Here is a 54,583-nt window from a genome sequence, read left to right as displayed (position 1 = left end):
GCTCCAACCGTTCGTCGAGACCGTCTTCGACAGTCTGGCCCGAGCGGACCAGCGCACATGGGCGGAGCTGTACATCAAGGCACTGCTGCAGACACCGGGGGACAGACCCTGTTCTGCCCCTGGCCTGCACGCTCGACCTCGTCGGTGACGTGCGGAGCCTGCTCAGTCACTCTTGGCGCACTCCGCTCACCCTCCTCGCCCAGCACACCGCGCCATCAGGCGGCCGCCAGGAGTACGAGCTCACTGATGCCGGCCGCCACTTCTTCTCGGTCGTTCTTCGTCCTGCCCGGGGGAGAACGCGACGCCTCCGCCCCGACGGGCCCTCACTCTTGTTCACCTGCACGGCACCCCTGTGCCGGGCATCACGCTGACCGGAGCCAACGCCACCCTCCTCGACATCACAACCCCCACGTGCAGAAGACCCGACAGAAAGCAGATCCTCGGTGCCTTCAGACCTCGCGGAAACCCCGCCCCCCACGCAGCTAACAGAGCGGTTGAAGACAACAGTTCGGGATCTCGAAGCCACGATGAAGGGCGAGTGTGCCGGCATCCAGCAGGTGCCGATCGCCTCACTGGTGGTAGCCGACTCGCCCCGTCTGGGCGGGACGAGCCCGGAGCACGTCGAGGTTCTTGCGCAGGGTGACATCGAGCCGATCCTGGTCCATCGGGAGACCCGGCGCGTGGTCGACGGGATGCATCGCCTCCAGGCCGCCAGACTCCGAGGGGAGGAGATGATTCCGGTCCGGTATCTGGACGGGCCGGTCAGCGAAGTGTTCATTCACTCCGTGGCGGCCAATGTCACCCATGGCCTGCCACTGACGCTCGAGGACAGAAAGGCCGCGGCCAGGCGGATCCTGGCCACGCATCCGGATCTGTCGGACCGGGCGGTCGCGCGCATCACCCGACTGTCACCCAAAACCGTGAGCGCCGTCCGTCGCGCTTCGAGTGAGGAAGTTCCTCAGTCGAAGGTCCGAGTTGGCGCGGACGGCCGCTCCCGCCCGCTCGATGCGGCGCGACGCCGGGAGGCCGCACGCGCATTCCTTGCCGAGCATCCTGGCGCCACGCTCCACGAGACGGCCGTCAGCGCGGGGGTGTCGATCAGCACCGCATGCGAGATCCGGCAACGGATGCGGCGTGGCCGGCAGGACCCTCCGCCACCGCGCCTGAGAGCCGCACGCGAGGTCCGGGACCAGGACCTGGCGGAAAGCACCGGGAAGCCGGTGAGCGATCGGGAGGCGGAGCGAGGTCGGGCGCAGCGCATCGAGACCTTGGCGAAGGATCCATCGCTCAGATTCACCGAGTCAGGGCGCGCGTTGCTGCGCTGGTTGCATGAGCGCGCGCCGGATCTCGAAGCAGGGCGACAGCTGATGGTCGCAGTGCCGCCGCACTGCGCCGTCGCAGTCGCGGATTTGGCCAACTCCTACGCCAGGGAATGGCAGCGGTTCGCCAGCGCTCTGGACCAGGCCGTCGGCGAAGCGGTCGAGCAGTAGGGCGCACCGGAACCGGGACGTTCAGGACGGTGGCGCGATGCGCCCCAGCGGTGACGATGGCCCCGTCCTGGTCTAACGCAGGCCTGGGAACGACTCCCTCATTCCACCTCCTCTATGGACGGGCGGAATTCCGAATCCTTTTCTTGACGGCATGGTCAGACCCTTGAATGATGAAATGGCACTCGGTGGTAAGTCGCCTTGGCTAAACAAGGGCCATGCTGCGGGGCTTTTCTCTCAGCCCGAAAACGCCGAACGGCACGCAGGAAACTCTGCGGTCGTGAACAGGATGACCAGCCGCCAAATTGATATAGCCGAGCTGTTCGACCGAACGCTAAAGGCCTGGAGTTCAGGATGAATCAAGCGGGGGATCGAGTGGAGACGACCGTAGCCGGCGCGGAGACGAGCGCGGACGTAGCTGTCGTCGGAGCGGGGCCGGCAGGCCTGTACACCGCCTACTGCGCGGGATTCCGAGGGCTTTCCAGCGTGATAGTCGATGCGCTGCCGGAGCCGGGCGGCCAGCTCGCGGCCCTGTACCCGGAAAAGAAGATCTATGACGTCGCCGGCCACGTGGCCGTGAGAGGCCGAGAACTGATTGACGACCTGGTCGCCCAGGTAGCACCGTTCCAGCCGCACTACCTGCTCGGCCGGACGGTGGACTCCCTGACGCCGGACGAGGGCGCAGGCTGGGCGATTCGGCTGCAGGACGGCGGGCGGGTGCACGCCGGTGCTGTGGTGATCGCCGCCGGACTCGGCCGTTCGGTCCCGCGTACGCTGCCCTGCCTGCGTCCCTACCAGGGGCGTGGCGTGGCGCACCACGTGCCGCGTCTCGAGGAGCACCGCGACCGCGACGTGGTGATCGTGGGCGGCGGCGACAGCGCGGTCGACTGGGCCCTTGCGCTGGCGCCAGTCGCGCGGTCCGTCACGGTCGTCCACCGGCGCTCGGCCTTCCGTGCCCACGAGCACAGCGTCAAGCAGATGTACGCCACCGGTATTCGAGTACTGACCGATGCGCAGGTGACCGCCTGTAACGGCGTGGCACGTTTGGAAGAAGTGCGCGTCCTGGTCGGTGAAGAGGAATTGACCCTGCCCGCACAGGCCCTTGTCGCGGCACTGGGATTCATCACCAGTCTGGGCCCGATCGCCGATTGGGGTCTCGAAATGGGGAATCGCCAGATCGTGGTCGACAGGGCGATGCGGACAAATCTTCCGGGGGTTTACGCGGTGGGCGACATCTGTTGCTACGAAGGTCGCGTCCCGCTCATCTCGGTGGGTTTCGGCGAGGCGGCAACCGCGGCGAACCACGCGGCGGTCGAGCTGCGTCCTGGTTCCCGCCTCGTGCCGGAGCACTCCACCGACAATGACGACGCACTGCTGTCATGACCCCGAAAAAGCTGACCATCCTACCGATGGGAACCGAGATCCTGCTGCCTGCGGGATCTTCCCTCACCGAAGTCGAGTACGAGACCCCGCAACGGCTCATCCCGTTCGGATGCCGTTCCGGATCGTGCGGCGCGTGCGTCATCGAGGTGCTGGAGGGCTTCGGCTCCCTCGGCGAACCCGACCCCGACGAACTCGACTTCCTGGAAGACCTCGGCCGGACCGGCGGTTCCCACCGCCTTGCCTGCCAGTGCCGGCTGCGGGGCGACGCGACCATTCGCGTCGCCGACGACATCTAGAGCCGCTCGCACCGAACGTCCGAGCGTCCATGAGAAAGGTGAACCATGCCGAATCGCGTGACCAACGTCGGGTACGGGGACCGAACCCCGTTCCTCAACGCCACCGCCTCAGCGCAGCTGCGCGCCGAGATCGACAAGCAGCTCGACCAGCAGGTCCTCGAGTGGTACGCCAATGTGCCCGAGGCCGCACATCTCGAGGGCAAGAACGTCGACTCCGAGTACTACAAGCGGAACCTGATCGAGACCGCCTGGCGTATCCGGATGCTGCGCGTGTCCGAGGCCAAGGCGCTGGTGGAGATCGCCAAGCGCAGCCCGGAGGCGGCGCAGGTCTGGGCCAACTACGAGCAGGAGGAGATGCTCCACGACGAACTGTTCATCGCCGACCTGGAGAAGGCGGGCGTGTCGCGCGAGCAGTTCCTGGCCACCGAGCCCTACCTGTCGACCAAGCTGCTGACCGGCTACTTCTCCTATCTCCTGGACCACGAGGGCCCGCTCGGCGTGGTGGCGTACTCCTACCTCGTCGAGTACGTGAACGTGAAACTCGAGCCCAAGAAGCTGGAGGCGCTGAAGAAGTCGGTCGGCGAGGGCAACATCGGCGGCCAGATCAACCACTCGCACACCGACATCAACGACGACCACCCCGGCGAGGTGTGGGCGGCCGTCCGGCACCTGCTGCGCAGTGAGGACGACGTCACCGCGTTCAAGCGGTACCTCCGCGAGCACCAGCAGATCCTGGCGCAGTACTTCGAGGAGCTCTACCTGGACACCATCGCCAGGGCTGAGAAGCAGCCGGCCTGAGATCCGTCCCCAGCGGGGGCGCGGCGCGGCCGCGCCGCGCCCCCGCCTGCCGGTAAGGAGGCCGGAATGAGCACCGAAAATGCCAGGGGAGTGCTGTTGCTCAGCCATGTCGGGTTCTCGTTCATGGAGGATCTCCTCGGCACGGTCATGGCGCGGGGGCTGAAGGGCTATGTGCTCAGCTCCTTGCCGGAGCCGCAGCACCAGGCATCCAGGCCGACGACGCTGGCTGACGTCGCCGACGACGTGCGGGTGACCACCGGGCACGTCCTGACGGCCCGCGACGTCGAGGACTACCTCGACCGGCTCCAGGCAGCGGGTGCGGCGGTGCAGTGCTGCCTCACCGTCTGGGAGGGCTACCGGCACCTGATGGCGCTGGCCAACGCCCGTCTGGGTGTGCCGGACCTGGACGAGAAGCAGGTCCTGGACCTGCGGGACAAGCTGACGCTGCGAAACCGGCTGGCCGACGCCGGGCTCAGCCGTGGCCGGGCATCCGCCCTCACTCCCGAGACGCTCGCCGAACGCCAACGCGAGAGCGGTCGCTACTTCGTGAAGCCGGTCAGCGGCATCGCCTCTTTCGGGACGTTTCCCCTCACGGCCGACACGACCTGGGCCGACGTGGAACGCATCGCCGCCGAGGCCCGGTCCGACACGGTCTACTCCAGCGCCTTCGCCGCCCAGCCCGGCTCCGGCGATCCCGTGGGACCGGGCCCGCACGCGCACCTGGCCGTGGAGGAGGGCGTGGGCCCAGGAGCCGGCTCGGATCACGGTGTCGCCGACGGGATGGAGTTTCTCGTCGAGGACTACGTGCCGGGGCGGGAGTTCAGCTTCGAGGTGATCGTCGTCGACGCCGAGCCCCACGTCGTGGCTGTGCACGAGAAGTGCCAGGTCACGGAGACGGCGGGGACCGTGCTGGAAAACGCCTGCGTCAGCCCGCCCACCAGCCTGTCGCAGGAAGAGATCGCCGCCGGAATCCGCTGGGTGACGAGCGCGCTGGACGTCCTCGCTCTCGACTGGGGCTGTTTCCATGTCGAGGCGCGGCACGCCGCGTCCGGCTGGGATCTGATCGAGGTCAACCCGCGGGTGGGCGGCAGCCTGATCTCGCCCAGTGTGGCGGCGCTGACCGGCGGTCCCGGCCTGCTTGACCTCTGGCTGGACTCCCTGCTCTCCGCCGACCAGCCGGCCGACTTCAGCAAGGCACTGAAGAGCCTGTCGTTCGCGGCGGACGGGACGACGCAAGGCCGTAACGCGACGTTCTTCCGGGTCTTCTTCGCCGACCCCGGAACGATCCGTGCAGTGGGTCTGAACGACGACCTCCCCCTGCAGCCGGTGGTGTCGCAGGTCCTGCTCAAGCCCGGCGACGTCGTGCACTCGTCCTCGCGCGAAGTGTTCCTAGGCCAGGTGCTCTGGCGCATGGACCGAGCGGACCGCGATGCGATCCTCCCTCGGCTGCTGCCCGCCTCCGAGCACGCCATCGAGATCGTGTACGAAAGGGAGCGCGGATGACCAGGCCGATCCTCCTCATCGTCGACTACAACCTGAGCCGCGTCGACGAGGTCCGCCGCCTGCGGGACCACGCGCGCGAACGCCACGACGCGACGGTGATCCTCATCCGCGCCGCCCCCACCGAAGCCGACCGCTCCATCGCCGACGAGGTGATCGACCTCGATCCGCTGCGCGACGACTTCGCCGAGATGGGCGAGAAGCTGCTCGGCGACCGGCGTGAGCGGATCAGGGCGGGCATCGTCTTCTCCGACAACGCCGTACGCAGCGGGGCCGAGCTGCTGGAGCGGTTGGGCGTCCCCGTCGACTCGTCGCGACTGGCCGAGGGCGCGTTCTCCAAGTACCGCTACCGGCTCGGCGAGGCGCGCGTGGCCGACCTGCTGGAGACGCAACGGATCATGGTGCCCGCATTCGCCGAAATCGCTTCGCTCGACCAGCTGGAGGGATTCGCACGCGACCACCCCCAGGGCTTCGTCGTCAAGCCCGCGGCGGAGGGCAACAACCGGGGCGTCGTCGTGGTGCGGCCGGGCGACGACCTCACGGCGGTGTTCGCGGAGGCCCTTCCCTATCTGGAAGGCGGGGTGATCTGCGAGGAGCTCATTCCGTACCGGCGGGAGTACTCCTTCGACGGACTGGGTTCGCTGGCGTTCCTCACCGAGAAGATCAGCGCGCGCGGCCGGTACCCCGTCGAGATCGCCCAGGTCCTGCCCGCCCGGGTGGACGAACACGAGCGCGCGACGCTGGAACGGGCGGGACGGCAGGCGAACCTGCTCGTCGGGCAGTGTGACGGGCCCTTCCACAACGAGATCAAGCTGAGCGACGACGGGCTGCGCGCCGCGGTGGTGGAGCCCAACCGGCGACCGGGCGGAATGAAGATCTGGTCGCTGGCCCGATGGGTGTACGGGATCGACCTGCACAACCGCTGGGTGGACATGGCCTTCGGAACGGCCGCCCCCGCTCTGGAGCTCGTGCCCGAGTGCTCGGCGGCGACAGTGCTGCTCGGCGTCGCCACCGACCGCTCGTTCTCCCCGGACGACGTCATGTCCGGCACGGACCCGTTCGCGGACGCCGTCCAGGCCACCGCGGAACGCCTCGGCCTGGACGAGGGGGAACTGGCTGTCACGGAGTTCTCCTGGCTGTCGACCGAGCGCCGCGACCTGCATGCGGTCGCCCGCGACAACGCGGACTTCGCGGCACAGGGCTGCATCGTCCTGCGCGGCGGCCGCGCCGACATCCGCACCGTCGTTTACGCACTGCGCGAGGCATGGTCGGACGCCCTGGACCGCGCCCTTCGCTTCCCCGCTTCCCTCAGGAAGGCCCGATGAAGATTCTCATTTTGCACCGCGTGCCCTACTTCAAGATCGAATATCACCGGGGGATCTCTCACGACCGGCACGAGGTCACCTATATCGGGACCGACCAGGCGCTGGCCACCTTGCCACCGGACCTGCGCTGCGAGCGGGTGAGCCGTCCCGGTCTGAGCTCGGCTTTCGAGGAGGCGCGGAACTGGCTGGCATACCGGCCCCGCGACTTCGACCGGGTCATCTCAGTATCGGAGTACGAGTTGCTGGACGCGGCCCTGCTGCGTGAGTACCTGGGCGTGCCCGGCGCGCCGGCCAACCAGGTGGCCTTGGCCCGGGACAAGGTCCTGATGAAGCAGGTGGTCGAGGACGCGGGTCTGCGCGTGCCCCGCTTCCTCGCGTTGCCACGCTTCCTCGACCTGGACGGCCGGGTCCCCTGGTACGGCCGGACCGTACTGAAGCCGCATCGCGGTGCGTCCAGCGAGGACGTCCTCGTTTTCGACACGCCCCGGCAGGCCGCCGCAGCCATCACCGAGGGCCGCACCGGAATATCCCGGCTCGACACGGGGAGCGACCTGGCGGACTTCGAGGTGGAGGAGTTCGTCTCCGGGCCGATCAGGCACTTCGACGGCCTGGTGCAGGGCGGCGAAGTACTGGTCCTCAGCGCGAGTGAGTACGTCGGCACCTGCCTGCAGTACGCACAAGGCAGGCCACTGGGGTCGTTCCAGCTCGCGCTGTCCGATGAGGACCGCGCCTGGGTGTCCCGCGCACTGGCGGCGGTGCGTATCGAGGACGGCAGTTTCCATCTGGAGGCGATCGCGCACAGGGGAGAGCTGGTCTTTCTCGAGGTCGGCAACCGGGTAGGGGGCGCCGACGTGGTGGCGACCGTCGAGCTGGCCACCGGCGTCCACCTGCCCTCCTACGAACTGCGTGCTCTGCTCGGCGAGCGCGTCACCGGAACGCTCCCCGAGCCGCCTGCCGACCGGCGCCTGTACGGCTGGTTCGTCTGCCCCGGCCACCACATGGCCGGACGGGAGTTCCAGGGGCTTGACGGGACAGCGGCGTTCCGGGACGACCCGTCCGTGGTCGCCTGGAACGAACTGCCGCCCGGCTCGCCGCTGCCCGACCACATCACCTACCAGGCCGGCGAGACGGTGCTCGCCGGGATCGTCGCGAGCGACACCCCCGAGGGCGGCCGGCGCTGGATGACCGACCTGTTCGCCTCGCTCTCAGTCCGCACACGCCCGGCCGCTCGCACGACGTCGGAGCAGGTGCCGGCATGAGGACTCAGCACCTGTCGTGTGCGGTGGCCGTCAACGCTGCCGTCGCCGAGCCGGTCCCGATCATGACAGCACTGAACGATCTCGCGGATCAGTACATGGACGAGCTGGCCGTAATGGACCCCTGCCTCGCCGCGGCCATGGGCATCGCCGGTCAGGAGACCCGTCTGACCGACTTCGGCCCCCAGGCGGTGCAGGAGCGGGCGGCGTCGGCGCGTCGCATGCTGAAGGCGGTCGATGACACGCCCGTGGCCGGGGATGCGGAGCGCGTCGCCGCAGCGGTGCTGCGTGAGCGGCTCGCCACGCAGGTGGCGCTGGCCGACACCGACGCGCACGGCACCCTGCTGGACACCCTCGACGGGCCCATCCAGCGTGTGCGGCAAGCGGTGGGTCTGCTGGATCAGGGCCGCGACACCGCGTGGGAGGTGTTGCTGGCGCGGCTGTCCGCCGTCCCGGAGGCGCTGGCGGGACTGCGGGAGAGTCTGGAGGCGGCGCGGCGCGGCGGCCGGGTGGCACCGTACCGTCAGGTGGTCCGTAACGCCCGGGAGTGCCGTGACATGCGGCAGTACCTGGCGGGGTTGCCCGCCGGGCACGGCGACGGTGTGTTGCGGGGCGCACTGGAGCAGGCCGCGGCGGCGGCGAACCAAGCGCTGGCACGGATGGCGGCGTACCTGTCGCGGGAGCTCGCGGCACAAGCGCCGAAGCTGGACGCAGTGGGCGAGGAGCGCTACCAGCTTGGCGTGCGGGAGTTCCTCGGCACCCGGCTGGACCTGCGGGAGACCTACGCCTGGGGCTGGGAGGAACTCGGCCGGATACAGCGGGACATGACGGTGACGGCGGCGCAGATCGCGCCCGGCGAACCGGTGCCGGCCGTGCTGGCGGGGCTCGATAAGGACCCGCGATACCAGATGGCGGACAGTGCGCAGTTCCGCGACTGGCTCCAGGAACTCGCTGACGCCGCCATCACCGACCTCGATGGAACGCACTTCACGATCCCCGAGCCTCTGCGACGGATCGACTGCCGGATCGGCCCTGCCGACGGGCCCGCCTTCTATCTGGCGCCCAGCGAGGACCTGTCGCGTCCCGGCACAGTCTGGTGGACCAGACCCGAGCCAGGCGCGCCGATTCGGACGTGGACCGTGCCGAGCACGATGTTCCACGAAGGTGTGCCGGGCCACCACCTGCAGCTTGGCGTGACGACGCTCAACACCTCCGGGCTCAACCGGTTCCAGCGGCTGTCGTGCGAACTGCACCCGGGGCACGTCGAGGGGTGGGGCCTGTACGCCGAGCGGCTGATGGACGAACTCGGATACCTCACCAACCCGGCCCACCGGCTGGGGATGCTGGCAACCGGGCAACTGCTGCGCGCCGCACGGGTCGTCCTGGACATCGGGCTGCACCTGCGGCTCCCCATCCCCGCGGGCGCCGGGTTCCACGAGGGAGAGCGGTGGACGCCGCAACTGGGCCGCGCGTTTCTCACGCAACACTGCGGGCTCGGCCCACCAGGGTTCGTCGAGTTCGAGATCGACCGCTATCTGGGACGCCCGGGACAGGCCCTCGCCTACAAGCTGGGAGAGAAGGTGTGGCTGGAAGCGCGGGAGGCGGCCCGCCGTCGCGACGGCGCCGCCTTCGACCTCAAGCGGTTCCACCACCACGCGCTGAACCTGGGGCCAATGGGCTTGGACCTGCTACGCGCGGAGCTGACGCGCGCGGACCGTGCCCGCTGAACAGGCGTGGACAGGACGGATAAAAGCGGAGCGCACCACATGGTGAGAAAGCGAGCGATCGGATGATCACGGCAGTGGGACATGCCGACCTGACCTCGACCACATGGGATCTGGTGCAGGCCGAACTACGGGAACGCCTGCAGGGCCTGCCGCCCGACGCGACGGCACTGGTACGCGCTGGCGCCAGACTGCCCTTGGTGTTCGGGCGGGTGGTCCACGAGGTGGGGCAGCGCCTGGTGGTCCTGCTCCCGGAACGGGGCGATGCCTTCGCCCACGCTCCCTTCCACGACCGGCGGGCGCACCGGGAGTTGCTGGCCCTGGCCGAGCAGATACGGATGCTTTCCTTCGACCCGCTGGACCGGGACGCCTGTGTGAGCGCGGACGAACGGCTGGTCAGCGGCTGCAGCCGGCTGCTGGCCGTCTGGGACGGTTCACCGTCCAGCGGGCAGGACGCCACCGCCCACATGGTCGCGTACGCCCGTGCCCGCGGTATCGCCGTGGAGGTCGTCTGGCCTGCGGGGGCCGCCCGTGAACCGGCCGGGCACAACGCGTCGCTGTGCGGGCCCGGGCACAGACGCTGACCCGTCTCGTCGGCCGTCACCTCACCGGTGCCGTTCGCCGCCGGTCTTCTGCACGTGAGTGGTGTCGGCGTCGATGAGGGCACCGTCGGCGCCGGTCGGCTTGATGTCCGGCACACGGGCGCCGTGCTGGTCGACCAGTGTGGAGTGTGGCTCGCCCGGTTCGAAGGCGTGGCGCTCTCCCCACTGGCGCAGGGTGAGGAGGACGGGGAAGAGGTCGCGGCCGGCGTCGGTGAGTACGTACTGCAGGCGGCGGCCCGAGGGCGCGGTCTGCTGGGTCAGGACTCCGTGGGCGGTGAGCTTGCGCAGGCGGTCGGTGAGGATGTTGCGGGCGATGCCGGTCCGTCGCTGGAACTCGGTGAAGGACCGTGCCCCGTCCATCGCGTCCCGGATGACCAGGAGGCTCCACCGGTCACCGACGAGGTCGAGCGTGCGGGCTACCGGGCAGTCGGGATCGGTCCAGTCAGGGCTCGGAGTGCCCGTGGAGGGGCTCGGCATGACACCTCCCGATGAGTTGCGGACTGAAACCATCATGCCTTAGGGTCAAATTAGTTTCACTTTGCTACTCATCTCGTTAGGAGTGCGATGGACGTCTGGCGACGGTTACTCCTCGCGACCGTGTGCGGTGTCGCGGTAGCGAGCATCTACGCTGCGCAAACAGTGCTGCCGTCCATGGGAGACAGCCTCGGGGTGTCGGCACAGCACGCCGGGTGGATCGTCTCGACCGGCCAGTTCGGCTATCTGGCAGGTCTGGTGCTGCTGGTGCCGCTCGGCGACGTGGTCGCCAACAGGCGTCGGCTCATCGCGGTGCACATGGCCATCACCGCGGCAGGCCTGTTCCTGACGGCTGCGGCTTCGGCCGCGTGGACCGCCTTCGCCGGGCTAGCGCTGGCCGGAATGTTCGCGGTCGTGGTGCAGACCACGGTGGCCTACGCCGCGTCGGTCTCGCCGCCCGCCGAGCGCGGACGAAACATCGGTGTCGTGACGTCGGGCGTGGTGGTGGGCATCCTGGGCGCGCGGTTCGTCACCGGCGTGCTCGCGCAGGTGTGGGGCTGGCGAAGCATGTACGCCGTGCTCGGTGTGCTCGCACTCGCCCTCGCCGCACTTGTCCTGCGCGCGCTGCCGACTGAAGACAGCTCTCGCCGGCCTGCGGGCTACCGACAGGCCGTCGTCTCGTTCGGCGGGCTGTTCGGGCAGCGTCTCTTCCTGACGCGCGGTCTCATCGCGTTCTTCCTGTTCGCATCGTTCGGCACCCTGTGGAGTGGCCTGTCCCTGCCGCTGGCGAACGCACCGTGGCATCTGAGCGAAAGCCAGATCGGACTGTTCGGCGTCGCCGGACTCGCCGGCGCACTGGGCGCGGCACGTGCGGGACGGTGGGCGGACGCAGGACGGGCGATCCCGATCAGCGGCCTCGCGCTGGCTCTGCTCCTCGTCTCCTGGGCCGCGACCGCGCAGTTGTCCTGGTCCCTGTGGCTGCTCGTCATCGGCATCGTGGTGCTCGACTTCGCGGTCCAGGTCGTGCACGTGAGCAACCAGCACGTGCTCACCACCGCGCATCCGGAGCGCACCAGCAGCGTCATCGGCGGCTACATGGTCTTCTACTCCCTCGGTTCCGCCCTCGGCGCAGCCGCCACCACATCCGTCTTCACCTCCCACGGCTGGGCCGCCTCCAGCCTCCTCGGGGCCGGATTCGCGACCTGCGCGCTCATCGTCTGGGCAACCGACGCAGGTCGGCGCCCCAGGACTTCGGAGGTCGGTTCCGAGGCGGCGGACGTGCACCGTGGCGAGGAGGAGAAGCAGAGGAGCGAAACGGAGCAGGTCGGCCCGTCGGCGGACCGTTCCAGGGTTTCCTGAGAACTCCCGGCTCGACTACCCATTCGCAACCGGCAAGCCCGACAAGGCGCCGGACGACACCGGAAAGATCGGGCGGAAGAAAGGGAGCGGACCGAGATCCCTTCCGCCTTTCCGCGCAGTGGTCCGGCGCCCGCACAGATGCAGCGCAGTCTCAGTCAAGAGGAGTGATCGTGTCCCTTTCGAACCCTGCAAGCCTGGTTGACTCCGACATTGCGAATTTCTCGCAGGTCACGCAGGAGGCCACACCCCAGCCCTTCGATCCGGGCGACTGGAAATCCGTCCGTGCGCAGTTCCTTTTGTCGCCCGACCTTGTGCACCTGTCCAATTTCTACCTCGCCTCGAACCCGACGCCTGTCCGTGACGCCATCACGAACTACCGGCGCGCGTTCGACGAGAACCCGCACAGCTTCCTCGACGACAACATGTTCGCCCGGGAAGAGGACATGCTGTGGCGTTCCGTCTGCGCCGAGGCGGCCGAGTACGTCGGTGGACAGGCCAAAGAGATCGCTCTGACCAGCAGCACCACCATGGGACTTGCTCTGACCTACAACGGCCTGCGGCTGAAGCCGGGCCAAGAGGTTCTGACCACCACGCACGAGTTCTATCCGCACCACGAGGCGATCCGCCTGGCCGCCGACAAGTGGGGCGCGACCATGCGCTCGATCTCACTCTACGATTCGTCGTTCGACTTCTCCGTCGACGAGGCCATCGCACGGTTGCGCGCCGCTGTGCGCCCCAACACCCGTGTGTTCGGTGTGGCCTGGGTGCATTCCAACACCGGCGTGCGCCTGCCGATGTCCAGGATTGCCGAAGCCATCGCCGACCTGAACCGAAACCGCGACGAAGCTGACCGCATCCTGCTGGTGGTGGACGGGGTCCACGGGTTCGGCGTCGCGGACGAGGACGTCGCACAGATGGGTTGCGATTTCTTCTCCGCCGGTACACACAAGTGGATCCTGGGACCGCGCGGGACGGGAATCATGTGGGCGAAGGCGGAGAACTGGGCGCTTCTCCAGCCGACGATTCCCAGTCTGATGAGCAAGGAGACCTCCGCGGCGTGGCGACAGGGCCGTCGGCCGGCCGGCCCAACGGAAGCCGCATGGGTCAGTCCGGGGGGATTCTTCTCCTACGAACACCAGTGGGCCGCCGCCGAGGCATTCCGCTTCGTCCGGCAGATCGGACGCAAGCGGATCCAGGACCGGATCGCGGAGCTGAACAGCCAGATCAAGGAAGCCCTGGCTGCCATGGACCACGTGACGCTCTACACGCCGCTCGACCCCGAGCTGTCCGCGGGCATCGTCACTTTCGACGTGGAGGGCCACGCACCGCAGGAGGTGGCCCAGATCCTCCGCGAGAACCGGGTCATCGCCAACAGCACGCCGTACGGGGTTCCTCACGTGCGTCTGTCGGCGGGAATTGTCAACTTCCCCGAAGAGATCGACTTGGCCCTGAACGTCATCCGGTCGCTGAAGGGCTCGCGATCCGGCGCCTGAGAGCCGAAGACAAAACCGTGACGAGAGGGTCTCTCGCACCCGTCACGCCGCTCGGCTGGCACGTCGCCTCTGCTCCTGGTCAAGACCGGTCTTGCGGACGGTTTCCACTAGCAGGGCCGACCCGCCCCGTGAGACGACCCGACGGCCGTTGTCCTGGACGCGGACACGGGGGCAGGACCCGATACGCTTGTCGGGTAGCCGGGGTCCATTGCTGGACCCCGGCCCCCTCAGAGGGCGGTTCGTGACGTGATGCCCGTTTTGGCTTTCGGGTGGGGCTGTCGGGCTGGTCGTGGCCTGACCAGGCGGCTACGACTGCGGCTTGGGGCGCCGGCGTCGCGCAGGACGCGTTCGGTGAGGGCGCGGGCGGCGGGGTCGGTGGCGTGGCCGATGACCTCGACGACGTGTTCCGGGACCGGTTGGGTGCCGTGGCCGGGTCTCAGCTGTTGGGGGGTCGGCCAGATGTGGGGGACGGGGGTCGCGGTGGCTGAGTGGGGCGCCGCGGGGGCCGGGGCGGCGCCCAGCACACAGAGGGCCAGTGCGGTCAGGAGGCCGCTCGCTGACTTCAGTGCCGGGGTCACGGCCGGCTCCGGTTCACTGTTTTATCCATTGCGCGGAATCCTGGTGGATGGATTCACCAGGCGGCAAGACCCCGTCCACTTGCTTTACTGGCTCTATGACCGACACCGAGACCCCCACACTCTCCGTCGCCGTCCTCGGCACCGGCATCATGGGCGCCGCCATGGCCCGTAACCTCGCCCGGTCCGGGCATGCCGTCCGGGTCTGGAACCGGACCCGCGCCAAGGCCGAACCCCTGGCCGCCGAAAACGGCGTCCAGGTCTGTGACGCGCCCGCCGACGCCGTCCGGGACGCGGAAGTCGTCCTGACCATGCTGTACGACGGTGACACCGTCCGGGACGTCATGCGCGAGGCCGCGCCCGCGCTCCGTCCGGGCGCCGCGTGGGTGCAGTCGACCACCGCAGGGGTGGACGCGATCGGTGAACTGGGCGCGCTGGCAAGCCAGTGGGGGCTCACCTTCTTCGACGCGCCCGTGCTGGGGACCCGGCAGCCCGCCGAGGCCGGACAGCTGCTCGTGCTCGCCGCCGGGCCCGAGGACCAGCGGGCGGCCGTCGCGCCCGTCCTCGACGCGGTGGGCGCCCGCACGGTGTGGACCGGCGAGGAGGGCGCCGCGGGCAGCGCGACGCGGCTCAAGCTCGTCGCCAACAGTTGGGTGCTCGCCGTGACCGGCGCGACCGGCGAGACGCTGGCCCTGGCCCGGGCCCTCGGCGTCGACCCGCAGAGCTTCTTCGACGCGATCGCCGGCGGTCCGCTCGACATGGGCTACCTGCGTGCCAAGGCCGGCCTGATCCTGGACGACAAGCTGACGCCGGCGAGCTTCGCGGTGTCCACGGCCGCGAAGGACGCCCGGCTGATCGTCGAGGCGGGCGAGCGCAACGGCGTACGGCTGGACGTGGCCGCCGCGAGCGCCGAACGCTTCCGGCGCGCCGCCGAACAGGGGCACGGGGACGAGGACATGGCGGCGGCTTACTTCGCCAGCTTCGACGAGAAGTAGCCGCCCTACCTGTTCTCCCCACCCGGACCTTCTCAGCCGACCCGGACCTTTCTGCTGCCGCAGACGTCGCACACGGCGTCGGTCAGCGGGGAGCGCATGGCGCGGCCGTCCTCGTCGACGTACTCCAGGGGGTTCAGGCAGCCGGCCGGGTCGGGGAGGGAGAAGACCTCGAAGGTGCGCTTCCAGGCGGTGCCGCAGTTGAGGCAGGTGAAGGCGAACGTCTCGGTGAGGTTCTCGGACATGCGGTACTCCCTTGGTGGGTGAGCGGGGTGACCCGCCGGGGCGGAGTGACGCGCACCTGTTCCCCGTACCGCAGGATCGCCGCATGCTGCCCGGATTCCTGACCAAGGCGGTCGAGCTGCTGCTCGGCCGGGACGGCCGCTCGCTGCACCTGAGGGCGGCGGGCGGGGCGACGGTCGCCCTGCTCGTGGTGATGCTCGGCGGTTCCTGTGCCGTCGTGGGCGCCGAGGAGGGGGTGCGGGGCGCCAATCTGACGTCGTATCCGAAGGCCCTGTGGTGGTCGGTCGAGACGGCGACGACCGTCGGATACGGCGACTTCTACCCGGTGACGTGGTGGGGCCGGGCGGTCGGTGCGGTGGTGATGATCGTGGGGATCACCGCGTACGGCATGGTCACGGCCGCGCTGGCCACCTGGTTCGTGGGGATCGAGAACCGGCGACGGGACGAGCGGCGGCATCAGCGGTTGCGGGGCGCCGTCGAGGAGACGGCCTCGGCGCTGCATGAGCGGTTCGACCGGATCGAGCGGGTGCTTGCCGGGCGGGAGGAGCGGTGACTTGTGCCCGGGGCGGGCGCGGTCGTGCTGCGGCCCGCCCCGCCGACGGGCGGAGGGGCGGGCCAGGGGGCCGCAGGTCACCGCGACCGGGTCAGCGGACCGTGTCCGTCGTGCTGTCCATCCCCGCCACGCCGTCTGCCGCGGGCAGCGCGGGCAGTGCCGGCAGCGCGGGCACCGCGGCCGGGGGCAGTTCCAGCGGAGGCAGGGCGACCGGGGGCAGTTCCGGAAGCGATGGCAGGCCGCCGAGCAGGCCCTCGATCAGGTCGCCCAGGGTGTCCAGGAGGCCGCCCACCAGGCCGGTGACCGTGCCGAGCAGGTCGTCCACCAGGCCGGTCACCGTGTCGAGGAGGCCGCTGAGCGTTGCCTGGAGCTGGTCCAGGAGGTCCGAGACCGGGTCGGCCATGAGCGCCGCGGCCCTGTTCGTGCCGGTCCGTTCCGCCAGGCGCTGCTTGAGCGAGGCCTTCGCCGTCTCGACGGCGGTCGCGAACCCGGCCGCCTGGGTCGCGGTCAGGCGGCCGGTGCCCGTCTGCTCGGTGAGGTCGGTCAGGACGTTCAGTACCGGGGCGAGCACGTCGGACCGGTCGGCGCGCTCCAGGGCGGCGAGGCGCTTCAGCGTCCGGTCCGCGTAGGCGGACGGCGTGGAGGATGCGGAGGCGGGGGCGAGTACGGAGGGTGTGGAGGGCGTGGTTGGCGTGAAGGACCACAGCGGGTCGGCGCCGATGGAGGCGTAGAGGTCCCGGCTCGCGTCGGTGACGGCGACGGCCGTGCCGACCGGCCCGAATATCAGTGCGGCACAGACGACGGACGACGGTAGGAAGAGCCCGCGGGAGCGGGCGCCGAGGCCGGTACGGGATACGAGGGCGCGCATGCGCAGTCCTTTCGAGAGCTGCTCTCTTTGGACCCACGGTGAGAAGTGCCGCCACCAGCCGCAACCGCTCAATGACCTTCAGTGACCCCCAAGGGCCGGACAGACGCGCCGCTGACCTGCGGATACTCCTGGTTCGGCCCCTTGTCGCGGCACTCACGCCATTGGGCTGTCAGAGGTCAAGGGCGTCTGGCTCTACCGTTTCAGTGCCCGGTACCGCTTGAGCAGGGCGGTGATCCGGTCGGGGTCGGCGGCCCCGTTGAGCTCGGTGAGCAGGTCGTCGGGGCACAGCTCGTACAGGTCGCCCCACCATCGGCGTCCTCGGCTGTTCCAGATCCGGTAGCCGCCGGGGACGCCCCGGGCGACGTAACGTTTCCTGCTCACTGTGGCTCGCTCCTGCGATAAGGACTCCGGCCGTCAACTCCCGGGAACGTACGGGCCGAGGGCATATCTTGCCCGCTAAAAAGGCCGAAACCCAAGGCGTTTAGACTCTCCCCACAACGGCCCGAAACTCGGTTGGTCGAGAGTGGGCGGAAACAGCCAGACCCGAAGGGTATTCGGCGCCTTGATACGGATAGATTCAGTCACCAAGCGATACCCGGACGGCACAGTGGCCGTCGATCGACTCTCCCTCGACATACCGGATCGTTCGATCACCGTCCTCGTCGGCCCCTCGGGCTGCGGCAAGACGACCACTCTGCGGATGATCAACCGGATGGTCGAGCCCAGTGAGGGCACCATCCTCATCGACGGCGTCGACAGCCGGCAGCAGCCGGTCAACACCCTGCGCCGGGGTATGGGTTACGTCATCCAGAACGCCGGGCTCTTCCAGCACCGGACGATCGTCGACAACATCGCCACCGTGCCCAGGATGCTCGGCTGGAGCAAGGACAAGGCCCGCACGAGGGCGCGGGAACTGATGGAACGGGTGGGGCTCGACGCCTCGTTCGCCAAGCGGTACCCCTACCAGCTCTCCGGCGGCCAGCAGCAACGCGTCGGCGTGGCACGTGCGTTGGCCGCCGATCCTCCGGTGCTGCTGATGGACGAGCCGTTCTCCGCCGTCGACCCCGTCGTCCGCAAGGGGCTACAGGACGAACTCCTGCGCCTCCAGGCCGAGTTGGGCAAGACCATCGTCTTCGTCACACATGACATCGACGAGGCCGTCAAACTCGGCACGATGGTCGCCGTACTGCGCACCGGTGGCCGGCTCGCCCAGTTCGCGCCGCCCGCCGAGCTGTTGTCCGACCCCGCCGACGAGTTCGTCGAGGACTTCCTCGGCGCCGACCGGGGCATCCGGCGGCTGTCGTTCTTCTCCTCCGGCGGCCTGGACCTGCTCACCACCCCGATCGTCGCGATCGACGCCACCGCCGAGCAGATCGCCGCCCGGGGCGCGTCCGAGGCCCCCTACCTCCTCGTCACCGGCATGGACGGCCGTCCGCTCGGCTGGAGCGAGCCCGGCGCACTGATCGCCGGACAGGTCGACGCCGGCCGACTGCTCCCGTACGGACGGCCGTTCGCCGCCGGACGGGACACGCTGCGCGCCGCCCTCGACTGTGCCGTCCTGTCGCCCACCGGCTGGGCGGTCGCCGTCGACGCCGAGGGCCGGGCCGCCGGGGTCGTCTCGCAGGCGGCCATCGGCGAGGCCATCCGCGGCGCCCACGCGGAGCAGGGAGCCACCGGGGAGAGCGCGCAGAAGGTCATCCGGTGAACCTGGACCGCTTCTTCGACATCCCCAGCGACCTCCAGCACGACTGGTTCGGCCTCATCGTGCTCCATCTGCGCGAGGCCCTGCTGCCGGTGCTGGGCGGGCTGCTGCTGGCGCTCCCGCTGGCCCAGCTGTGTGTGCGGCTGCGCTGGCTGTACCCGCCCGTGCTGTGGGTGACGACCATCCTCTACGCCATCCCGTCGCTGGCCTTCTTCGTCGTCCTCATCGACTACACGGGGCAGACCGAACTGACGGTGATGATCCCGCTCACCGTCTACAGCCTGGTCGTCCTCGTCCCGGCCATCGTCGACGGTGTCCGGTCGGTCCCGCAGGAGACCCTCGCCGCCGCGACCGCCATGGGCTTCGGACCCGTACGCCGTTACGTCCAGGTCCAGTTGCCGATCGCGGTGCCCGCCATCATCGCCGGTCTGCGGGTGGCCACCGTGTCCAGCATCAGCCTCGTCAGCGTCGGCATGCTGATCGGCAACCAGGGCGCGCTCGGCAACCTGCTCCACGACGCGCAGATCTACAACCGGCCGGAGCTCGCCTGGAACTCCGTCATCACCAGTGCCGTCCTGGCGGTGCTCGCGGACGCGGCGCTGGTCGTCCTGCGCGTCCTGCTCACCCCCTGGATGCCGGGCGCCACGCGCGGCGCGAAGTCCAAGCCCGCCGGGGTACGGCCCGAGTCGGCCGTGCCCGCCCTGGAGGACGCAGCCCGATGAACGTCATCAACTTCATCAACGCCTTCTTCAGCGACAGCGCGCACTGGCAGGGCTACGACGGCATTCCCACCCGGCTGTGGGAGCACGTCCAGTACTCCGTGGAGGCGCTCGTCCTCGCCGCCGTGATCGGCCTGCCGATCGGCCTGATCACCGGTCACTACGGCCGGGGCGGCAACGTGCTCTCGCTGGTGGCCACCGCCGGCCGCGCACTGCCCACCTTCGGTCTGCTGGTGGTGGCGACCCTCGCCCTCGGGTTCGGCATGCTGCCCGTGATGATCCCGCTGATCGTCCTCGCCGTCCCGCCGATCCTGGTCACCACCTACGAGGCGATGCGCTCCGTGGACCCGCCTCCCGTGGACGCCGCGCGGGGCATGGGCATGCGCGAGTCCGACATCCTGCTCCGCGTCGAACTGCCCGTCGCGCTCCCGCTGATCCTCGGCGGTCTGCGCTCGGCGGCCATCCAGATCGTCTCCACGGCCACCATCGCCGCGTACGTCAGCCTCGGCGGCCTCGGCCGCTACATCGTCGACGGTCTCTACCAGCACGACTACGAGAAGGTCGTGGGCGGCGCCACCCTGGTCGCCGGCATGGCACTCGCGACGCTCGGGCTGTTCTGGGCGGCGAGCGTGGCGGCGGTCTCGCCGGGCGTACGCCGTAGCAACTGACGTAAGGGGAACCAACCCAAGGGGCGCGGGGCCGCATTGATGTGCGGCTCCGCCGCGTGGGCGCGACCAGCCACAACGGTCCCGCAGTTCCCCACAACCGTAAGCAGGTACGTGTACGTAGGGTGCCTACCCGCCGCTCCGGGCGAGCGCCTGCTCCAGCACAACCAGCAGAGCATCCCGTACCGAGCCCCGCTCGCGGGCGTCGAAGACGAGCAGCGGTACGCCCTCGGACACGTCGAGGGCCCAGCGGACCTCGTCCAGTGTGTGCGCGGTCTGGCCGTCGAAGGCGTTCACGGCGACGGCGAACGGGATCTGCTTGTGCTCGAAGTAGTCGACGGCGGCGTAGCAGTCGTCGAGCCGACGGGTGTCCACGATGACCAGCCCGCCCACCGCGCCCTCCACGATGTCGTCCCACATGAACCCGAACCGTTCCTGACCGGGCGTGCCGAACAGGTACAGCTTCAGGGTCGGGTCGATGGTGATGCAGCCGAAGTCCATCGCGACCGTGGTGGTGGTCTTGCGCGGGGTGTGGCTGAGGTCGTCGACGCCGGCCGCCACCTCGGTGATGGCCGCTTCGGTGGTCAACGGCTCGATCTCGGAGATCGAGCCCACGGCGGTGGTCTTGCCCACGCCGAAGCCACCCGCGATCACCAGTTTCACCGGCAGCGGCGGCCGTACGGCGGCCTGTCCGGCCGAGGTGCGTACCAGCGGTTCAGTCGGTGTCACGGAGAACCCTCCGGGAGTCGGGGATGGCTCGCAGGCCATCGATAACCCTGCGCAGAACGGCTGCGTCGTGGGTGATGCCGGAGTCGGGCACGTGCACCGACAACTGCCCAGCCGTCCGGAGGTCCTCGGCGAGGACCCGCACCACGTTCAGGTGCAGCCGCAGCCTGGCCGCGATCTCCGCGATGGACTGCGGTACGCGGCAGGCGGCAACGATGTCGTGCTGTTCGAAGGAGAGCCGGTCGAGCGCGCGCAGCCCGTTGGTGGTGGCCACCAGCTGGGTCTCCACGGGCATCGTCCGACCGGACGACGCCTCGCCCGCGGCGCCCGCGACCCGGCCGGCGGTGACCAGGAAGGGCCGGACGGCGGGCGCGGGGCCGACGGGAATGACGCCGTCCTCGCCGGCTCCGCGCGGTGTGCGGCCGTCCGCCATCGGTGTTCGCTCTCCCTGCGGTGGCACGTGCTCAGCGCGTATGTGTCGTGCCGACGGTGTTCTTCAGTTCCAGGACGAGCTGCGGGCTGAGCGCGGTGCCCGCGCGGTTGGCGAACACCGTCATCTCGTAGGCGATGTTGCCGAGCTTGGCCTCCTTGCCGGTGACGACGCCGAGCACGGCGCCGCTACCGATCGCGGAGACCAGGACATGGCCGCCCTCCAGGTCGATGATGACCTTGTTCAGGCTGCCCAGGCCGTAGTTGCCGGAGGCGCCGGCGGCCAGGCTGGTGATGCCCGAGACGATCGCGGCCAGTCGCTCCGAGTCGGCGTGCTCGCGCAGCGCCGACACGGCGATCAGCAGCCCGTCGGAGGACACCGCGATGGCGTCCACGACCCCTGCGGTCTCGGTGGCGAAACGGCTCAGCAGCCACGTGAAGTCGGCTGCGGCGGCCCGCAGATCGATCGGCTCGGTGGCGTCTCCGGCGGGAGTCTCACCTGTCGACGTGCTCACTGCTCGGCTCCTTCCGGAAGGTGGTTCTGGTGGGGGGTGTCCGTGACGGTGAACGGTTCGCTGATCGGTGAGCTGATCTGTTCAGTGATCGGTTCGCTGATCGGTCCGGGCCGGTGGGACGGGTCGGACGGCGCTGTCCGGTCGGTCCGGTCGGGCGAGACGTCGGGACGGTGGTCGGGTCGGCGGTCGTTCCCGCGAGCGACCAGGTATTCGGGGGGACACGGGTGCTCGCCGGTGTCGCGGTGCGCGCGGGCCACGGCGGCCTCGAACTCCTCGAGCGAATCGCGCACGGCGTCCGCGTCGGCGGGGCGGGCCGCCTGGCGCGCGGCCTGCTGGGCGGCGGCGTCGGCGGTCGTCCGCAGCGTCGCCCCGCGTACCCGCCGCCGAAGCGGACGGGACCCGTCGGGACCGACGGCGAACGGGTCGGCCGCGGCCTGTCCGGGGAGAGGGCGGGACGGCTGGTGGGTGGGCGCCGGTCGTGTCGTAGCGGCGGGGGTGGTGGTGCTTTCCGCCGTACGGGCGTGAGCTTCGGGTCCGTCTTCCGCGTGGGTGTGGAGTGTTGGCTCCGAGGCGCGGGGGCCGGAAACCGAGGGGGGAGCGGAACTCCACGGCTGAGTACCGGAGTTGGCCGGAGCGTCGGGCTGCGCCGGGTTGCCGGGGGAGGTGGACGTCGGCGTACGGGTGGGGAGGCTCGGCGCGGCCGTGTGGGGGAAGGCGTCGCCGGTTGCCATCGTGCGGCCGGTGGATCCGGCCTCGGCTGCGTAGCCCGCGTAGCCAGTCGCCGCCGCGTGGCTGTCGGCATCCGTTGCCGCCGGGTGGCCGGTGGCGACGGTGTCGTCCGGCTGGGCGGCGTAGGTGACCGTGGCCGCGTCCGGGACGGGCGTCGCGGTGGTGTGTGCCGGGGTTTCGGCGGTGGACGCCGAAAGCAGCGGAAGCGCCGGTTCCGGTTCCTCGGGGGTCGCCTCGCGGCGGGGGACCCGGCGGGGGAGTGCGGTCGCCTCGTCCTCCTTCGTGGCCCAGGACGGCACCTTGGCCGGGAGCGGGGCCGGTATGGAGGACGACGGGGAGGGGCCGGCCGCGGCTGCCGCCGGAGAGGTGAGCGCGGCGGGCGGGGCGAGCGGTGCGGGACGGGTCGCCGGGGCCAGCTCGCTCGCCGTCTGGAGGAGCGTCGACGGGATCATCACCTCGGCCGTCACGCCGCCGCCCGGGGTACGGGAGAGGGTGACGTCGATGTCCCAGCGGCGCGCCAGCGCACCGACCACGAACAGGCCGAGCACCTTCGTCGGGATGACGTCGAGGCGTTCGCGGCGTACGAGGCGGGCGTTCTCCTCGGCGAGGCGCTCCACGCTCATGCCCAGGCCGTGGTCCGAGACGGTGATCGCCGCGCTGCCGTGCTCGGAGCCGACGACCACCTCGACGGGGCTGTCCGCGGGCGAGAACGACACGGCGTTCTCGAGGAGTTCGGCGATCATCAGCGTCAGGTCGGCGATGATGTCGGGCTCCACCATGGCCTCGGTCGCGGCCCGCAGCCGTACCCGCTGGAAGCCCTCGATCTGGCCCAGCGCGGCACGTACGACGTTGGTGAGCGCGGTCGGCCCCGACTCCAGCACGGTCTCGCGGATGCCGGCCAGCAGCATCAGGCTGTCGGCGTTGCGGCGCAGGCGGACCGCGATGTGGTCGATGGAGTAGAGACGTTCGAGCAGCGCCGGGTCGGTCTCGCCGCGTTCCACGGCGTCGATCAGCGCGAGCTGGCGGGTGGTCAGGTTGCTGACGCGGCGACCGACGTTGCCGAACATCTCGGCGACGTTGCGCCGACTGAGCACCTGCCGCTCCAGCAGCGCGGCGGCGGTGGTCTGCACGTTGTTGAAGGCCTCGGCGAGCTCACCGATCTCGTCGTCCGCGGTGACCGGAAGCTGACGCAGTCGCGGGGAGCCGGACTCCTCGGCGTCGTCGTCGGCGACGCGGGCGAGCTCGCGGCCGGCCACGTCGGCGACCTCCTGGGCGGCTCCCGCCAGTGCCAGCACCGGGCGGACCACGGAGCGGCGCACCAGGACGGAGAAGGCGATCCACACGGCGAAGCAGAGCATCGCCAGGGTCAGCAGCAGGCCCGCTCGCCACTTGGCGCTGGCGGCGGAGTCGTCGGCCCGGTCGGCGATCTGGCCGATGAGCGACGAGGTGATCTTCAGCCGGGTGACGGCCTGGCCGCTGTAGTCGGGGTAGGAGGCGATGGCCGCCCGGAACGCCGCACGGATCTGGCCCTTGGACTCGGCCTGCAACTCGCTGGGATCCACGGCCAGTTCGGCGTAGTGCTGGCCGATCGCAGCCTGCGACTCGTTGTGCTCGATGCCGCCGAACTCGTCGGTCTGGGCCTCACTGGCGAACCGGGCGAACCGCTTGGCCTGGTAGGTGAACAGGTCGTAGGAGCCGACGGCGCCGGTGAACTCGATGAGCGCGTTGCTGTCGCCGGTCCGCGCGGAGAACACACCGGTCTCGAACGCGCCGTGGGCCGCGTCGGCGCGCAGCAGCGAGTCGAGGAGGTTGCCGGTGAAGGTGGTCGCGAGGTCGGCGTTGCTGTCCAGGCCCAGCCCGTCGATGAGGCCGTCGGTCGCACCCGAGTACGCGGGGTCGATGTTGGTGGCCGGCAGATAGCCCTGCTCGATGGTGGACCGCAGGCCGGCCAGTCCCTGGACGCCCTTGAGGGCCTGCACCTCGGTGTCCGGCAGCCGGTCGCCGAAGGCGTCGACCACTTTGCGCACCTGCGCGTCCACGGCGTCCTGGGTCTGCCGGTAGGCGTCGGTGGAGGGGGAGCCGCCGTCGAGGGACGCCTCGTGCCGCACGGAGAGCAGGATGGCCTGCTGGTGTTCGTCCTGGAGCGCGGCGACGAGCTGGGCGACCTGGGCGCTGTCGCGCACCAGTTGGGCTGCGTCCTCCGCGCGGCTCGACTCCTGCACCAGGTCGACGATGAGGTACGCCAACAGCATGGCGATCACCGTCAACGGGATACCGACGAGCACGTTCAGTTTGCGCTGGAAGGGCCATCGGTCGGCGAAGCCCCGCAGGCCCCGGCGTGTGGACGTCGGTGCCGAGGATGCTGGGGATGTCGACCGGGCGGACGCGTCCACTTGTTTCGTGGACACCGGGCCTCCTTCAAGAAGGTGTCGCAAACGTGCAATGGGGGGCGCGTACATGTCGTTTTCCGCACGCACGTGTCCGAATATCAACGATACGGAAGCGGCCCCCGCACACCGCCACGGCCCCCGCCAACTGCTCTGGCGGACACCGACCTCGGCGAGACTATCGCCCTCTCAACGGTCGAGCGGGTCGCCCTAAGTCAAGAATCCATTACGAAGCGGAACGCGGAGGCCTGTTGGTGGTCTTCCGGGGATTACCCAGGTGAGCTCCCGATCCATCCATCAATCCAGACGCAAGTGATCACGGAATGAAGTCAATCGGTAACCTGATTCCTCTTGACTGATCAAGAACCGGCTGGCTTGGATCAGTGAAAGTATTTGAGTTCTCATCAACCCCCCAGGCCGGAACGGGAACCGTGACTACCAACGCCCACAGCAGCAGGCCCTTCAGTAACCACCCAGGTGCGGCGGCCGTCGCCCTCGGGGCGGTGGCAGTCCTGCTGGCGGGATGCTCCTCCTCGTCCGACAGCCCGTCCGACCCGCTCGCCGGCGACAAGGCGACCGGCGACACCGTGGTCGTGGGCTCCAACAACTTCGCCGAGAGCATCCTGCTCGCCGACATCTACGGCGAGGCCCTGAAGACCAAGGGCATCAAGGTGACGTACAAGCCCAACATCGGCAGCCGCGAGACCACTTACGGCCTGCTCAAGAACGGTTCCATCACCGTCCTGCCGGAGTACAACGGCTCGCTGCTGGCCTACCTGGACGCGAAGGCCACGCAGAACTCGCTCGCGACCGTGAACGCCGCTGCGAAGGCCAAGCTCGACTCCAAGCTCACGCTGCTGGAGTCGTCGCCGGCCGAGAACAAGGACTCCGTCACGGTCAACGCGGCGACCGCGAAGCAGTACAACCTCACCGCGACCTCGACGCTCGCCGACCTCAAGGCCGTCGCGCCGCAGCTGGTCCTCGGCGGCTCGCCCGAGTTCCAGACCCGCCAGCAGGGCATGCTCGGTCTGGAAGCGTCCTACGGGCTGAAGTTCAAGTCCTTCAAGGCGCTCGACGCGGGCGGCCCGCTCACCCAGGCGGCGCTGAAGAAGAACACGGTGCAGGCCGCGGACATCTTCACCACGGACCCGACCATCGTCAAGGAGAAGTTCGTCGTCCTCCAGGACCCGAAGAACCTCTTCGGATTCGCGAACGTGACGCCGCTGGTGTACAAGAGCGGGCTCTCGGCCGAGGGTGTCGCCGTCCTCAACGCCGTCTCCGCCAAGCTCGACACGAAGGCGCTGCTCGAAATGGACACCCAGGTCCAGCTGGAGAGCAAGGACCCGCTGGACGTCGCCAAGGCCTGGCTGAAGACGGCCGGCCTGAGCTAGCCGGTCCGCCGGACCTCCGTAACGAAACCGCCCTCACCGCCGACGAGTTGATCACGCTCGTTCGGCTGTGGGGGCGTTCTCGTCGGGGCCGGCGTGCGCACGATCAGCCGGCGGGGGAGTCCGACGGGGCGGCGTCGGAGTCCGACGGGGCCGTGTGGACGACGTCCTTCCTCGACCTGCCGAGCTTTGTCAGCACCCGGGCCACGTGTTTCTCGACGGTGCGCGGCGACAGGAACAGGGTCCGGGCGATGTCCTGGTTGGTGGCGCCGCCCGCCAGCAGTTCGGCGACCTCCTGTTCCCGGGGCGACAGTTCGCTCCCGTAACCGCGCCGGCCAGGGCTCCCCACCGCCGTCACCCCGAGTTCGCGCAGCCGGTGCCGGCAGCGCGCGGCGTCACCGACCGCACCGAGGCCGGTGTAGGCGCGCAGGGCCTCGGCCAGGTGCACGGCCGCGTCCTCGGGCCGGGCACCCATCAGGGCGTCGCCCCGGCGTTCGGCGGCCTTGGCCACCTCGTAGGGCCGGCCGATCTCCCGCCATCTGCGCTGCGCCTCGGCGAAGTGCCCGGCGGCTCCCACCGGTTCGGTGGCGCGCAGCAGCAACCCCCGGGCCAGCTCCAGTTCGGCCAGGGCGGCCGGTGCGTCCCGGCCGCGCACACCGGACTCGGCCTCCGACACGAGCCGTTCAGCCGCCGTACGGTGCCCGCAGGCCGACGCCGCCTCGACGGCGACGGGGAGCAGGCCGAAGGTCCGCGTCCAGGAACCGAGGGCGCGCAGCGTCGACAGCGCCGGCTCGGCGGTCTCCCAGGCCGCCCGCGGGTCGCGCTGAGCGAGCCGGGCGGCCGTGAGGGCGGCAGCGATCCCCGTGACGACGTCCGCCGAGGTGCCTCCGTACTCGGCGGCGGCGACGAGGTGGTCGAGGGCCCCGGTGTGCCGGCCCTCGGCGAGGGCACGGTAGCCCTGGTACAGCAGTTGGTCGGCGTCGACCTGTCTCATGTCGGGGTGGGCCCGCGCCAGGGCGGCGTACTCGCGGTCCAGGTCGGCCCAGCGGCAGACCAGCCGGTCGACGCACAGCTCCAGGGCGCGCACGAGGCACTCGAAGGGCCGGCCGTCCACCCCGTCGGCCAGCTCCCGCAGTTCCCGCAGCAGAGCGTGGGCCCGCCGGTCGTGGCCCAACTGGAAGGCCGTCTCGGTGAGGTTGTACAGCGCGAAGACGGTCTGGTTCAGTACGACGTCGTCGGCGCCGCGCCTGGGCAGCCGCTCCACCAGCGGCCATACGGCGGGATCACCGTCCCTGGCCATCAGCAGGAGCCGGGCGACCCGAACCGCCGTCCGACCAGCCACGTCGTCGCCGCCGTCCGCCGCGCCGCCACTCGCCGCCGCGTCGCTGCCTGCCGCGCCGGCATCCACCGCGCCGTTACCCGCCAGCAAGCCGCCGCCACTCGCCGCCGCGCCGCCGCCCGCCCCACCGAGACCCGCCACCGCGCCGCCGCCGCTATCCGCCGCGCCACCACTCGCCGCCGCGTTGCTGCCCGCCGTGCCGCTGCCTGCCGCGCCGGCATCCACCGCGCCGTTACCCGCCACCACGCCGCCGCCGCTACCTGCCACCACGCCGCTGCCGCTGCCCGCCCCGCTGCCACCTGCCTCGCCACCCGCCACCACGCCGCCGCCGCTGCCAGCCGCGCCGGCATCCACCCCGCCGCTGCCCGCCGCGCCGCCGCCCGCCTCGCCGCCGCCGCCCGCCGCGCCGCCATCCACCCCGTCACCGCCGTCCGCCACGGCCCGTTCGGCCCGGGCGAGCCATGCCCAGCCCTGTGCGGCGTCGCCGTCCAGGTCGTTGAGGGCCAGTGCGATCATCGCTTTCACCGCTTTGTGCGGGAGGGCGGCCAACTCGTCGACGGCGTGTTCGAGTTCGCGGAAGCCGGCGGGGTCGCGGTCGATGTTGAGCATGGTCAGACCGAGGCCGAGGCGGATCTCCCCACGGGTGGCGGAGGGCAGCCGGGGATCGGCCAGTACGGCACGCAGCCGGTCGACGGTCGCCGCGCGGTCGACGCCGAAATCGACGATCCGGGTGAGCGCGAGAGCGGCCCGGGAACGCCGCTCGGTCTCCGCGGGGCACTGATCCACGATCTGGTGCAGGAGCGTGACCGCGGTGCCGGTGTCGCCCACCGCGACGGCCTGCTCGGCGGCCTGCTCGGTGTGGTCGAGCCAGCCCTGCCGGTCACCGGCGGCGAGCATGTGGTGTGCGATCTGCACCAACGGCACCGGGTCCAGCGCCTGGAGTTCGTCGATGGCACGCAGGTGCAGGCGGGCCCGGCGCGGCCCGAGGACGTGCCGGTAGGCGACCTGCTGGGCCAGCACGTGACGGAAGGTGTAGCGGCCGGTGTCCGTCTCGCGCAGCACCGCTGCCCGCAGTGCCTCGGTCAGCGCCTCGCCGGCCGGGTCGCCGTCCAGCCCGGCGACCCGGGAGAGCAGCGCCTCGGTGGCGGGCACGGCCAGTACGGCCGCCGCGTCGACGACCGCCGCCCCGGCCGGTGACAGGGTCATCAGCCGCTCGGTCACCGCTTCCCGCAGTCCGCCGGGCACCGCGGCCCGCTCCAACTCCCGGACGTCACGGCGCGCCTGGTCCCTGAGGGTGAGCAGGTCCTCCTCGGCGACCAGGGGCAGACCCTCGCTGCGGCGGTGGAGCACGTCGCACAGTTCCGGCGTGGCCTGGGCGCCGAGCGCGACGCCCGCCAGGTCGGCGATGTCCGCCCCGGTCAGCGGGGACAGCCGGATCACGGTGCCGCCGACGCCGGGCGGCGGCCGGTAGGCGGCGCCCAGGACGGGGGCCCCGGACGGCAGATCCTCGGCCCGGTAGGTCACCACCAGCGCGAGGTGCTCGGGCAGATCCCGGGCGAGCGTCAGGAGCAGCTCGCGGGTCGCGTCGTCGGCCCAGTGGAGGTCCTCGACCACCAGCACCACCCGGCCGATCGAGGCGAGCACCGAACGCACGGCCCGGATCAACTGGTGGCGTGCCGCACCCGGATCGCCCGGTTCGGGCGGCGCCGACGGCAGGCGGTCGGCCAGGTCCGGCAGCAGCCGGGCCAGGGCGCCGGCCGTCGGCGGGAGATCCGCGCCCGGCAACCACGGGCCGACCTTGCCGAGCGCGTCCACCACCGGACCGTACGGCAGGGGCTCGCGCAGCGGGTGGCAGAAGCCGGTGACCACCGGCCGGCCCTCCGACCGCAGGACCGCGGTGGCCTCACGCACCAGCCGGGACTTCCCCATACCGGCGTCGCCCTCGACCAGCACCACCGCCGGTGGCCTGCGTACGGCGGTCAGTAACCGGTCGAGTTCCTCGTGGCGGCCGACGAACGCGAACCCCCGCCCGAGGCCTCCCGCGCCACAGCGGTCAGCTGCCTCCACCATCCGGTCACCGTCCCTCGCGGACCCCGCTGCCCTGCGCCGCTACCCATCTTGGCGGCCACGCGTACCCACTCTATTGAGCCCCCATTGTTCCGCTCCGCCGCGCTCGGCAGCATCGAGCGTGCACCCCCAGGCAGGAGAAGGTAGCGATGGGACGTCCCGAGAAGCCACTCGATCCAGGCGAAGGCCCCGTTCAGCGCTTCGCGTGCGAACTCCGTGCGCTGCGGGCCGACACCGGCAGCCCCACCTACCGTTCGATGGCGTGCCGTGCCCACTACTCCCCCACCGCGCTGGCCCAGGCCGCCGCGGGCGACCGGCTGCCGTCCCTGGCCGTCGTCATGGCCTTCGTCCGGGCCTGTGGCGGGAACGCGGACGACTGGCAGCGCCGGTGGTCGCTGGCCGCCGAGAAGTCGGCCGCGTTCCGGGACGACGACATCGCCCTGGCCCCCTACCGAGGGCTGGCGCGGTACGAGAGTGAGCACCGGCGGCTGTTCTTCGGCCGTGACCCGGTGGTGGACAGCCTGCTCGAGCTGATCCGGACGCGGCGGCTGGCCGTACTGGCCGGACCGTCGGGCAGCGGGAAGTCGTCACTGCTGCGCGCCGGCCTGCTGCCGGTACTGCGGGAAGCCGCGCGGTGCGTCGCGGGCCCGGTCTCCGTCCACCTGATCACGCCGGGACCCACGCCGGCGACCACGCACGAACGGCTGCTGTCGCCCGGCGGCGACGACCCGGAGCGCTGGATCGTCGTCGACGAGTCCCACGAGCCGGGCACGGTGCTGCCGGACCCGGAGGAACTCCTGCGGTTCGTCGAGCTGTTGATGGCCGCGCGGCGACCGGAATCGCGGCTCAGGGTGGTCCTCAACCTCAGGCCGGACTTCCGCCGGCGCCGCCCCCGACAGGCACCCTGGCTCGACGAGCTGGCCGGGTGCGCCGTACGGATGCCGGTGATGACGTCGGCGGAGCTGCGCGAGGTGATCGTGCGCCCCGCGGAGTCGGCCGGGCTCGTCGTGGAACGCGAGCTGACGGCCCGCCTGATCGACGACGTCCTCGGGCAGCCCGCCATGCTGCCCCTGCTCTCGAACGCGCTGCTGCGCACGTGGGGCCTGCGGCGCGGCCGGGTGCTCACGCTGGCCGACTACGAGGCGATCGGCGGGGCCCACGGCGCCGTCGCCGCGATCGCCGAGGACGTGTTCGGCCGGCTGTGCGCCCGGCAGCGGCTCACCGCGCGCAAGGTGCTGCGTCGTTTCGTCGCCCCCGGTGAGAACCGCTCCTACGCGCGCCGCCCCGTGGGGCGGTCCGAGCTGCGGGCGTTCGAGGACGGGGAGAGCTGGCCGGTGCTGAACACCCTGGTCGGCGCCCGGCTCGTCACCCTCGACGAGGAGTGCGCGGAGCTCACCCACGACGCCGTGCTCGACACGTGCCCCAGCCTGCGGCGGTGGCTGGAGGAGGACCGTGAACGCCTGCTGCACCACCGGTATCTGACCGAGGCGTCGCGGGCCTGGCAGGGACTCGGCCACGACGCGTGCGACCTCTATCGCGGCAAGCGCCTCGCCATCGCCGAACGCCTGTTCCTCGACTGCCGGGAACCCGGTGAACTGACCGGCCTGGAACGCGAGTTCCTCATGGCTTCCCGGCGTGACCGCGATGCGGGGGACAGCCGGAAGGGGTGCGAGCACCGTGCGGCGCCCACACCCCCTTCCAGGTCTGCTCAGCTGCGGCCCGCGTAGTGGAACGTCGAGTAGTGGTCGTCCGTCCAGAACAGGTCGCCGGTGCTGATCGCCCGGACGATCCGGTGGCCGTCACGACGGGGAAGGTCGTCGGGCTGCTGCCGGTCGTAGATGGTCGTGTTGTACTCCTGGAAGGTCCCCGTGTACCCGTGGCTGGAGCTGGGGGCCGCCGGGCTGTTCATGAAGTTGATGAGGCCCTGGTCCCGGTCGTAGAACCGGCCGCCGGTGAAGACGACCTCGTAGTGGAGCCGCCCGGCGGTGTCGTCGTAGCGGTTCGCCTCGAACCACTCCCGGTTGCCGATGTTGCGCCAGTTCGGCCAACCCATCTGGGCCCAGAAGTCGATGGCCCGGTCCATGTTGGACGGCGGCATCTGCACGTGCTGGGCACTGCCCCCGACCGGCGCCGGCTGAGCGGAGGCGACACCGGGAGCGGCGACACCCATCCCCAGGGCGAGCGCGGAGATCGCGAGCCCTGTGGCGAGCACGCCCTTGGTCTTGTTGAGGAAGGTCTTCATGCTGGTCGTAAGCCTTTCGGGGGTCCCCTGCGCCGTCGAGTCCGACGGTTTACGACAAATCATCACGGACCGGGAGTTGTCCAGCCATACCCGCCCGATGGGTGTGGACAACCTGCCGATGAGTGTGGACAACCCCCCGACGGGTGTGGACAATCTCCGGCCCGACACCGCGGAACAGGCGACATCGGGCGCACGGTGGACGGTGTCCGGTGGCGCCCCTCCCCGATGTCAGTTGACGCCGCCCAGCAGCAGGGCGAGTCCGCGTTCGACCTCGGGCCCCAGGTCCTCCATGCCGGGCGCGACCACGCCGTACGAGCGGTGGAGGAACCGCTGCAGTTGTCCCGTACGGAATCGGACCACGGCCAGCCCGTTCGGCGAGTGGAGTTCGACGACGGTGTGCGTCGGCCCGCACGGCCAGAGGTGGACCTCGCCTATCCCGGCCGGGTGTTCCAGCCCCTCTTCCAGGAGCAGCCGGGAGAAGGTCCAGGTCACCGACGTGTCGTCGGCCGAGACTTCGGCGGGGAAGACGATGTGGACGGCGAGCGGATCGGCGGATTCGTAGCGCAGGGTCACGACGAGGGGGAGTTCCTCGTACCCGGGGGTGACCAGGCGGGCGCGGGCGGACTGCTCGAGGGAGCGGAAGGGTCTGGACATGATCGACTTCCCGTTCGGGTGAGGCGGTGGGCCAGTTGTGCCGAGCTGCCTCCTCGACCTCCGGTACTGCCCGCGTATTACGCCGATACGGAAGTCACTTCATGTGACGCGTGCCACTTTCTGTAATTCGCGAAGTTTTTTTGTCATCTACCCATCCAAACTCATCTGCGATACCTCATCCGCAGGTAACTGGAGCGTTCCTGCCCATGATTGACAACACTGCCGCCGCCACCGCGACCGACGCGTACGCCCGCATCTACGCAGAACAGCAGCCGCGTCTCGTCGCGTTCGCGCGTTCGCTCACCAAGAGCAGCTGGGCCGCCGAGGACCTTGTCGCCGAGGCGCACTTCCGTGTGTGGCGACGCCTGTCGGCGGGGCACGAGATCGACAACGTGCCCGCGTACCTGATGACGACGGTCCGGCATCTGGCGGCCACCGTGGGCAGCAACGCGGCGCGCGAGACCCCGCAGGATCCGCAGGACCCTCCGAGCAGGCCGGAACGGGTCGTCTCCCAGGGGCGGCACGTCGACGACCCCGCCGAACAGGTCTCCTCGGTCGACCTGTTGGTACGGGTGCTGGGCCAGCTCCCCGACCGCTGGGTCAAGGCACTGTGGCTCGCCGAGGCGGAGGGCCAGCCCCTGGCGGCGATAGGCCCCCAGATCGGCACCGGTACCAAGGATGGCGCCACCGCCGTACTCCTCCACCGCGCCCGCGAGGGCATGCGCCAGGCCTTCCTGCGCGAACAGCCCGGCCGCCCGGACAACACGGCGTGCGAGCCGTACTGGGTCCGCATGCCCGCGTACGTACGCGGCACCGCGACCCGCCGCCAGTCCGACCAGCTGCTCGCCCACGCGGACACCTGCGACGACTGCCGCCACCGACTCGCTGTGCTGATGCGCACGAACGACCGCCTGCCCGCGCTGGTCGGCCCGGCGCTGCTGGTGCTCGTGGTGGGCGGCACGGGGAAGTACCTGCTGTCGCTCGCGGCGGCCGGTCACGCCGGTGGCGTACTGCACGCGACGCACGCCGTACGCGCGCTGCGTCATGTCGGGGCCGGTGGCTCGAAGGTGTCCAAGACGCTGGCGATGAGCGCGGGCGCCGCGGCGGCGGCCGTCGCGGTCACCCTCGCGCTCACCTCTCCCCAGGTTCACCTGCGGGAACGCCCCCGAACCCCCCTCGCGGACAAGCCGCTGGCACCGGCACCGGTGGCTTCGCCTGTACCGCTGAAGGGGGCTCCGGCGAACGGGCCGGCGTCGCCCTTGCCGGTAATGGCGGCGCCGGAGCGGGTGGCGAGGGATGTGCGGGGCGGTTGGGTGGGTGGGGTTGTTGCGGGGGGTGCGTTTACCCCGGGCAGTGGTGGCGGTGGCGGTAGTGGTGCCGGTGCCGGTTCCGGTACGACGGTTTCGCCCGCGCCCGGTGCGCCGGTGAAGCCCGCGCCTACGGTGCCTGAGCCTCCGGTCGGGAAGCCGGGACCGCCGGTGAGCCACAAGCCTGGGGGGCCTGTGGTGCCGGAGAAGCCGGAGAAGCCGGGGGCGTCGGTGCCGCCGGTGCCTCCGGTGGAGGAGCCGCCGCCGGTGGAGATACCGCCCGTGGAGGTGCCGCCGGTGCCCGTGCCGCCGGTGGTGCTGCCGCCGGTGGAGGAGCCACCGCCGGTGGAGATACCGCCGGTTGCTGTGCCGCCCGTGGAGCCGCCGCCCGTGGTGGTGCCTCCGGTGGAGGTGCCCGTCCCCGACCCGGAGCCGGCCCAGATGCCGTCCCCGGAACCCGCCCCCGACCCCGAACCTGCCCCCGTCCCGGAGCCGGTCACTCCAACTCCCGTGGATCCCGGCCCTGTTGACGAGCCCCCTGCCGTCGAGCCTCCCGCTGTCGACGAGCCCCCGGCCGACGAGCCGCCCGTTGTCGACGAGCCCCCTGTCATCGAGATCCCCGTTCCTGGCCCCGGGCATTGCTGAAGCTGAACTGGCGGTAGGTCGGGCCGCGTTCGGTCGAATTTCTCCTCGCCGAGCAACCTGGAGGCCGCTTCACCTGTCTCACAGGTTGCTCACAGACATGGCTTGGGCGCGTGGGGTGCGCTCGTTCGTAGGTCGGCCGGTCGTGGGCTGTGTCCGGTCCGGCGCCACTTGACCATGGCGTCGGCAGACAGACGAGGAACCGATGACCACTCAGCAGCACAGCAGTCCCAGCAGTCCCAGCAGTGCCAGCAGTAAGACCGACAGTGAGCGTGAGCGCGGCAAAAAGCGCCTGAAGCATTCGGCACTCGCCGCGGGGGCCGCACTGGCCGTCGTGGTGTCGGTGGCCGCAGCGGCGCCGGGGGCGGCTTCGGGCGCCGCGCCCACGAAGCCGAAGCTCAGGCTCGTAGCCGCGACGGACTCCGTGACGACGCAGCTCTACGAGGGGGATCCCGGCGTCTACGTGGACCTCGGCACGTACGTCAGCGTGGACGACGTACCGCTCGAGTTCAAGGTGACCCGGAAGTCGTACAACGACCCGGTGGTCGCCGAGCAGATCATCCGCAAGGGCGGCAAGGCAGAGGTCAAGAAGCTGCCCGCCGGCATGGTGAAGGACTTCGCGGGCCTGCCCGGCTTCCTGAACGTGTCGTTCAGAAACGCGGCCGGGCAGGAGGTCGCGAAGAACAGCGGCACGTTCTGCCCGAACAACGCCTCCGGACGTATTCGCCCGGACGGCCCGTCGACCTCGCACTTCCCGGAGAGCTGCTCCGGCAACCCGTTCACGCTGGGCGGGGTCTGGGGCATCGAGAAGGGCTGGGCGTCCAACGCCAGCTCGATCGACTACAGCAAGCCGGTGATTCTGCCGGCGGGTGAGTACACGGCCAAGGTGTCGGTCGGGAAGAAGTACCGCGACCTGTTCGGCATCCCGAACGACCAGCCGGTCATCAAGATGACGGTGCTGCCGCCGAGCCCGGACGGCGAAGGCGGCGGCGGGAGCGGCGGTGTCGGCCTGAGTGCGCGATCCTCCGCCCACCACGGTGGCGGACACGGCGCCCAGCACTCCTCCATGCCCATGCCCATGTCGCACCACCACGGTTCGCGCGGCGCGGACATGCCCACCATGCCGGCCTTCCCCAACGCGTTCGTCGACCGGGGCATGGCGCACCACCTGGGTGACGGTCCGGGCCAGACCGACGGTTCGCGCGTCGCGCCCGCGCTGAAGGCCGCCGCCCACCGGCCCACGGGCAGGGCGGGCGTACCGGCCAACGTGCCCAAGCCGGACCTGCGTTCACTGCCGGCGTGGGACATCGCCGTCACGGACGGCGAGGACGGGGACGTAGCCGGCAAGGACTACCTGGCGTTCAGCGCGAACGTCTGGAACGCCGGCCCGGCTCCGCTGGTCGTCGACGGTTTCCGTCAGCGGGGCAAGGACCTGATGGACGCCTACCAGTACTTCTACGACGCGCACGGCAAGCAGGTCGGCTACGCGCCGACGGGCACCATGGAGTGGGACCCGCGGATCGGCCACGAGCACTGGCACTTCACCGACTTCGCGAGCTACCGCCTCCTGAGCGCCGACAAGACGAAGGAAGTGCGCAGCGGCAAGGAGGCGTTCTGCCTGGCCAACACCGACGCGATCGACTACACGGTGAAGAACGCCAACTGGCACCCCTACAACACCGACCTGTCGACCGCCTGCGGTGAGAAGACCGCCCTCTCGGTCCGCGAGGTCCTGGACGTCGGCTCCGGCGACACGTACACCCAGTACCGTCCGGGCCAGTCCTTCGACATCACCGGCCTCCCGAACGGCACGTACTACATCCAGGTCATCGCCAACCCGGAGAAGCGCCTCCAGGAGTCCAACCTGAACAACAACGTCGCCCTCCGCAAGGTGATCCTCGGCGGCACGGACGGCGCGCGGACCGTGAAGGTACCGGCGCACGGCCTGATCGACGTGAACTAACCATCCTTTACGTCCGACCAGTTCGGTCCTGACACGAGAGGCCCCGGAGAAATCCGGGGCCTCTCGCACGTGCGCCGCCCAGCGGCCGGCTCAGTCCTGGCGTACGACGTTGGTGCCCGGGCCACCCGAGAGGATGTCGTTGCCGGCGCCGCCGTACAGCTTGTCGTTGCCGCTGTTGCCCCAGATCTGGTCGATACCGGCTTCGCCGTGCAGGACGTCGTTGCCCTTGCCGCCGTAGATGTGGTCGTGGCCGGCCCCGCCGTAGATCGTGTCGTTGCCGTCGTCACCGCTCAGGTTCTCGTCCTCGGCGCCGCCGCGGATCACGTCGTTGCCCTTGCCGCCCTCGACGAAGCCGCCGAGCGAGGTGATGGTGTCGTTGCCGTCACCGCCGCGCGCGAACGACGCGTGGCCCACGGTGAGGGTGTCGTCGCCCGCCCCACCGTCCACGAAGTTGGCGTCGACGCTGCCCCGGTCGGTCAACTTGTCCTTGCCGAGGCCGAGGTCGATCGAGTTCTCGTAGTAGGCCTGGTCGGTGTTGTTGGTGAAGTCGACGACATCGTTGCCGTCACGGAGGTCCATCACCAGGATCTGGTACGGGCTCTGGCTGTCCACGGTGACAACGGTGCACTGGACCTTCGTGTGGTCGGCGGCGCTGGGGTAGACACACCCGCGCCCGACACTGATCGGAACGACGTCGTCGACCACGAAGGTGATGTCCGTGTCGTTGACGTCGGACTCGGTGACGGTCAGCTTGTTGGTCTGGCCGGCAGCGGCCGTGTAGCTGAACTCCCGGTCGTTGAAGCTGACTTCAGCCTTGGCGGACGCAGCCGCGGCCCCGGCGGTACCGGCGCCCAGCATGAGCGGAACGACGGTCAGTCCGGCGCCGAGGGCCAGCGTCAGCGCCAGTGCGGATGCCGATGAGCGACGGGTCGTCCGACGGCCGGTGGGGGAAGAGGGCATGCGTAACCTCCGGGTTCACATGGGTACTTGAGACTGAATCAGAATTCAGTGACGCCATGTGAGACGACCGAGGCACACCCCGGGTTGTAGCGGCCGACCCAAGCGGACGGCCAAGCATTCGGGCAGCCGGGGGAAGGCGGCTGGAGGTGATGTTCGGGGGGAGCGGCTTCCCGGCTTCCCGCAACCAAACCCCCGATATACATCAATCTGGTACATGAACTACTCTTGGTACATGTCCATGAAGCGCACGAACGTCTACGCCGACCCCGAAGACCTGGCGATCATCAAAGAGGCCGCCAAGCGTCGTGGGATAAGCGAGGCCGAGATCATCCGCCAGGGGATTCACCTCGCGGCCATGGCGAACCGCGTCTGGGACGAGCCCCTGTTCTCGCGGACCTTTGACGGGTCGGGCCGTACGCCGTCCAAGGCCGAGGTCCGCGACACGGTCGCCGACGCGGTGCGCGGGGAGACGGACGCCGGTCCGCGTTCGGGAAGCGCCACGTGATCATCGTCATCGCTGACACCTCCGGCCTGCTGGCCGCGCTGGACGCGACCCACCCCGAGCACGGTGCGGCGAACGAGGCGATCCTGGCCGCGGGACTCCTGGTCATGTCGCCACTCCTGCTGGCCGAGCTCGACCATGTGGCCACGCGCGAACTCGGGCGCGAGGCCGCCGTGAGCGCGGTCGACGACATCCGGCGCTGGATGAGCAGAGGCCGCGTCGTCATGCCGGAGATCACGGAGGCCCACTTGGGCACGGCCCAGTCCGTCCGTGTCAGATACGGCGCGCTGGACCTGGACCTGGCCGACGCGGTGAACGTGGCACTCGCCTCCGACTACGACACCGACGCGATCCTCACCCTCGACCGCCGCGACTTCCGCGCCGTACGCCCGTTGAGCCACCACAAGGCGTTCCGGGTACTGCCGGACGACCTTCCGCTCTGAGCGTCGGCCGGGTGCGTGCTCGGCCTGGTGCTTCAGTCGCCCGAGTGGCCCCGGAAGTTGCGGCCGTCGCTCACGCGATCCGCCACAAAGGCGCTGTGTACTGCTCCGGGCTGCGACCGATGAGCAGTTGGCGCAGATCGCCACGCTGCGAGCCGTGAAGATTCAGTGCCTCAGTGATGTGCCGGAACGTCGTGTGGGTGACTCCGCGGCTCCGTGCCTCATCCTCGAACTCGGCGAGCTGGGCCAGCACGGTGCCAGGATCGAGTTTCCCGGCCGGCTGGTCCTTCAATCGAGCGGCCTTCTCCCGCTCGTAGTCGATCTCCGAGGAGCCGCAGACTTCGCGACAGCATGCCTCGACCTCGTCCAGGCTCACGGTCGCCTGGATCGCGCGGGCGAGTCGGTTACGGTTCAGGGCCTCGTCCAGGTCGACTTCGTGGACGGTCGGGCCTTCGGCGGCGAGGGCAACAGGGAAGCCGGCGTCCCGCACTTCGCATGTCCCTCGTACGCCTCGGGCTGTCGCCGCGAGCATCCCGGTCGCCTCGGACGGGTGCCACTCCAGGACCGAGGCGACCGGTTCCACGTCCGTCGTCGTGAAGGTGTGGACGAGTGGGCCGAGCATGCCGTGCAGGTCGTCGAGCGGGAGCTCGCCGTCCAGGCCAGGACCTGCGACCAGGAGCCGGATGGGTGCGTTCACCTGGCAGCAGGCGGCGAGCGTCAGGGCGTCGGCGAGTGGGCTCTGCAGCGTCGGTTCGTCGCCTCGGGCGAGGATGTCGCCGCCTACGTCCAGGAGGTCGATAGATGTCGGCTCCAAGTGGACGACGAGTTCTTCGAGTTGGCGGGTGACGCCCTCGACGCCGTGGTGAGGATCGATCAGTGCGAACGTGTGCGGGAGTTCTGCCGCGAGGCGGGGGAGCGTGGACCCCGCCGGGGCGATCGGGCGGGCCTTCGCCGGTACCGCCCACACCGCCGGGGTGATCTGTTCGAGGCCGGTGAAGTTGTCCGGCCCTCTTGGGCCCGGCACCGGGTCGATCAGGAGGCGGTCCCACGCGTATGTGAGGATCACCGTCTCGTGATCCGGGCCGGCGCTGTAGAGGGCGGCGTCCAGCATGGCGGCGGCGACTGCGTCTCCTCCTCCGCCTGCTGCGACGATCAACCTCGTCATGGAATCAGCGTACGGGGTGGGGTGCTGGTCGTTCACTCTATAGTGGCTAGAGGCTTTAGCCACTTGGACCGGGAGGGTGGATGCCTCAGATCGAGGAGACGCAACCGAAGTACCTCCAGATCGCGCACTTCATCCGCGATCAGATCCTTCGGGGTGACCTGCGGGCCGGGGACGAGGTCCCCTCGGAACGGCAGTTGGCGGCGGACTGGAAGGTGTCCCGGCCGACGGCGGCGCGGTCGTTGGAGGCGCTGAGTCATCAAGGGCTCGTCGAGAAGCGGCAGGGATCAGGGACGTACGTCCGGAATCTCGAAGTCAACCGACGGGCCCGGGAGTTGTATGGGCGGGCCCGGCAGACCGGCAAGATCTACACGCCCGGCGAGTACGCGGTGATCACGTCGACCGGCTGGCTCGACGCGCCGGATCATGTTGTCGAGGCGTTGGGCCTGCTCAAGGACCGCCGGGCGGTGCACCGGCGACGGGTCACCAACGACCAGGCCGGCCCCATCACTCTGTCCACGTCATGGTTCGCGCCGGATGTTGGTCAACGCGCGCCCAAGCTCCTCGATCCTGAACGGATCCAGGAGGGCACATTGATGTACGTCGAGAAGATGACCGGACGGCAGGGCAGTTACGCCGAGGACCGGATGTGTGCGCGGAGCGCCACGGCTGATGAAGCAGCCGACCTTCAACTGGAGCCGGGGTCGGCGGTGTTGATCGTAAATCATGTCGTCTTCGACCTCCAGGACCGGCCGTTGGAGTTTGCCGAAGCCACCTATCCCCCGCATCGCTGGGCGTTCGAACAGGGATATCCGCTCACCTGACATCTCCCGTTCGAACGGATCGGCAGTCGTGCTGAACGGCTTGCGCCGGTCAAGTGGCCAATGCCACTATCCACTAAGTGGCTAAGGCCACTTAGTGAAGGGCATGGCGACAGATCGGCGACCGCCGTGCCCGTGCCGCATCGAGACGGCGCTGCCTCGACTGCGAAGGCAGCGGCAAGGAGTGAGCGCGGATGGCCTATACGATCGACCGCTTCCCCTCCGAGGAGTCACCGCGACTCGGGGCGATGACCCTGCACCCCGTCGCGGAGTCCGTACCTCGGGCCCGGCGTTGGTTTCGGAAGTTCATCACCCCGTACAACCCAGCCTGTTCGGTCGACGACTGTGCGCTGATGATCTCGGAGCTGGTGACCAACGCCATCGTCTACGGGCGGTCGGACGAGACGTGGCTCGTACGAGTGGAGTGGTTCCGTGACGGGACCTCACTCCGCATCGAGGTGCACAACCCCGGGTTCCCTGCGAGCGTGCGGATGCGTCGCCCGGATGCCGCCGACGCACACGGACGCGGATTGCTCCTGGTCGACGCCATCGCCGACTCGTGGAGCTCCGGGCCCAGTTGCCTCGGCGGGACGGTGGTGTCGTTCGTGGTCGCCGATGCCTGGCCCGCGTAGGCAGGTGCTTTTGGCAGGCACCTTGTCCGAAAACGCGATACTTCCCGTGATCACCATCTGACTTACTGTCGTTGGTGCGCGGCTGTGCCGTGGTTTGCGCCCGGAGCGCGCCAACAGCGTTGGACAGAGGGGGAGTTCATTGATGCTGATACAGGGGAACGGGTACGTTCGCGGCCGTGTGGCGGAGGGGGCACGTGCCCCCTCCGGTTCCGGATCGGGCCGTTGGGTCACGGTCGCAGGCGGTCCTGGGGCCAGCGCTCTGGTGCAGTGTGGCGGGGCCCGATGAGCCGTCGCCGGCCGGTGCGGCGTACGGGGCGGCGACGTCCGGTCCGCCGTTCCAGAAGGCAGGGCGAGGGGGTTGCGCTGCTGGCGGCTGCGGTTATCGGCGTCACGGTCGTGGTCGCCGCCGTGCAGTGGCTCCTTGCGCACTGGTGGATCCTCGTCCTCGCAGCACTGATCGGCGCCGTCGGCGGCGGCCTCTGGCTCCAGCAAAAACGGCAGCGAGCCGAGTGGGAGCGTGTGCGGGCCCAGGCTCTACGGCTGCGGATCGCCCAGCTCGACGAACTGGACCACCGGGCCTTCGAGTTCGCCGTACGGGACCTGATGCGCAGGGATGGCTGCCAGGCCGAGCAACTCGGTGGCGCCGGCGACAACGCGTGCGACGTCCGGGCTGTCGACCCCTCCGGTCGCGTCTGGGCCATCCAGTGCAAGCACCGCCGGGACGGGGAGCGCGGTGCGGCGGTCGGGGTCGGCGTACTCCAACAGGTCAACGGCACCGCACGACAGATCCACGGGGCGGACATCGCCGTCGTCCTCACCAACGGCCGCTTCACGTCGAAGGCCATTCCGTGGGGCAAGGAACACGGCATCCACCTCGTCGACCGCCGCACGCTGGGCGAATGGGCTGCCGGTTCCCGTCCGTTGTGGGATCTGCTGGATCGTATTCCTCCGCCGCGTCGGCCCACTGCCCTGTCTTGACCGGCCATTGGAGGATGGGTGCGGTGAGGTGACGGTTGGACGCGTGTACGTCGCGGGGCAACGGCTTTATCTGTGCTGTGTGTTGACTTCGAGAGACGGGTCCGCCAACACGCTTTCCAACTGTGGTGGTGCCTCGCCGGGCCGTGTACAGGGTCGTTCACCTGAGTTCATGGGCGGCTGGCTCGTGGATCGCAGCCGACTTGTGGTCTCGCCTGAACGGCCGTGAACGGGGCTGAATGAGACGGAAACTGACGCGGCTAAAGCCGTGGAGGTCAGTACGTCGGCGCTGGCCGTCTCCTTGAGACGGGTAGGCGCCTCCCTACGGACAGCTTCCATGCGGGCCGCTTGAAGCTCAGCCGACGACAGCCAGCCACGGCGGCGGGTACGCCGACTGACCACGCACGCGTATGCCTCGCTGCCCCCCACTGGCCTCAGTCACGCTACCGAGGCCGTCGACCGGAGCAAGCCACGGCGGCAGGCCCGTGGACAACCTGGAACTGCTCACCTCCAAGGGCTCTCAACTGGAGAATCGGACGAAGGGGCGGTTGTCCTCGGTCTGGGCCGCCGCAGTGCTGTCTCCGGCGTAGAGGTCGGCGCGGAGGTGATGTTTGGTCGCTGCGATCCACAGACCGAAATTCAGCAGTACTGGATGTGCTCAACAGTTCGAACCTTGGTGGGCGTCGAACTCTGCCCAGGTGTCTTGCGGCAGGTGTGCCTCATCGCCAGAATGGAAGCTTGCGTAGTCAGAGAGATCACGTGGGGGGCTCTGCAGATGGCCGTGAAGAGCAATGATCAACGCCTGCTCGACCGCATCCTTGAAGATCAACGGAACCGACTTGCGCCAAACCAGAAGATGGACGATTTCTTCAATTATTTTGCGGCGAGTACAGCCCTGCAGGACCTAGATCTGGATATTGATGAGCTCAGAGATGGCATCGTTGATGGGTCTCACGACTGCGGCATTGACGGCCTTTGGGTTTTTGTCGACGATCGCTATGTTTCAGCGAATATCGAGCGGCACGTAACCGTTCGAGCCAACAAGATCGAGCTAGTAATCCTACAGGCAAAAACATCTCCTGGATATCAAGAGACTGCTTTCGAGAAGTTGCATTACCACTTGCCCTTGCTGCTGGACATGGATCGCAATATCCAAGAGTTATCCGAATCGACCAATGCAAAACTTTTGGACCGCACCGGCCGATTCCTCAATGTCCTAGAGGCGCTCGCCTCCTCTTTTCCGAATGTGTCAATCAGGGTAATTTACGCCACTCGATCCGCAGAGCAGCCACACCCTAACGTTCGGGCGAAAGGGAACAGGCTCGCTCGCGAGTTGGCGAAGGTTGCATCCGAAACACAATGCGGCGTCGAGTATCTGGGCGCTGCAGAACTTAGAGCGTTGTCGGCTCGCGGCGCCGTGGTTGTATCTGAAATGGTGTTTACAGAGACACCTATGGGTACTGCACTCGGCGAAGGTTACGTCTGTCTGGTGCGTCTAGATGAATATTACAAATTCATCACTTCAGGCAATGGGGCATTGCGTCTCGAATTGTTCGAGTCGAACGTCAGGGATTATGCGGGACGGACGTCGGTAAACACTGCTATTGAGGAGACTCTAAAGTCCAGTCATCGCGAAGACTTCTGGTGGTTCAACAATGGCGTGACCATCGTTGCCGAGGAAGTCAGGATCGCTGGAAAGAAGATCGTAATCAGGGATCCTCAGATCGTTAATGGTCTGCAGACGAGCCATGAAATTTTCAATCATTTCCAGAATAGTGGGCAACATAACGATCGATCGGTCCTCGTAAGGGTCATGGTCCCGCCGGCTTCCGGGCGGGCAAGGGATGTGATCATCCGTGCGACCAATAGCCAAACACAGCTCCCACCAGGCGCCCTGCGTGCCACCGAAAAGATCCAGAAAGACATTGAGGAGTCGCTGGCACGAGACGGCTACTACTACGAGCGTCGGGCGAATTACTACAAGAATTTGGGATTCCCTCTTGAACAAGTTGTCTCCATGTCGCGACTTGCCCGAGAATATACAGCACTCATTGTAGGGGAACCTCACACCGCGCTTAAGTACTCGGAAACACTGCTATTGGATGACTCGCACTACTATAAAGTCTTCTCTACTGACAATGATATCGACCTCTTCAAGTTGGTACTTGATGTACATGTACGGGTCGGCGAATTTCTTGCTGACTACACCGAAGATCGCCCGCTACTAGGCGATACCGCAGAAAACTGGCGATATCATCTTGCGTACATGGGTTCATTTACTCTGACACGTTTGAGGAGGCCTACTCAAAGAGATCTTCTAAATGTGAGAACCGAGCATCTGACGGATGCCCTTCTGGGGGCAATGACGAATCTCCTCGATCGCGAATACCGTGCGACGCTCAGAGGGAACAGAGCTCAGGGCATCGACAAAGTGGCCCGCAGTCAGGACTTCACAGTTAGGTTGCGTCAAGCGACTATTGCGATGCGGCGTTTCAGGATTGACCGATGATTTCCTCCCGAGCTGCCAGGGGAGCAGCTATCGGCCTCGGCTTCGACTGAGCAGCGTTGACCTTTCTCGGTACCGTGGCGGCTGATTGCTGTGACCGCGGCGCGGGTGCCGGCCGGGCTGGAGCGGGACGGAGGCAGGAGCGCAGGCCCGGCCGGGGGCCGTGCCGCGCGCGGGGAGCGGAGCGAGCCACACTTGAACCAGTAGAGAAAGTTGTAACTCAGTCGGTCTGCTGGGGCTTGTCCGGTCCCGGGAGATGCTTGACACTTCGATCCCAGCTGATGGTTGACGGTGGCCGTGATCGGCTTTGCTGTGCGCGTTGTCGGCGTGTGGCGGGAGGCCGGGATTGGCTCTGGTGGAGTTGTCGGTTGTCGAGCAGAGATACCGGGCTGTTCTGGCGGTGCTGGCGGGTGCGACGGTGACGGAGGTCGCCGTGTCGGCTGGTGTGTCCCGGCAGACGGTCAGCGGGTGGAGGTCCCGGTATGAGGCCTCCGGTCTGGCCGGGCTGGCGGACCGTTCGCGTAGGCCGGCGTCGTGTCCGCATCAGGTGTCTGGCGAGGTGGAGGCGGCCGTGTGTGAGCTGCGGCGTAAGCATCCTCGGTGGGGTCCGCGGCGGATCGCTCATGTGCTGGAGCGGTCCGGGGCGGTGGCGCCGGTGCCGTCGCGGATGACGGTGTATCGGATCCTGGTGCGGCATGGGCTGGTGGAGCCGGGGGTGCGGCGGCGGAAGCGGTCGGATTACAGGCGTTGGCAGCGGGATCGGCCGATGCAGCTGTGGCAGATGGACATCGTCGGCGGGGTGATGCTCGTCGACCCGGTGACCGGGGAGTTATCTGAGGCCAAGGTCGTGACCGGGGTGGATGACCATTCCCGGTACTGCGTGATCGCGTCGGTGGTCGAGCGGGCGACCGGGCGGGCGGTGTGCTCGGCGTTCGCTGGGGCCTTGCAGAGGTTCGGGATGCCGGAAGAGGTGCTGACGGAAAACGGGAAGCAGTTCACCGACCGGTTCGGGCAGGGCGGTGAGGTGTTGTTCGACCGGATCTGCCGGGAGAACGGGATTGCACACCGGCTGACCCAGCTGGCGTCGCCGACCACGACGGGCAAGGTCGAGCGGTTCCATCAGACGCTGCGGCGTGAACCCCTTGACGACTGCGGGGCGTTCGAGAGCATCGGGGCGGTCCAGGCAGAGGAATCGTCAAGGCCTGTGGATCAAGTCCAGTTGGGCTGGCCCCTGTGCCCGAGCTGACGGCTCGCTACGCTCCGAACGGGGGGCTCTGGATTCGTCACCGGTCTTGGCCTGGCCAAGTTGCCACGAGGTCACGGTAGCTCGCGAAGCACGGGCCGGGAACTATCTCCTGGATCGGCTGACCGTTCAGCCAGCATATTTGCAAGGTGTCGCTCTCGGTATCGAGCGCGCAGCACACTCCGCCGCTGGCGACAGTGAGGTCGGTGAACACTGCTCTGACGCTTGCGGACCGCTCGAACATCCGGCTCATCCCTGTCGTAGCTGCGGTGAACTCCAGCGACGCGTAGTGGGGGTGCAGCCAGGACGCGAACCGGACCGTGAGATAGACGTACCCGATCGCAACTCTCCCGAGCTCGTCGGGTTCCGGGTCGTGGACGGTGTCGACGTACTCGCGCACCGCGTCGTCGACGCCGAACATGATGGAGGTGTCGAGTTCAAGCGTGCTGCCTGTGGAGCAATCGACCGGCTCGCTCTTGAAGTTGGAGGTGAACGGGACAACGACCTGGTCACCGCCGGGCAAGGTGAGGGTAAGCGGCGGCACTCGATCGGTGCGCGGCGCCAGCGCGGCGAGCTCGACCAGTGCGCCGGTGACGTTCCGAGCAGGCGTAAAGATCTCGTAGCTGTAGTCAAGCCCCATGCACTCCACCCCCTGCGGTTCAGCGGATCTTCCCATGACATGCCCGCACGGGGTCTGAGCATTTTTCTGGGAGGTATGCCGGTTCAGGCCGCGTGGACTTCGGGGCGTTCGACGAGGTGGCCGCGTTCGAAGCGGGCTCCGGCTCGGACGAGAGCGACGAGTTGGGGTGCGTTCACTGATCGCCAGCGGGTCTGGGCGGACTCGACGAGCTTGAAGACCGTGGCCAGGGCAGCGGCTCGGGAGCCAGCCCCTTTGGTGACCTTGGTCCGCAGCCGGACGGTTGCGAAGGTCGACTCGATATGGGGTTCGTGGTGCGCAGGTGGATCCAGTGCTCGGCGGGGAAGTCGTAGAACGCCAGCAGCTCGGCCTCGTCATCGGTGATCTTCTTGACGGCCTTGGGGAACTTCGCGCCGTACTGCCTGGCGAACGCCTTGACCGCGGCTGCCGCGTGCTCGCGGTCCTCGGCGTTGTAGATGTCCTGGATGGCCTTCTTGGCTGCGAGTTGGGCCGACTTTGGGAGGCTGTCGAGGCAGTTGGCTGTTTTGTGAACCCAGCATCTTTGGTGCCCACCGGCCTCAGCCGCGCTGCAGCAGTGTTCCGGCGAGCGGGCCGAGCCTCCATGCGAGAAGGAACTGCCGGCTGGCCACTCAGCTCTTCAATGGCCGCTCACACGGCACAGCCAAAACTGACCACCGGCGGCCGGGACCTGCGGTAGCCGCCTCGTCGTCGATCAACGCACTGACGTGCTGCTGAGCCGTGGGTGTTGTCGACGCTGGTCATCGTTGAGCGCCCTTTTAATTAACTGTGGACGGCCCGCAGGGCGCTGGTGCACTGCCCTGCGGATCCGCCGCTGCACCTCAGCCCAGTGCGTAGACGGTCCCGGTTCCGTGTTCTGGATCGGACCGGAACCGTCTACTGCTTCAAGTCACCGCACAGTGAAAGATCCTGTCTTCGTGATCTTTCCAGAGGGGCACTTAGGCGCGCTCTCTGTAGCGGTGTAGGTGTAGTGACCGTGGGGAGTGCCCTTGCCTACTGTCACCACTTTCTGCCAGCCTCCGCCGCTACCCACGCGGGCTGCCCCACCCGAGATGCTCAGAAAGAGAGCCTTTGACCCATGGGGAAGGACGACGTGCACGACGCCTCCGGGGAGCCATCCGCTTCCCTTTTGCAGAAACTTTGAGCCAACCGACCCAGCTCCCGGGATGGAGGCTATCTGAGTATTCGTCGGGCATCCAGCTCTCTTCGCTCCCACCTTAAAGGTGGCGTAAGCTGCACCACCATTCCCAATGATGGCCGATATTTTGACTGTTCCTGACGCTGATTTAGGGACCGTTGCGTGCACTCGGAAAGTGCCTGACTTGCTTGGGTGAGCAGTGGCTACCGGCGTCCCGTCCATGGTGATTGACACAGAAAGTTCCCGTGAACCGTGCTCCTCCCACCCTGTGCCTGAGATGGTAACCGCAGAGCCGGCGGGTCCAGTTGCTGGGCTGACACTGATTGCCTCCCCAGCGGCGACGGCCCCGGCTGGGAAAAGGAGGGCTATAAGGCCTATTGTGGTTGCCAGGGCGGCGAATACAATCGACTTTTCTTTCATCGCATTGCCTCTCTCTCGTTCACTTTCTTTTAGTGAATCGACAGGCGTTAGGCAGTGACGGCAACGAAATTAGCGAAGCTCTCCCCCGGGAAAAGAAGAAGATCCACAGTTAAGATCCGCTCCCAATGGAGTGGCCGGGTGATGCTTCTCGAATTACTTATAGACTAGGTCACCAATTCGAGTCCGTCCAGTCAGGGCTTGCTGCGCAGAGGTCGGTGCAGCGGCTTTGGGCTGGAGCTGCTTTGGGTCGAGTGATCTTGGCCCCGTAAGCTGATGGCGTCGGTCAGTCTGTGGACCTGCCCGTTAAAGCACGATGCTGGGGCCAAGATCTTAGCCTCGATCTTTCTTGAGGGTCCGCTGACGGAGTCGGTGGACCCTTTTGCTTTCCGGAGCTGATGCCGGGCGGGCTGGTGGCCCGGCTGTCGTGTCGGGTGGGCGCCGGGCTCCACTGCCCGGGGCGGGTGATGCTGTCGCAGGGGCGGTGGGTTGCTGGTCGGCCGGGGTCGGGCAGGAGCGCGAGCCGTTCAAGGGCGGCGGTGATCTCGTCGGTCCAGGGCCAGTGCCGGGCGAGGCGGAGAATCCTGCGCCGACCGGTGGTGACGAGCTGGCCGGCTGCGGAGAACAGGCGGAACCCAGGCGACGCGGTTCCCAGAGCCTTGCCCGGCCGGTCAGGGCGAGCATGGGCATCCAGGTCAGCAGGTCGAGCGCGATCTGGACGATCTCCGTCCAGACCCGGTTCTGGGCGGTGTCGTGCGGGGGCAGGTTGCGTGGGCCGGTGGCCCGGGCGTTGCGGATCCGGTCCTCGGCCCGTGCCCGGAGCCGGTGACGGAGTTCGAGCTCGGCGATCGGCCGGCCGGTGGTGTTGGTCGCGAAGCACGTGAGCCGCATGCCCTTGGGCCAGGCGTCCAGGAGCTTGCCGGTGAGCTCGGCGACCCAGGCCCCGTCCCGGGCCTCACCGTCGGTCTCGACGGCCGGGGTCCAAGCCGGGGCGGGGACCTTCAGTACGTGTAGGTCTTCTTCCAGGTCGCGGCCGCGTCCTGCTTGTCGGAGTGGGCGATCACGAGGACGCCGTCGAGGTCGACGGTGACCTGACCGTCGGCGTCCGGGGCGTTCTCGCCCGCCAACGACCAGGCGCGATGACGGACTTCGGAGCGTGCGGAGCGGACGGCCTGCAGGGCTTTCTCGCCGGATGCGGCGAGGGTGTCGATCAGGCGGGAGACGGTCGGGTCGGAGGCGACCGGGCCGAAGATGGCCGGCTCACACCGCAGCATGGCGACGTCCGCGAGGCAGTCACCGCCCAGTGCGACTGCCATGGCGACGTCCAGGAGGATCCTGCCGGGATCGTGGACGGCCCGCGGTTTGCGCCACGGAGCCAGAGCTGCGGATATCGCCTGGTCAAGGCCCGTCTTGCGGACCGTCTCCAGCAGCAGGACCGCACGGGCCTGCGAGAGCACCTGCCGACCGTCTCCCTGGACACGGACATGTGGATACGACGAGATAGGCTCTCTCACCTGGAAAGTGCTCTTCTCCTTGCAGCCAACAGGACCCTCAGCAGTCCTATCGTTGCAGGTCAAGGGCACTTTCCGTGTTTCTGATCAGCTCTTGGACAGCCCACCTCGTGAAAGCGCGAGGCTAGGAACACATGGCCGGCCGGGTCTCACGCAGCGCGAGACCCGGCCGAGCCGTACGAGCAGAGGTTGCCCTACGGCGACTCGAGATTCACGGGCCCCTGAACCGTCGTAGTGCCGGGCGGGCGCTTGAGTGTGAAGGTCTTCGAATACGTGCCGCCCCCCTCGCAGGTCACGGTAGCGAGGGCCTTTACGCCCTTGCCCTTGTTCTTGGGGACATCCGTGAGGGTGATCGAGTACTTGCCCGTGTTTGGCATGTCCGGGTCATCGTCGTCCTTGGGTGTCACGCCTGGCGCCGTGATGAGTACCTTCTCGGGGGGGTTCCCGTTGTCGCACTCATCGACGCTGCCCTGGACCGTGACCTTCGCCTTCGCCGGATCGGCTCCTGCCGTGCCTGTCGCCGCGAGGGTAGCCACACCCGTCAGGGGCAGCACCGCTGCGATGGCGAGAATGGTGATGCGCTTGCGCATGGCTTCTCCTAGATTGTCGGCTCGCGCTGCGAACGCGGCTGAAATGGGAAGCGGTTGAAATCTCTGGGTATCCCCGTTGGCCATCACCGCTCGACGTGCCACGGGACGAATGCCGTTTTCGCTGTTCTGACTGTGGCGGTGATGTGAACTTCCTTCACCTAACGTCCGGCTTTGACGCGTGGAGGTCAAGGGGAACGGCTACCCATGGGTCGAGGGGCAGAACTACCCACGAAACGGTGCGCCGGTGCAGGTCTACGCCCTGCCGGTGAGTCCGTGATCGATTGCCAGGCGTGTCAGGTCGAATCTGCGCCGGGTCCCCGTTTTCTCCGCGATTCGATCGAGGTGCGAATGGGACCGTATGCTTGCTGATACGAAGCTGGCGGGCAATCTCGTGGTCGGTCACGCCGGTGGCGAGAAGCCGTAGAACCTCTCGATCGCGATCCGTGAAATGCGGGGATTTTACCCACGGACTGCGGGGCAGAACTACCCACGGCGGATCCTGTTTCAGCTGGTGAGACCGTTTTCGATGGCGATTCGGGTCAGGTCGGGACGGCGTCGAGAGCCCGTTTTCTCGCCGATCCGGTCAAGGTGCGACTGGACGGTGTGCTTACTGATTCCCAATGCGGCGGCGATTTCATGGTCCTTCGATCCATTGGCGAGAAGGCACAGGATTTCCTGCTCCCGGTCCGTGAAACGGGGGGATCGTCCGACCAGATGGCTGGCCGGCGCGGACACGTAACCGTCGCCCGCGCCCACGGCTCTGATCGCCGCAAGGAGTTCCTCTCCCCCGACCTGTCGGCTCAGATAGCCGCTCGCGCCCGCCTGGATCACCTGAACCGCGTCGAGCTGCGGTGAGGACGACACGACGAGGACGGCATGGCCCTTTCTCCGCAGCTTCGTCACCGTCGCCGCGAGTCTTGGGGCGGACTGCTGGAGGTCCATCAGGACGACCTCCGCGCCGCGTAGGCTGCCGTCCGCGCTCTCGATCGACGGCACGGCCGCGACCAGGTGGATGTCGGGAGCGGTGCCGATCAGTTGCGAGATGCCGTGCCGGAAGACGGGGCAGTCCCCGATGACCGCGATGTGCACGAGTTCGGCGCACTCGCTCATCGGCATCTCCGCTCTTGATGGACACGCTTCGCTGCCGGACCATGCCGTTCGGCAAGATGCCTGCCGCCCGGTATTCGGGGGCAGAAGCTCGACGCGGTGCGTCTGCACGGGTGTGTGCAGGACGACGCTAAGCAGCCCAGGTCGGCCAGGCACTTCGGGGCGGCCATTCGTGCGGCCGGTCCGTGGGCTGAGATTCTCGCTTCCGCTTCAGTCGGGGTGGGCCTTGTCGGGCGCGACTTGGGTGGGACCTTGCTGTTGCCACCGGGCAGAAGGTCGACGTGGACGACGAACTCGCCGCAGCGCTGCACGAGGACATCGCAGGCAAGGCTGAGATCGCCAGGCGGTATGGCGTGTACGGGCCCGAGGTCGCCGTGTCGGCCGATGCGTCCCTGTTCGAGCGGGCGTGGGGGCTTGCGGGACGTGATCCGTCATGGCGGCGACAGCGAGGCTGACCGGTGGGGCACAGCCCCCGGTCAGCCTCGCTGTCTCTGCCTACGGCAGTCACTCACCCGACCCACTCACGGCAGGATCCCCAAGCTCCCGCAGTTCGATCTCGCCGGCTTGCCCGACAGGCGGTCCGTCAGCCAGGTCACCGCGGTGCCCTGGTCTGTGAGGAGTGGGGTGAAGTGGTTGAGGAGGGGGCTGATCACGTTCGGGAGGATCACCGGTCTGTACGTGACGTCCGCGCCCTTTTCGCACCAGTCCTTGGCCAGGCGGCGGGCCTGTCCGTGCGGAACCAGGTTGTCGCTGACGCCCGTTGCTATGCGGATCGGGCCCGACGGTGTGAGGTTGCCGATGCGCTGGCCGTTCAGGAAGGTCCGGAAGGCCGGGGTGGACTCGATGATGTCGGCCAGGGACTCGCCGTCCGTCGTCCACTTCGTGCTCTTGGTGTAGCCGTAGCCGAACAGCGCGTCGCCCACGCACATCGTCGACAGGTCGGTCAGGGCCGCTTTCCCCGCCGCGTTCAGGTGGGCCTCCGCCATCGGCCTCAGGGTGGGGTCGGACTGGAGGAAGCCGTTGAGCGACCAGGCCAGCGCGCCCGTCAGTTCACTGCCGTCGATCGCCTTCGTGACCTCGGTCAGGTCGGCCGGCGGGGCCCCCGAGTAGGTGCCCGCGAGGCTGATGTCGGGGGCGTAGGAGGGCTGGAGTTCCGCTGCCGCCGCCGTTGCTCCGCCGCCCTGGCTGTAGCCGAACAGGCCCACCCGGGAAGCCGGCGTGACCGAGGTGCCGGGGAGGGAGCGGGCGGCGCGTACCGCGTCCAGTACGGCGTGGGCCTCGTCGAGGCGGTTGACGTACGTGTGGAGGCGGTCCGTCGCTCCGAGGCCGGCGTAGTCCGTGACGACGACCGCGGCGCCGGTCGCCAGGAGGCGGTAGATCGCGATGTCCTCGTAGCCGACCGAGACGGTGCGGCCGTTGAGGTTCAGAGGGTGCTCCAGGCCCATGGAAGCCGCGCACTGGTCGCCCTGGCCCATCGTGCCGGGGGCCACCGCCACCAGCGGGCGCGGGCCGCCGCCCCTCCAGGTCGCCGTCGGTTCGATGTACGCGCCGGTGACCGCGACCGGGGTGCCGTTCGAGTCCGTGGACTTGTACATCAGGCGGGTCGCCCGGCCGGGCAGGGGGCCGTGGAGGGTGGGGAGGGAGATGGCGAGGGGGAGTGGTTCGGTACGGATCAGCGCGCCGTCGGCGGTGGGGAGAGTGGCCGGTGGCGTGTAGAACGCCGGGATCTCCACACCTCGGGACACGACCGTCCGCGTCGACGACGTGTCCGCCGCCGTGGCTGTCGTATACGAGAGAACCTGAGCGCCCAGACAAGTCGCAGCGGTGAGCGCTGCGGCCAGGAGCCGTCTGCGTGCGGGCATGGCGAACCTCCTGAGAAGTGGGGGGAGGGGACAGGAAGCCAAGGAACCAGGGAGAGGCCGGGACACGGCCTCTCCTTGGTGCGCGGTTCGACGTACTGCGCGGTTCGGCTCACTGAAGTGGTTCGCCTGGACCGTACCTACCGGTCGGTTACTTCGGGTAGCAGCCGGAAGATTACGGTTGAGTAACTTGACTCGCCGTCTGGTCGAGGGAGCGGGGCGTCACTGGCCGCAACCGGTGGCCTCCGGCGTGAACTTCACCTTGGCGAGGCGGTTCGCGGCGGTGATCTGCGTGTAGGTCGCGTGCGTGACCTCGTACCAGACGGCGTCCTTGGCGGTGTCGCCGTTCACGTCGTTCAGGCTCACGCACCAGCGTTCCTGACGGACCACCCGGGTGTACGTCTCGGTGCCCTTGTGGACGCTCGAACACTTGCGAGTGCTCTTGGATCCCTTCGACCCCTTGGGCCCCTTCGGGCTCTTGGTGGTCTTGCACTTCTGGATCAGGTGCGGGCGCGTGGCCCTGGCCGTCTTCCGGGTGATGTGGCGGACGGCTTCGCGGACTCCGGTGACCGTGTCCGTGGTCGGCGTCGGATCCGGCGCGCTCCGGTCGCCGCCGCCGCTCCCCACGGCGGTGGGGTTCCCGCCACCGCCACCGCCCCCGCATGCCCCGAGGGTGGCCATGAGAATCATCGATATACCGGCCACCATCAGGCGTTTCCTGCTGGGCATGTGCTGGTCCCCGTCCGTCGCTGTTGTGAAAACGACGGTCAGCGTAGTTCCCTCACATCACCATCAGCACGATCGCGATGAGTACGACGATCACCGCGAGACTCACCCCGACCACGCACCCCACGTTGTTCGACAGCTCGGAGAGGCGGGACGCGGGGGTCGAGGATTCGGGTGCGATGAGTGAGGTCGTCGTGGTCGTCGAGATCGGTGAGGTCGTCGTCGTGGTTGTCGAGGGCATCGGATGCATCGGATGCATCGAGGGCATCGAGGGCAAGGGGGAAGCAGGCGATGGTGTCGCTCTCTGGTCCTCGCGGGTCAGCGCCTCGTGCAGGAGTTGTCGCCATACCGGTGGCGGCAGGTCGGGGACCTTGCCGTTCGCCGGCGAGAGGATGCTCTGCTCGAGCCAGTTGCTCCCGATGGGGTGAGAGGCCCGGCTCATGCTGTGCATCAGCTCTTGCAGGTCGCGCAGATAGCGCCCGTCCCGGGCCAGCGGGGCGACCGCCCAGGTGAAGAGGTCCGCCGCCCGGCCCGCCAGGGCCGTGCCCGACACTGCCTCCCCGGTCCGTCCCTGGGGTGCCAGGTACAGGTTCCGTTCGAGTACCTGCGCGCACAGCGCGTGTTGCATCTCCGGGGCGCGGTTCATACGGCGCTGGTGGGTGCCCAGTTCGGCCAGGAGCAACTCCACCGAGTCCGGGGGGAGTTCGTCGGAGCGCAGTTCGTGGAGCAGTACGTCGTCGGAGAATTTGTGCAACTTCGCCATCAGGTAGCTGCGTTGCATGGGGTTTCCGCGTTCGTGGTCGCGCAGTTCCTCGTGCAGCTGGTGAGGGTCAAGGTGCGGTTGCGGTTGCTCGTACGGGACTTGGGGCGGCGGCTCCTCGTACTGCGGTGTGCGGTACGGCGGTTGGGGTGGGGG

The 54,583-nt window shown here is 68.7% G+C and carries 49 protein-coding genes and 3 pseudogenes; 28 read left to right on the top strand and 24 right to left on the bottom strand.

The window, feature by feature from the left end; genetic code table 11:
* Positions 1-443: 443 nt before the first annotated feature.
* The 9 genes from ADL01_RS16300 (at position 444) to ADL01_RS16260 (ending at position 10,353) form a co-directional block, all read left to right on the top strand.
* The gene (locus ADL01_RS16300; RefSeq protein ID WP_078960557.1) at positions 444-1,490 is read left to right on the top strand and encodes a ParB/RepB/Spo0J family partition protein; all 1,047 of its coding nucleotides are present in this window, start codon (positions 444-446) and stop codon (positions 1,488-1,490) included.
* Positions 1,491-1,862: 372 nt separating this feature from the next.
* Positions 1,863-2,870 carry an NAD(P)/FAD-dependent oxidoreductase gene (locus ADL01_RS16295; protein ID WP_234354659.1) on the top strand — a complete coding sequence of 336 codons (1,008 nt, stop codon included), beginning with the start codon at positions 1,863-1,865 and terminating at the stop codon, positions 2,868-2,870.
* 26 nt (positions 2,871-2,896) lie between these two features.
* A complete protein-coding gene (locus ADL01_RS16290; RefSeq protein ID WP_234354658.1) occupies positions 2,897-3,166 on the top strand; it encodes a 2Fe-2S iron-sulfur cluster-binding protein in 270 nt (89 codons plus the stop codon).
* Between the two features lie 45 nt (positions 3,167-3,211).
* On the top strand, positions 3,212-3,964 hold the full coding sequence (locus ADL01_RS16285; protein ID WP_053742715.1) for a hypothetical protein: 753 nt from the start codon (positions 3,212-3,214) through the stop codon (positions 3,962-3,964).
* Between the two features lie 66 nt (positions 3,965-4,030).
* Positions 4,031-5,467, top strand: a complete 1,437-nt coding sequence (locus ADL01_RS16280) for an ATP-grasp domain-containing protein (protein ID WP_234354657.1) — start codon at positions 4,031-4,033, stop codon at positions 5,465-5,467.
* Positions 5,464-6,789, top strand: coding sequence for an ATP-grasp domain-containing protein (locus tag ADL01_RS16275; protein WP_053742713.1), 1,326 nt, complete (start codon positions 5,464-5,466; stop codon positions 6,787-6,789). Before ADL01_RS16280 ends, ADL01_RS16275 begins: the two co-directional genes overlap by 4 nt.
* Positions 6,786-8,048: an ATP-grasp domain-containing protein gene (locus tag ADL01_RS16270; protein ID WP_053742712.1), complete on the top strand. Its 1,263-nt coding sequence runs from the start codon at positions 6,786-6,788 to the stop codon at positions 8,046-8,048. Before ADL01_RS16275 ends, ADL01_RS16270 begins: the two co-directional genes overlap by 4 nt.
* Complete coding sequence (locus ADL01_RS16265) at positions 8,045-9,772, top strand: DUF885 domain-containing protein (RefSeq protein ID WP_234354656.1); 1,728 nt, start codon at positions 8,045-8,047, stop codon at positions 9,770-9,772. The genes ADL01_RS16270 and ADL01_RS16265 overlap by 4 nt, the downstream gene beginning before the upstream one ends.
* Positions 9,773-9,834: 62 nt before the next feature.
* Complete coding sequence (locus ADL01_RS16260) at positions 9,835-10,353, top strand: hypothetical protein (protein ID WP_053742711.1); 519 nt, start codon at positions 9,835-9,837, stop codon at positions 10,351-10,353.
* Positions 10,354-10,374: 21 nt separating this feature from the next.
* On the opposite strand, the gene ADL01_RS16255 is transcribed toward ADL01_RS16260, so the two are convergent.
* On the bottom strand, positions 10,375-10,848 hold the full coding sequence (locus ADL01_RS16255; RefSeq protein WP_053742710.1) for a winged helix-turn-helix transcriptional regulator: 474 nt from the start codon (positions 10,846-10,848) through the stop codon (positions 10,375-10,377).
* A gap of 87 nt (positions 10,849-10,935) precedes the next feature.
* Here ADL01_RS16255 and ADL01_RS16250 point away from each other — a divergent pair, with 87 nt between their 5' ends.
* Entirely contained in the window at positions 10,936-12,204 is a 1,269-nt protein-coding gene (locus ADL01_RS16250) for an MFS transporter (RefSeq protein ID WP_053742709.1), read from the top strand.
* Between the two features lie 170 nt (positions 12,205-12,374).
* Entirely contained in the window at positions 12,375-13,697 is a 1,323-nt protein-coding gene (locus ADL01_RS16245; RefSeq protein ID WP_234354655.1) for an aminotransferase class V-fold PLP-dependent enzyme, read from the top strand.
* A 227-nt stretch (positions 13,698-13,924) separates the two neighbouring features.
* Here ADL01_RS16245 and ADL01_RS42035 read toward each other — a convergent pair whose 3' ends face one another.
* On the bottom strand, positions 13,925-14,275 hold the full coding sequence (locus ADL01_RS42035) for a hypothetical protein (RefSeq protein WP_199834838.1): 351 nt from the start codon (positions 14,273-14,275) through the stop codon (positions 13,925-13,927).
* A 95-nt stretch (positions 14,276-14,370) separates the two neighbouring features.
* Here ADL01_RS42035 and ADL01_RS16235 point away from each other — a divergent pair, with 95 nt between their 5' ends.
* Positions 14,371-15,267, top strand: coding sequence for an NAD(P)-dependent oxidoreductase (locus tag ADL01_RS16235; protein WP_053742707.1), 897 nt, complete (start codon positions 14,371-14,373; stop codon positions 15,265-15,267).
* A 32-nt stretch (positions 15,268-15,299) separates the two neighbouring features.
* Here the strand turns inward: ADL01_RS16235 and ADL01_RS16230 are convergent, their stop codons facing one another.
* Positions 15,300-15,509: a hypothetical protein gene (locus tag ADL01_RS16230; protein WP_053742706.1), complete on the bottom strand. Its 210-nt coding sequence runs from the start codon at positions 15,507-15,509 to the stop codon at positions 15,300-15,302.
* 83 nt (positions 15,510-15,592) lie between these two features.
* Between ADL01_RS16230 and ADL01_RS16225 the strand changes: the two genes are divergently transcribed.
* On the top strand, positions 15,593-16,060 hold the full coding sequence (locus tag ADL01_RS16225; RefSeq protein ID WP_053742705.1) for a potassium channel family protein: 468 nt from the start codon (positions 15,593-15,595) through the stop codon (positions 16,058-16,060).
* 91 nt (positions 16,061-16,151) lie between these two features.
* Here the strand turns inward: ADL01_RS16225 and ADL01_RS16220 are convergent, their stop codons facing one another.
* Both ADL01_RS16220 and ADL01_RS16215 read right to left on the bottom strand, forming a co-directional pair.
* Complete coding sequence (locus ADL01_RS16220; protein WP_053742704.1) at positions 16,152-16,928, bottom strand: hypothetical protein; 777 nt, start codon at positions 16,926-16,928, stop codon at positions 16,152-16,154.
* A 192-nt stretch (positions 16,929-17,120) separates the two neighbouring features.
* Complete coding sequence (locus tag ADL01_RS16215) at positions 17,121-17,309, bottom strand: hypothetical protein (protein WP_053742703.1); 189 nt, start codon at positions 17,307-17,309, stop codon at positions 17,121-17,123.
* Positions 17,310-17,490: 181 nt separating this feature from the next.
* Here ADL01_RS16215 and ADL01_RS16210 point away from each other — a divergent pair, with 181 nt between their 5' ends.
* Genes ADL01_RS16210 through ADL01_RS16200 form a run of 3 tightly spaced genes read left to right on the top strand, consistent with a single transcriptional unit; the run spans position 17,491 to position 20,017 of the window.
* Positions 17,491-18,633, top strand: coding sequence for an ABC transporter ATP-binding protein (locus ADL01_RS16210; protein ID WP_078960555.1), 1,143 nt, complete (start codon positions 17,491-17,493; stop codon positions 18,631-18,633).
* Positions 18,634-18,635: 2 nt separating this feature from the next.
* Positions 18,636-19,352 (top strand): ABC transporter permease, encoded by a 717-nt coding sequence (locus tag ADL01_RS16205; RefSeq protein WP_053742718.1) that lies wholly within the window; start codon positions 18,636-18,638, stop codon positions 19,350-19,352.
* On the top strand, positions 19,349-20,017 hold the full coding sequence (locus tag ADL01_RS16200; RefSeq protein ID WP_053742701.1) for an ABC transporter permease: 669 nt from the start codon (positions 19,349-19,351) through the stop codon (positions 20,015-20,017). The genes ADL01_RS16205 and ADL01_RS16200 overlap by 4 nt, the downstream gene beginning before the upstream one ends.
* A 126-nt stretch (positions 20,018-20,143) precedes the next feature.
* On the opposite strand, the gene ADL01_RS16195 is transcribed toward ADL01_RS16200, so the two are convergent.
* Genes ADL01_RS16195 through ADL01_RS16180 form a run of 4 tightly spaced genes read right to left on the bottom strand, consistent with a single transcriptional unit; the run spans position 20,144 to position 24,821 of the window.
* On the bottom strand, positions 20,144-20,743 hold the full coding sequence (locus ADL01_RS16195) for a GTP-binding protein (protein WP_053742700.1): 600 nt from the start codon (positions 20,741-20,743) through the stop codon (positions 20,144-20,146).
* Positions 20,730-21,173, bottom strand: a complete 444-nt coding sequence (locus tag ADL01_RS16190) for a DUF742 domain-containing protein (RefSeq protein WP_053742699.1) — start codon at positions 21,171-21,173, stop codon at positions 20,730-20,732. The genes ADL01_RS16195 and ADL01_RS16190 overlap by 14 nt, the downstream gene beginning before the upstream one ends.
* A gap of 31 nt (positions 21,174-21,204) precedes the next feature.
* The gene (locus tag ADL01_RS16185) at positions 21,205-21,684 is read right to left on the bottom strand and encodes a roadblock/LC7 domain-containing protein (RefSeq protein WP_053742698.1); all 480 of its coding nucleotides are present in this window, start codon (positions 21,682-21,684) and stop codon (positions 21,205-21,207) included.
* Positions 21,681-24,821, bottom strand: coding sequence for an ATP-binding protein (locus ADL01_RS16180; protein ID WP_053742697.1), 3,141 nt, complete (start codon positions 24,819-24,821; stop codon positions 21,681-21,683). The genes ADL01_RS16185 and ADL01_RS16180 overlap by 4 nt, the downstream gene beginning before the upstream one ends.
* A 410-nt stretch (positions 24,822-25,231) precedes the next feature.
* On the opposite strand from ADL01_RS16180, the gene ADL01_RS16175 reads away from it, so the two are divergent.
* Entirely contained in the window at positions 25,232-26,191 is a 960-nt protein-coding gene (locus ADL01_RS16175; protein ID WP_053742696.1) for an ABC transporter substrate-binding protein, read from the top strand.
* 103 nt (positions 26,192-26,294) lie between these two features.
* Here the strand turns inward: ADL01_RS16175 and ADL01_RS46190 are convergent, their stop codons facing one another.
* Entirely contained in the window at positions 26,295-29,597 is a 3,303-nt protein-coding gene (locus ADL01_RS46190) for a helix-turn-helix transcriptional regulator (RefSeq protein WP_234354654.1), read from the bottom strand.
* 146 nt (positions 29,598-29,743) lie between these two features.
* Here ADL01_RS46190 and ADL01_RS16160 point away from each other — a divergent pair, with 146 nt between their 5' ends.
* The gene (locus ADL01_RS16160) at positions 29,744-31,321 is read left to right on the top strand and encodes an ATP-binding protein (protein ID WP_053742694.1); all 1,578 of its coding nucleotides are present in this window, start codon (positions 29,744-29,746) and stop codon (positions 31,319-31,321) included.
* Here the strand turns inward: ADL01_RS16160 and ADL01_RS16155 are convergent.
* Together ADL01_RS16155 and ADL01_RS16150 are read right to left on the bottom strand one after the other, a co-directional pair.
* The gene (locus tag ADL01_RS16155) at positions 31,303-31,836 is read right to left on the bottom strand and encodes a hypothetical protein (protein WP_053742693.1); all 534 of its coding nucleotides are present in this window, start codon (positions 31,834-31,836) and stop codon (positions 31,303-31,305) included. The genes ADL01_RS16160 and ADL01_RS16155 overlap by 19 nt on opposite strands.
* A 228-nt stretch (positions 31,837-32,064) precedes the next feature.
* Positions 32,065-32,490: an SsgA family sporulation/cell division regulator gene (locus tag ADL01_RS16150; protein ID WP_053742692.1), complete on the bottom strand. Its 426-nt coding sequence runs from the start codon at positions 32,488-32,490 to the stop codon at positions 32,065-32,067.
* A 206-nt stretch (positions 32,491-32,696) separates the two neighbouring features.
* Between ADL01_RS16150 and ADL01_RS16145 the strand changes: the two genes are divergently transcribed.
* Together ADL01_RS16145 and ADL01_RS16140 are read left to right on the top strand one after the other, a co-directional pair.
* Entirely contained in the window at positions 32,697-34,442 is a 1,746-nt protein-coding gene (locus tag ADL01_RS16145) for a sigma factor (protein WP_053742691.1), read from the top strand.
* Between the two features lie 202 nt (positions 34,443-34,644).
* Positions 34,645-36,402 carry a lysyl oxidase family protein gene (locus ADL01_RS16140; RefSeq protein WP_053742690.1) on the top strand — a complete coding sequence of 586 codons (1,758 nt, stop codon included), beginning with the start codon at positions 34,645-34,647 and terminating at the stop codon, positions 36,400-36,402.
* A 90-nt stretch (positions 36,403-36,492) separates the two neighbouring features.
* Here the strand turns inward: ADL01_RS16140 and ADL01_RS16135 are convergent, their stop codons facing one another.
* The gene (locus ADL01_RS16135) at positions 36,493-37,362 is read right to left on the bottom strand and encodes a calcium-binding protein (RefSeq protein ID WP_053742689.1); all 870 of its coding nucleotides are present in this window, start codon (positions 37,360-37,362) and stop codon (positions 36,493-36,495) included.
* A 232-nt stretch (positions 37,363-37,594) separates the two neighbouring features.
* Here ADL01_RS16135 and ADL01_RS16130 point away from each other — a divergent pair, with 232 nt between their 5' ends.
* Positions 37,595-37,867, top strand: a complete 273-nt coding sequence (locus tag ADL01_RS16130; RefSeq protein WP_053742688.1) for a CopG family transcriptional regulator — start codon at positions 37,595-37,597, stop codon at positions 37,865-37,867.
* Positions 37,864-38,307 (top strand): PIN domain-containing protein, encoded by a 444-nt coding sequence (locus tag ADL01_RS16125; RefSeq protein WP_053742687.1) that lies wholly within the window; start codon positions 37,864-37,866, stop codon positions 38,305-38,307. Before ADL01_RS16130 ends, ADL01_RS16125 begins: the two co-directional genes overlap by 4 nt.
* A gap of 70 nt (positions 38,308-38,377) precedes the next feature.
* Here the strand turns inward: ADL01_RS16125 and ADL01_RS16120 are convergent, their stop codons facing one another.
* The gene (locus ADL01_RS16120; protein WP_078960554.1) at positions 38,378-39,469 is read right to left on the bottom strand and encodes a DUF1152 domain-containing protein; all 1,092 of its coding nucleotides are present in this window, start codon (positions 39,467-39,469) and stop codon (positions 38,378-38,380) included.
* An 80-nt stretch (positions 39,470-39,549) separates the two neighbouring features.
* Here ADL01_RS16120 and ADL01_RS16115 point away from each other — a divergent pair, with 80 nt between their 5' ends.
* The 5 genes and pseudogenes from ADL01_RS16115 to ADL01_RS16100 all read left to right on the top strand — a co-directional run.
* Positions 39,550-40,290, top strand: coding sequence for a GntR family transcriptional regulator (locus tag ADL01_RS16115; RefSeq protein WP_053742685.1), 741 nt, complete (start codon positions 39,550-39,552; stop codon positions 40,288-40,290).
* A 191-nt stretch (positions 40,291-40,481) separates the two neighbouring features.
* Positions 40,482-40,919: an ATP-binding protein gene (locus ADL01_RS16110; protein WP_053742684.1), complete on the top strand. Its 438-nt coding sequence runs from the start codon at positions 40,482-40,484 to the stop codon at positions 40,917-40,919.
* 282 nt (positions 40,920-41,201) lie between these two features.
* Complete coding sequence (locus tag ADL01_RS16105; protein WP_078960553.1) at positions 41,202-41,897, top strand: restriction endonuclease; 696 nt, start codon at positions 41,202-41,204, stop codon at positions 41,895-41,897.
* 772 nt (positions 41,898-42,669) lie between these two features.
* Positions 42,670-44,403: an AIPR family protein gene (locus tag ADL01_RS42025; protein ID WP_234354653.1), complete on the top strand. Its 1,734-nt coding sequence runs from the start codon at positions 42,670-42,672 to the stop codon at positions 44,401-44,403.
* Between the two features lie 358 nt (positions 44,404-44,761).
* A pseudogene (locus ADL01_RS16100) lies at positions 44,762-45,586 on the top strand (IS481 family transposase); the annotation flags it as partial.
* Between the two features lie 97 nt (positions 45,587-45,683).
* On the opposite strand, the gene ADL01_RS16095 reads toward ADL01_RS16100, so the two are convergent.
* From ADL01_RS16095 to ADL01_RS16080, 7 genes and pseudogenes are all read right to left on the bottom strand, one after another.
* A complete protein-coding gene (locus tag ADL01_RS16095) occupies positions 45,684-46,283 on the bottom strand; it encodes a hypothetical protein (protein ID WP_053742717.1) in 600 nt (199 codons plus the stop codon).
* A gap of 83 nt (positions 46,284-46,366) precedes the next feature.
* Positions 46,367-46,845: pseudogene (locus ADL01_RS42020) on the bottom strand (transposase); the annotation flags it as partial.
* 363 nt (positions 46,846-47,208) lie between these two features.
* Positions 47,209-47,877, bottom strand: coding sequence for an IPT/TIG domain-containing protein (locus ADL01_RS47770; protein ID WP_078960552.1), 669 nt, complete (start codon positions 47,875-47,877; stop codon positions 47,209-47,211).
* A 496-nt stretch (positions 47,878-48,373) separates the two neighbouring features.
* Positions 48,374-49,388, bottom strand: a pseudogene (locus ADL01_RS42010) (transposase); the annotation flags it as partial.
* A gap of 191 nt (positions 49,389-49,579) precedes the next feature.
* The gene (locus ADL01_RS16085; protein ID WP_053742682.1) at positions 49,580-49,975 is read right to left on the bottom strand and encodes a hypothetical protein; all 396 of its coding nucleotides are present in this window, start codon (positions 49,973-49,975) and stop codon (positions 49,580-49,582) included.
* Between the two features lie 154 nt (positions 49,976-50,129).
* Positions 50,130-50,378: a hypothetical protein gene (locus ADL01_RS46185; RefSeq protein ID WP_234354652.1), complete on the bottom strand. Its 249-nt coding sequence runs from the start codon at positions 50,376-50,378 to the stop codon at positions 50,130-50,132.
* A 101-nt stretch (positions 50,379-50,479) separates the two neighbouring features.
* Positions 50,480-51,085: a response regulator transcription factor gene (locus tag ADL01_RS16080; protein ID WP_053742681.1), complete on the bottom strand. Its 606-nt coding sequence runs from the start codon at positions 51,083-51,085 to the stop codon at positions 50,480-50,482.
* Between the two features lie 278 nt (positions 51,086-51,363).
* On the opposite strand from ADL01_RS16080, the gene ADL01_RS44725 reads away from it, so the two are divergent.
* Positions 51,364-51,537 (top strand): hypothetical protein, encoded by a 174-nt coding sequence (locus ADL01_RS44725; RefSeq protein ID WP_159049541.1) that lies wholly within the window; start codon positions 51,364-51,366, stop codon positions 51,535-51,537.
* Between the two features lie 66 nt (positions 51,538-51,603).
* On the opposite strand, the gene ADL01_RS16075 is transcribed toward ADL01_RS44725, so the two are convergent.
* The 3 genes from ADL01_RS16075 to ADL01_RS16065 all read right to left on the bottom strand — a co-directional run bounded on the left by ADL01_RS16075 (position 51,604) and on the right by ADL01_RS16065 (position 54,448).
* Positions 51,604-52,944, bottom strand: a complete 1,341-nt coding sequence (locus ADL01_RS16075) for a lipase family protein (protein WP_053742680.1) — start codon at positions 52,942-52,944, stop codon at positions 51,604-51,606.
* 219 nt (positions 52,945-53,163) lie between these two features.
* Positions 53,164-53,670 (bottom strand): hypothetical protein, encoded by a 507-nt coding sequence (locus tag ADL01_RS16070; RefSeq protein WP_063783526.1) that lies wholly within the window; start codon positions 53,668-53,670, stop codon positions 53,164-53,166.
* A gap of 52 nt (positions 53,671-53,722) precedes the next feature.
* Positions 53,723-54,448, bottom strand: coding sequence for a hypothetical protein (locus ADL01_RS16065; protein ID WP_053742678.1), 726 nt, complete (start codon positions 54,446-54,448; stop codon positions 53,723-53,725).
* Between the last annotated feature and the right edge of the window lie 135 nt (positions 54,449-54,583).

Origin of the sequence: Streptomyces sp. NRRL WC-3618, assembly GCF_001280005.1 — a bacterium.
Classification (GTDB): Bacteria; Actinomycetota; Actinomycetes; order Streptomycetales; family Streptomycetaceae; genus Streptomyces.
The sequence above is the reverse complement of the archived record's forward strand: the minus strand, read 5'-3'. Positions and strand labels throughout refer to the sequence as shown.

Coding starts and splice junctions, on each gene's coding strand:
- ADL01_RS16290 (WP_234354658.1), top strand. CDS start 2,897: ATGGGAACCGAGATCCTGCTGCCTGCGGGATCTTCCCTCACCGAAGTC.
- ADL01_RS16285 (WP_053742715.1), top strand. CDS start 3,212: ATGCCGAATCGCGTGACCAACGTCGGGTACGGGGACCGAACCCCGTTC.
- ADL01_RS16280 (WP_234354657.1), top strand. CDS start 4,031: ATGAGCACCGAAAATGCCAGGGGAGTGCTGTTGCTCAGCCATGTCGGG.
- ADL01_RS16275 (WP_053742713.1), top strand. CDS start 5,464: ATGACCAGGCCGATCCTCCTCATCGTCGACTACAACCTGAGCCGCGTC.
- ADL01_RS16270 (WP_053742712.1), top strand. CDS start 6,786: ATGAAGATTCTCATTTTGCACCGCGTGCCCTACTTCAAGATCGAATAT.
- ADL01_RS16265 (WP_234354656.1), top strand. CDS start 8,045: ATGAGGACTCAGCACCTGTCGTGTGCGGTGGCCGTCAACGCTGCCGTC.
- ADL01_RS16260 (WP_053742711.1), top strand. CDS start 9,835: ATGATCACGGCAGTGGGACATGCCGACCTGACCTCGACCACATGGGAT.
- ADL01_RS16255 (WP_053742710.1), bottom strand. CDS start 10,848: ATGCCGAGCCCCTCCACGGGCACTCCGAGCCCTGACTGGACCGATCCC.
- ADL01_RS16250 (WP_053742709.1), top strand. CDS start 10,936: ATGGACGTCTGGCGACGGTTACTCCTCGCGACCGTGTGCGGTGTCGCG.
- ADL01_RS16235 (WP_053742707.1), top strand. CDS start 14,371: ATGACCGACACCGAGACCCCCACACTCTCCGTCGCCGTCCTCGGCACC.
- ADL01_RS16230 (WP_053742706.1), bottom strand. CDS start 15,509: ATGTCCGAGAACCTCACCGAGACGTTCGCCTTCACCTGCCTCAACTGC.
- ADL01_RS16225 (WP_053742705.1), top strand. CDS start 15,593: ATGCTGCCCGGATTCCTGACCAAGGCGGTCGAGCTGCTGCTCGGCCGG.
- ADL01_RS16220 (WP_053742704.1), bottom strand. CDS start 16,928: ATGCGCGCCCTCGTATCCCGTACCGGCCTCGGCGCCCGCTCCCGCGGG.
- ADL01_RS16200 (WP_053742701.1), top strand. CDS start 19,349: ATGAACGTCATCAACTTCATCAACGCCTTCTTCAGCGACAGCGCGCAC.
- ADL01_RS16190 (WP_053742699.1), bottom strand. CDS start 21,173: ATGGCGGACGGCCGCACACCGCGCGGAGCCGGCGAGGACGGCGTCATT.
- ADL01_RS46190 (WP_234354654.1), bottom strand. CDS start 29,597: ATGGTGGAGGCAGCTGACCGCTGTGGCGCGGGAGGCCTCGGGCGGGGG.
- ADL01_RS16160 (WP_053742694.1), top strand. CDS start 29,744: ATGGGACGTCCCGAGAAGCCACTCGATCCAGGCGAAGGCCCCGTTCAG.
- ADL01_RS16155 (WP_053742693.1), bottom strand. CDS start 31,836: ATGAAGACCTTCCTCAACAAGACCAAGGGCGTGCTCGCCACAGGGCTC.
- ADL01_RS16150 (WP_053742692.1), bottom strand. CDS start 32,490: ATGTCCAGACCCTTCCGCTCCCTCGAGCAGTCCGCCCGCGCCCGCCTG.
- ADL01_RS16145 (WP_053742691.1), top strand. CDS start 32,697: ATGATTGACAACACTGCCGCCGCCACCGCGACCGACGCGTACGCCCGC.
- ADL01_RS16140 (WP_053742690.1), top strand. CDS start 34,645: ATGACCACTCAGCAGCACAGCAGTCCCAGCAGTCCCAGCAGTGCCAGC.
- ADL01_RS16135 (WP_053742689.1), bottom strand. CDS start 37,362: ATGCCCTCTTCCCCCACCGGCCGTCGGACGACCCGTCGCTCATCGGCA.
- ADL01_RS16130 (WP_053742688.1), top strand. CDS start 37,595: ATGTCCATGAAGCGCACGAACGTCTACGCCGACCCCGAAGACCTGGCG.
- ADL01_RS16120 (WP_078960554.1), bottom strand. CDS start 39,469: ATGACGAGGTTGATCGTCGCAGCAGGCGGAGGAGGAGACGCAGTCGCC.
- ADL01_RS16115 (WP_053742685.1), top strand. CDS start 39,550: ATGCCTCAGATCGAGGAGACGCAACCGAAGTACCTCCAGATCGCGCAC.
- ADL01_RS16110 (WP_053742684.1), top strand. CDS start 40,482: ATGGCCTATACGATCGACCGCTTCCCCTCCGAGGAGTCACCGCGACTC.
- ADL01_RS16105 (WP_078960553.1), top strand. CDS start 41,202: ATGAGCCGTCGCCGGCCGGTGCGGCGTACGGGGCGGCGACGTCCGGTC.
- ADL01_RS42025 (WP_234354653.1), top strand. CDS start 42,670: ATGGCCGTGAAGAGCAATGATCAACGCCTGCTCGACCGCATCCTTGAA.
- ADL01_RS16095 (WP_053742717.1), bottom strand. CDS start 46,283: ATGGGGCTTGACTACAGCTACGAGATCTTTACGCCTGCTCGGAACGTC.
- ADL01_RS47770 (WP_078960552.1), bottom strand. CDS start 47,877: ATGAAAGAAAAGTCGATTGTATTCGCCGCCCTGGCAACCACAATAGGC.
- ADL01_RS16085 (WP_053742682.1), bottom strand. CDS start 49,975: ATGCGCAAGCGCATCACCATTCTCGCCATCGCAGCGGTGCTGCCCCTG.
- ADL01_RS16080 (WP_053742681.1), bottom strand. CDS start 51,085: ATGAGCGAGTGCGCCGAACTCGTGCACATCGCGGTCATCGGGGACTGC.
- ADL01_RS16075 (WP_053742680.1), bottom strand. CDS start 52,944: ATGCCCGCACGCAGACGGCTCCTGGCCGCAGCGCTCACCGCTGCGACT.
- ADL01_RS16070 (WP_063783526.1), bottom strand. CDS start 53,670: ATGCCCAGCAGGAAACGCCTGATGGTGGCCGGTATATCGATGATTCTC.
- ADL01_RS16065 (WP_053742678.1), bottom strand. CDS start 54,448: ATGCAACGCAGCTACCTGATGGCGAAGTTGCACAAATTCTCCGACGAC.